The following is a 43,929-nucleotide window of genomic DNA, read 5'->3' on the forward strand; positions in this document are numbered from 1 at the left end:
AGGCCAGCACCTACGAGCTCTCACTGAGCTGGTGGCTGGGCCGCGACGGCACGCTGTCGGGCCGCTTCATGTACGACTCGGACCGTTTCGACGCCGAGACCGTGGCCGCGTGGCAGGAAGCCTTCGGCCATCTGCTGGACCAGGCCACCCGCGCTCCGGAGACCCTCGCGGCCGACCTGCCCGTCGAGACCCCCGAGGCTGCGGCGCGCACCGCCGCGGCCCTGGTCGGCCCGTCCGCCGAGGTGGCGGACAAGCCGGTGCACGCCGTCTTCGCCGACCTCGCCGCACGCCATCCCGAGCGCACCGCGGTGGCCGACAAGCGAATCACGCTCACCTACGCACAGCTAGCCCGGATCTCGGCCGGCATCGCCGGCCTGCTCACCGAACGCGGTGTGACGCACGGCGACACCGTCGGTATCGCGATGGAGCGCGGCGTGCCGCTGGTAGCCGCACTCATGGGCGTGCTGCGGGCCGGTGCCACCCCGGTGCCCTTCGACCTGGGGCACCCCTCGAAGCGGCTCGCGGCCATCGCCGAGGACAGCGGCGCCCGCGTCATGCTCTGCGCTGACGCGGCGGACGCCCGCTTCGCCACCGGCGCCGAACCGCTCGAACTCGCCGACGTGACAAGGATCCAGGGCCCCGAGGGGCCACTGCCCGGCGACGCGGTCGACCTGGCCGTCGGCGCCTACGTCACCTACACGAGCGGAACCACCGGACGCCCCAAGGGCATTCACTTCACTCACCGGGCCCTGGCCAACCTGGCCGACTACGACACCCGCGTCACCCCGCTCGGGACGCGCTGGCTCCAGTTCGCCTCGTTCGGCTTCGACGTCTCCTTCCACGAGACCTTCGGCGCCCTGTGCTCGGGCGGATCACTGCACGTCGTGGACGACGAGGACAAGCACGACCACGAACTGCTGCCCGCGTTCATCCGGGACCACGGCGTGCAGAAGGCAATTTTCCCGGTCTCGCTCATGCACGCGCTGGCCGCCCGCTACCAAGCGGACCCCTCCCTGTTCGCAAGCATGCGGGAGATCACCACGACCGGCGAACAGCTTCGCCTGAGCGAGCAGATGATCCGCTTCTTCGAGTCCCTCCCGGAGTGCCGGCTCATCAACAACTACGGCCCGGCCGAGACGCACTGCGTCGCCTTCTACCGGTTCACCGGCCCGCCGAGCACCTGGCCCCGGTATGCGCCGATCGGCCGTCCGATCCAGAACGTGACCTACGAGATCAAGGACAAGGCAGGCCGGCCCGTGCCCTACGGCAGCATCGGCGAGCTGTTCCTCAGCGGCCCCTGCGTGGCCACGGGCTATCTCGGGCGGCCCGAACTGACCGCCGAGCGGTTCTCCACTCATCCAGCGACGGGCCAGCGCACGTACCGCAGCGGCGACCGCGTCCGGCTGCTGCACAGCGGCGACCTGCTCTACCTGGGCCGCGGTGACCAGCAGGTCAAAATCCGCGGCACGCGCGTCGAACTCGGCGAGATCGAGCTCGTCATCCGGCGGGTGCCGGGGGTGCGGGACGTCTACCTCAGGGTCACCGGCGAGAGCGGCCACAAGCGCCTCGACGCCTACCTCATCGCTGCCGGCCGCGTGGAGAACCTGCCCGGCACGGTCCGCGACCGGCTGCGCGAGGAACTGCCCCCCGCACTGGTGCCGTCCTCCTTCACGGTGGTGGACGCCTTCCCGGTGAACGTCAACGGCAAGGTCGACCCGTCCCGGCTGCCGGACCCGGGAGCGGTCGTCGCGCGGCAGCCCCCGGACGAGGTCGGCACCGGCGACCCCGTCCTGACCACGATCCTGGGCGTCTTCCGCGAACTGCTCCAGGAGCCGCAACTGCGGGCCGAGGACGACTTCTTCGGCGCCGGAGGCCACTCGCTCCTGGCCACCCGGGCACTGCACCTCGTCCGCGAGACACTCGGCGTCCGCCTGTCGATCCGGGACTTCTACGCGACGGGGACCGCGTCCGCGCTGGCGACCATCGTGACCGACCGGGCGGCCCGGCCCGACGACGCGGTGATCCTGCCCGCCTCCCGGGTGCCGGACACCGTCCCCGGCGGCCTGCTGCGCCGCGTCCGGAACCCGGGGCCCGCCCACCAGAAGACCTTCGTCTTCCGCACCGGAGCCCGACTCGACCTGCGGCGGCTGAACTCGGCGCTCGACGCGGTGCTGACCCGGCACCCCGCGCTGCGGCTGCGCTACCCGCACGGCGGCGGGCCCGTCCTGGCCGCCCCCGGCGAGAGCGAAGTCCGGGTGGAGGAGCTGCGACTGCCGACGCCCCCACCCGCGCAGGGCGCGCCCGAGTGGCTGTCCGAGATGGGCCAGGCCGACCTGATCGACCCGCGCCGGGACGTGCTGCTGCGCGTGCGGGCGGTCCGCCTGCCCGAGGGCGGCCTGCTGATCTCCTTCACGGTCCACGCGGCCGCCCTGGACGGCATCGGACTGCTCAACCTGGTCCGGTCCATCGCCGAGGCCTACGACACCGCACCCGGCGCTGGCCCGGCCGAAGACCCGGGCTTCCTGCGATACTTGGCGTGGCGGGAGGACCTGCCCGCCACGCCGTCCTTCGCCCAGGCGCTCGACGTGTGGCGGGAGCTGCTGCCGGCGCCCGCGTCGAACCCCGTGCCGCCTGCGGATCCTGCGTCGGGCCCCATGCCGCCCGCCGCCCCCGTGCACCGCCTGAGCTGGCGCCCGGACGCCTCCCTGCACGCCGTGATCCGCTCCTGGTGCGCGGCCCGCCGGACCACTCCGTTCCTGCTGCATCTCACCGCATTCACCTCGGCGCTGGCCCGCCGGACCGGCGAGCCGGAAGTCTGCGTCTCCGTCGCGCTCGACGGCCGGGTGCACTCAGCGCTGAGCGACTCGGTGGGCGCGTTCGCGAACGTGGTCCCGGTACCGCTGCGCTTGGGTCCGGAGCAGTCCCCGGCCCAGGCCTTCGAGGAGGTGCAGCGCGTCCAGGCCCGCGTCGAGTCCGTGCGCCTGGTGCCCTTCGGCGACCTGGCCTCCCAGGACCCCGCGCTGGCCGCCTACACGTCGCTGCCGGTGTCCTTCACCTATGTCCGCGAGGATGACCGGGACGTCCTGCTGGCCGGCGAGGCCTTCGAGGCGCTGGAGCTGGACACCCTCCCGCCGGGACAGCGGCTCCAGTTCCTCCCGGTGGAGGCGCCGGACTCCCTACGGGTGGAGCTGCTCTGCCGGGACGAGGACGGCCCCGGGCACGCGCAGGAGCTGCTCCGGCTCTACCGCGAGGCTGTCTTCCGCCTCCTGTTCGAACCGGACTCCGCTCCGGACCTTGTCGCCCTCGCACCGGCAGGAGCTACCGCATGAAGTTCAGCCTCTTCTTCTTTTCCAGCGGGGACGTCCCCGAGGAGCAGTACCGCCTGCTGAAGGAGGCGGCGCGGTTCGCCGACTCCCACGGCTTCACGGCGGTCTGGACGCCGGAGCGGCACTTCCACGAGTTCGGAGCCCCGTTCCCGAACCCCTCGGTGACGGCGGCCGCGCTGGCCACCATGACGGAACGCGTGGAGATCCGTGCGGGTAGTGTGGTCCTCCCCTTGCACGACCCGATCCGTGTGGCGGAGGAGTGGGCCGTCGTCGACCAGTTGTCCGGCGGCCGTACGGGACTGGCGTTCGCCTCCGGCTGGAACCCGAGGGACTTCGTGCTGGCTCCCGACGCCTTCGCGGATAACAAAGCTGCACTGAGGTCGAAGCTCGCGCAGGTCCAGGCCCTGTGGGCGGGCGCGGAGGTCCAGCGGCGCGGACCCGACGGCGCCCCGATGACCGTACGGTCCTTCCCGCGGCCGGTACAGCCGGACATCCCGCTGTGGATCACGGCGGCCGGTTCCCCGGCGACCTTCTCCCTCGCCGGCGAGCTCGGCCACGGTGTGCTCACCCACCTTCTCGGCCAGACCTGGGAGCAGTTGGAGGACAACCTGGTGGACTACGGCGCGGCCCTGCAGAAGGCCGGTCACGGCGTGGAGCGGGAGCGGATCGCGGTCATGTTGCACACCTTCGTGGGCGACGACGGGCAGCGGGCCCGGGACACCGCCAAGGCACCGCTGACGGCGTACATGCGCACCTCCCTGAATCTCTTCGCCCTCCCCGCTGCTCTCGCCTCCGGAGAGGTGCCGGAGCAGGAGCTCACCGAGATGCTGGAGCATGTCTACGACGAGTACACCCGTAGCCGGTGCCTCATCGGTTCGGTCTCGGACTGCCTGCCGATCGTGGAGTCGCTGGCCCAGCTCGGGGTGGACGAGATCGCCTGCCTGGTCGACTTCGGGCTGCCGGCCGACGAGGTGCTGCGCGGGCTGGAGACGCTGGCCGAGCTCGGTGAGGTGTGCGCCGGTGTCTGACGCGGAGGGGGGCGGCCGCCGGACCGCCCCCCTCACCTCACACGGCCACGGCGGACATCTGTGCCACGGCCTTGTCGAGCTGACGTATCGTCCCCACGGACAGGGCGGGCACCCCGGGCGCCGAGGCGCGCGCGATGTTCGACAGCACGCGTCCGGGGCCCACTTCGAGCAGGGCCGACACCTCCGCGGCGACGAGCAGTTCCACGGTCTGTGTCCACAGGACGGGCGAGGCGAGCTGACGGCGCAGCAGTTCCCGTGCGGACTCCGCCGTGTGGACGTACCCGGCCGTCGCGTTCGCCACGACGGGCAGCGACGGCTCGGCGAAGCGCACACCTGCCAGGTCCTCGGCGAACTCGGCCTCGATCTCCTTCATGAACACCGAGTGGAAGGGCGCCCCGACCTTGAGGTCGACGACATGCCGCGCTCCGGCCCGGCGCGCGGCGGCAGCGAACTCGTCGATGCCTCGGGCGTCTCCGGAGACCACGGTCTGCGTCGCGGAGTTGTAGTTGGCGACCTGCACGGTACCGTGCGCCTGCCCGGTGACCTCCGCGCACAGCTCGTCGACCCGGTCCGCACCGAGGTCGAGCACGGCGGCCATCCTGCCGGGCGTACGCCGGTTCACGGCCGCCATCAGCTCGCCGCGACGGCGGACCAGGCGCAGCGCGTCCGGCCAGTCGAGCACCCCGGCCGCCACCAGCGCGGCGTACTCGCCCAGGCTGTGGCCGGCGACCACGTCGGGCACGACGCCCTGCTCCTCCAGCAGCCGGGTGAACACCAGGCTCGTGAGGAAGATCGCGGGCTGGGTCACCGCGGTGTCGCGCAGCTGCTCGGCGTCGCCCTCGAAGCAGATACGGCTGAGCGGCAGCCCGAGTATCTCATCCGCCGCGTCGTAATAACTTCGGGAGAGGTCGGGGCGCGCCTGCGCCGCATCCTTTCCCATTCCTGGAACCTGCGATCCCTGACCCGGATATGTGATGGCGATTCGTTTCATGACCCAACTTACTACCACCCCTCTCATCCGGGAGGCAATCCTTGAACCCTGACGATGCGACAGTCACGCCATTGCCCGAGATGTTGATTCTGCATCACGCCGGCGGCTCGGCAATCGCCTACCGGAACCTCGAGAAACAGCTCGGAGGGAAATTCAGAACGCTCACGCTCGACCTCCCCGGCCGAGGGGCCGCCTACGGCCGGAAACCGTGCCGGAGCGTGCGGGAGGCCGTCGCGTTCTGCCTCGACGCCCTCGACGCGCAAGATGTCCTTCCCGACGCTGTGTTCGGGCACAGCATGGGGGCGCTGATCGCCTTCGAGCTTGCCTCCGAGCTGGAGCGACGCGGCACCCCGGTCACCTGGCTGGGCCTGTCCGCCGCACGTCCGCCCGGATTTCCGCACCCCGCGCGGACCCGGCGGGACCTGTGGGACGACGCACAGCTCCTCAACTTCGTCCGAGACCTCGGCGGAACGCCCGAGGAACTGCTCGAAGACCCGGACTACGTCGATTACCTGCTGGAAGTCATCCGCCCCGACCTGGAACTCGTCGATACGTACATGTACGACTCCGAAACTCCGTTGAACACGCCAGCGGAGATATACCAAGGCCATGATGACCCGGTCCTCGAGGGGGTCGAGACCGGTCACTGGGAAGAGTACTTCCAAAATTCAGTGACCGGTCGTACCTGGCCCGGCGGCCATTTCTATCTGTTCGGCTCGGAAGGAGAACTGGCCACTGCCATAACCACATCGTTCGATCGGGCGCTGGAGCGGAAAGCATGGGCGCCGCAGCAGGAAGCAAGCGGGCCGGACCGACAGGAAAAACCATGACCGTAACCACCACGACCAAGCGGCAGCAGAACCCCTTCACCAGGATCGCGACGACCGCGCTGCCCCTCTACCTCACGATGGTCGCATCCTCCGCCGGAGCCCTGGTGGACTCCGCCCTGCTCGGCAGACACGCGACCTCCTCGCTCGCCGCGTTCGCCGTGGCCATCGCCGTCTACAGCCCGGCCACCGCCACGGTCACCGGAGCCCTGCGCGGCGTCATGCCGTTCGTCAGCCAGCACGAGGACGACCCCGACCGCATGGCCCCGCTGGTCCGCAATGGAATGTGGCTGGGGTTCATCGTCGGTCTGCTCGGCGCCCTTGCCGTGGCCGGGGTGTCGGTCATCGGACGCGCGACCGGCGTCCCCGAGTCCACCCTCAACCATCTCGGGGCGTTCCCCTACCTGCTGGCCATCGCCGTGCTGTCGACGTCGGTGGGCGCCTCCGCGATCTCCGTCCTGGTCGCCCTCGGACAGGGAAAGCTCGTCATGCGGGCCGGACTCGTCGGCACCGCCGTCGCCGTACTGCTGTCGATCGGGCTCATCGCGGGCGCCGGGCCCCTGCCGGCCCTGGGGCTGAACGGAGCCGGCATCGCCATGCTGACGTCCAGCCTCGTCACCACCGTCCGGGTCCAGCTCGCTCTGCACCGACTTCCGGTGCTGGCCGGCCAGTCACTGCGCCCCGGACGCCCCGACCTGCCGCAGGTGTTCCAGCTCGCCAGGGTGGGCATCCCGCTCGCCGGAACCGTGCTCATCAAGTTCGTGGTCCTCGGCGTGCTGACGTTCGCCGCCGCCCGGCTCGGCACCGAACAGGCCGCCGTGCACGGGGTGTCGGAGAACCTGGTCAACCTGATCTACACGCTCGCCGTGGCGATCGGACAGGCGACCGTCCCCATCGTGGCGGGCGCGGCACGCGAGGTCGACGTCGCCGGGGCCCGGCGCAGCGTCATCGCCGGCAGCGGAGTCGCGCTGTGCGGCGTCGGCACCCTCGGTCTCCTCCTGGTGGTCTTCGGCCACTGGATCGTCCCCCTCTTCAGCGATGACGCCGCCTTGCGGCCGCGACTGGAGGATCAACTCCCGCTCGTGTTCGCCGTGGTGGTCACCGACGCCCTGCAGGCGATCGCCGGCTTCGGCATGCTCGGACTGAAGCGGACCTTCCCGAGCCTGGTCTCCACCGCCGTCTTCTTCGGCCTGTTGTGCCTGAGCGCGGTCCCGGTGGCCGATGCGGGCGGGCTCACCGCCCTGTGGTCCGCCCTGATCTGCGCGAACCTCCTCCAAGCGATCACCAAGACCGTCATCTTCCACCGGCACAGCGCACGTCTCGCCGCCGGGCAGCCCGGCCTCGCCACCTGATGTCCCTGCTTACTGCGACCGGAAGTGATCCTCATGAGTGCCAGCCAGACCCCTCGCACGGTCCGCGTCGAGAACGTCCTCGCGCGCTACTACGACCAGGCGCGTGAGGCCGCCCGCCTGCTGTCCGCGCAGGCCGCCCCGGGGCACCCAGGCTTTGAGCCGGACTTCGAACTCCCGCCGATGAGCGAGGACCTGCGCCGCTACCTGGCCGTATCCGACGTGTCGGTCCATGCACTCGACGACTACCAGGGGCACTCGCTGACCCTGCTGAACATGATGGGCAACCCGGGCACGCGGACCACCAAGACGTTCGCATCGCTGCTGATGGTGGCCCGGGCCGTCCATCACATCCGCCGCACAGGCGAGCGCATAGCGATCGTCACCCCGTCCTCCGCCAACAAGGCGACGGCCCTGCGCGACGCTGTCCAGCGGGCCGTGGACTGCGGCCTCGTCACCGGCGACGAGCTCCGCATCGCCGTCGTCGTCCCCGGCGCGGCGCGCCGCAAGCTGTGGTCCTCGCCTCTCAGCCAGGACACCGAACGGCGCGCGCAGAACCCGGTCATCACCTACGACGGGCCGCAGCGAGCCTCCGTGAAGGACCTGGCGGTGTCCTTCGTCGACAAGTTCGGCGCGGAGGCCGAGAACCGTACCGGCTACCGGATCTGGTACAGCCTCGCCCTCGGCAACTACAAGATGGCCGACGCCCTGCGCGCCCTCGTCGAGCAGGACACCCTGGGTCGCGCCCCGGAGCGGGGCCGCCTGCACGCGCACGCCGTCTCCAGCGCCTACGGACTGCTCGGCCACGCATTCGGCCACCGCCACCTGCTCGGGTCCGAAGGAGGAGTACCGCGCTACCTGCTCGTCCAGCACCTCGATACCCCGGACATGGTCCTGCACCTGCGAGGCGGCGACTTCTCGCGCACCCGCGTACCCGGGTTCGCCTACGACCCCGCGACGGGCCTGCACCGGCAGGACGCCGACCCGCACTTCCCGGCCCTGACGGCCGACCCCGGGGAGACGCTGGAGACCACCTTCTACACCCAGACCCCGGTCACCGCCGAGGAGATGTCGGCGCTGATCCACCAGCAGGGCGGCGACGGCATCGTCGTCTCACTCCACGAGTGCTTCAGCCGCTACCCGCAGATCAGGGCTCTGCTAGCGGCCGCCGACGTCACCCTGCCGGCCGACCCGCGGCTGCTGCGCGAGTGGTCCCTCGTCATGGCGTTCACCGGCGTGCTCAACGCGGTGGACCGCGGACTGATCGAGGCCGGGGACGACATCGTGGTCCACGGCAGCGGCAGCTACCACACCGCGGACTTCACAGAACTGGAGGAGGCCGCAGTCAGTCCCGTCACCGACGTAGACGAACTCGGCGACGTGATCGTCAAGTCACTGAACGCCTGACGCTTCGGCGGCGATATCACCCGGCCGGAAGCCGCGACCCGGCGGCCTCCGGCCCGAACCCCTGGCGACCTGAAAGAACAGATGGCGAAAGAGATGAAGACATGCGTGTCGGCGTCGTAGTGCTGCCCGAACACAGGTGGAGCGAGGCCCGCCGGATCTGGCGCGAGGTCGAGGAGATGGGCTTCGACCACGCGTGGACGTACGACCACCTGTCCTGGCGGACCCTGCGGGACGGCCCCTGGTTCGGCGCGATCCCCACCCTCACCGCGGCCGCCGCGGTCACCGGCCGGATCACCCTCGGGACCCTGGTCACCTCGCCCACCTTCCGGCACCCCGTGACCTGGGCCAAGGACGTCATGACCCTGGACGACGTGTCCGGGGGCCGTTTCGTGGCCGGGATCGGGGCCGGCGCGGGCGGGCAAGACACCACGGCACTCGGCGGTCCCCAACTGACGCTGGGCCAGAAGCAGGACCGGTTCCGCGAATTCGTGGAGACAGCCGACCGGCTGCTGCGGCAGAGCGCGACGAACCACCGAGGTGCCTACTACACCGCCGTGGACGTGCGCATGGAGCCGGGCTGCGTCCAACGCCCACGCCTCCCCTTCGCCCTCGCGGCGACCGGTCCGCGCGGACTGGCCCTTGCCGCCGAGCATGCCCAGATGTGGATCACCAACGGAGACCCGCGCAGATTCGGAGAAGTACCCGAGGCCGAGGGGCTCGACCTGGTGAGCCGTCAGCAGGAGCGGCTCGACGAGGCATGCGCCGGAATCGGCCGTGATCCCGCGGAACTCTCCCGGCTGATCAACGGCAGCGTCGTGGGCGACGAACCGCTCGCCTCGGTCGACGGGTTCGTCGACTTCGCGGGCCGCTGCGCGCAACGGGGCTTCACCGACCTCGTCGTCCACTACCCCCGTCGCTCGGCGCCGTTCGCCGGCGACGCGAAGACCTTCGAGCGCATCGCCGCCGACGCCCTCCCCGTGGTGCGCAGCTTCGAGAAAGGTGCCAGGTGACACAGCAGACACTCGCCCCGGACGCGATCGCCGCGCGCCTGGCCGAGGACCCCGACGCCCCCGCCCTCATCTACCGGGACCGCACCGTCTCGCGGGGCGAGCTCGATGCCGGCGCGACAGCCGTCGCCTCGGGCCTGCTCGGCAGGGGACTGCGGCCCGGGCAGCGGGTCGGCGTCCTGGTCTCCCGCTCCCCGGAACTGGTCATGGCCCTGCTCGGGATCCTGCGGGCCGGTCTCGTTTATGTCCCGGTCGACGGCACCGGCCCGACCGAGCGCGCCGCGCAGACCCTGCTCCGGGCGGAGTGCGCTGCGCTGCTCACCAACGCCCCGTACGCGGACCGCCGCCTCGGACTCGACGGCATGCACCTGGACATCGACGAGTTACTCCGCTCGGATCAACACACCACGCTGACCGCCGTCACCGGCACCGACAGTGCCTACGTCATCTTCACCTCGGGATCGACGGGCGTGCCCAAGGGCGTCGAGGTGACCCACGCCAACCTGGCCAACCTGTTCTTCGCCCTCGACGCCGAGATCCCGCTGCCGAAGCCGTGCGTGTGGCTCGCGATCACGGCGGTCACCTTCGACATCGCCGTCCTCGAACTGCTATGGACGGCGAGCCGCGGCATCCCGGTGGTCCTGGCCGAGACGGCGGAGACCAGGGAAACAGCCCTCCCGAACGGCGGCGCTCCCGCTCTACCGCATGAGTTGATCCTCCGGCACGGTGTCACCGCGATGCAGGGAACACCGACGTTCTTCCGCATGCTGCTGCACGACCCGGCGGCACGGGCGGCGATGGCGCGGCTCGACCTGATCCTGGTCGGCGGCGAAGCTCTGGACCCCACCCTTGCCAAAGGACTGAAGGCCCTCGGCGGCAACACCGTCATGAACATGTACGGCCCCACCGAGACCACGGTGTGGTCTACCTGCTGGACCGTGCCGGACGATCCCACCGAGATCCACGTCGGCCACCCGGTCGCGCACACCCGGGTGTACGTCGTCGACGAGCGGCTCGTCCCGGTGCCGGACGGCGAGCCGGGCGAACTGCTGATCGGAGGGCGCGGGGTGGCGAGGGGCTATGTGAAGGACCCCGACCTCACCGTCCTCCGCTTCATCAGCCACCCGGACCTCGAGCCCTGCGGATCGCTCTACCGCACCGGAGACCTCGCCCGGCGCACCCCGTCCGGGGACCTCGTCGTGTCGGGCCGTATCGACAACCAGGTGAAAGTCAACGGCCACCGCATCGAACTGGAGGAGGTCGAGGCCGCGCTGAACTCGCTGCCCTGGGTGACCGCCGCAGCCGCCTCCGTCCAGCAGGACGGGGAGGAATCGTTCCTCGCCGCGTACTACGTCGCCCGTGCCGGTGAGCCGGCCGACGAGCGGACGCTGCGCACCGCCCTCGCCGAACTGCTACCCACAGCCATGATCCCCGCCGTCCTCGCGTCCATCACCGCGCTGCCCGTCAACACCAGCGGCAAAATCGACCGCAAGGCCCTGCCCCCCGTGCGGCCTGCCACCGGCCCCGAGGCCGATCCACTCACCGCACTGGGCGCTTGCGTCCGGGAAGCCACGTCTCTGCTGGGTCGGCAGGTCCACGCCGACGACGACTTCTTCACCCACGGCGGCAACTCTCTGCTCGGCATGCGCCTGGTCAGCCGACTGCGCCGACTGCACGGCCTCTCCATCGGCGTGGCGGCCCTGCACCGTGGCCGTACCCCGCGCGCCATGGCCGACGCGGCGGTGCCCGTCCCCGCCGAGACCGCCGCCGGACCCGTCCACCGAGCACCGGTCACGGACGGCCGCTTCGACATCTGGGTCCGCGAGCAGATGCTCCCCGGCGACCCCGCACAACTCCTGGTCACCTCCTACGCAGTGGAACCCGCCGTACCGGAGGAGCTGGTGCGTACGGCGTTCGGCATGCTCTTGGCCCGCCACCCCGCCCTGCGGACGACCTACCGGTACGAGGAAGACGTGCTGTGGGCGCATCTGCTCCCCGGCGAGTGCGCCAAGGTCGAGGAGTGGGCGGTGAGCACCCCCGAGGGCGAGGTCGCCCCCGCCTGGATCGGCCCCTTCGACCTGGAGTCCGAGCCACCCGCCCGGTGCTTCGTCACCCGCTCCGACACCGGCACCGTCGTCACCTTCGTCGTGCACCACATCGCCTGCGACGGCTGGTCCGAGGAGGTGATCGCCCGCGACTTCGCCACCGCGTTGGCAGGCGGCCTGAAGCAGCCGGAGCGCGACCGCGTGTACGTCGAGCCTCGTCGGAGCGAGGCCGAACTGACGGCTGCCCGGAGCTACTGGGCGGACCTCCTCAAGGGATCACGCTCCCTCGACCTCGAACCCGGCGACCCCGAAAGTCCGCAGACCGGCGACTTCCTGCGCTGGACGCTGTCCGCGAACCATACGCGATGGCTCGGCGCGGCGGCCGGGGGAGACCTGCACGCCGGTTTCCTGACCTGGCTCGCGACGGCACTGCGCACGGTGACCGGGACACCCGACTTCTGCATCGGCTCCTACTACGCGGGTCGGGAGGACGCGGACGAGGACGCCGTCGGCTATTTCGTGCGCCCGGTCCCGGTGCGGTTCTCGGGCGACCCGGACGTGCGCGGCCAGTGGCTGAGGTCCGTGTCTCAGGTCCCGCTCTCCATGCAGGACCTGATGGGCCTCGCGCCGACGACAGGGCGACGGCCGGGCACACCTCCCGTCTTCCAGGCCGCCATGACGTACCAGAACGTTGCCCCCGCCGGCATCCAGGCCGCCGACCGGGCCATCCGCCGCATTGAGGTCCGCCCGCTCGCGTCACCCTTCCAACTGCACTTGGAGGTACGCCCGTTGGCTAACGGCAGCACGTTGGTCGAGTTGCAGTGGGACCCACGCGCCGTGGCCACGGCCTGCGTCCATCGCTTGCGTGATGTGCTGGTGACCGATGCGGAACGCATGGCGAGTACGAAAGCCAAGTTGTCTACCGCAAAGCGCGAGCCCCGAACATGAAGCCCGAGAGCCACTTGTGCACCAGCGGCGCCTTGTGGACTTTTTCCGGGCGCTCGCCGATCACGCCAAGCGCGATGCGTACCAGTAGCCGGCGGCCTCGGCCGCCGCGGCGAGATCGAGCACGGCGCGCGCTGGCCGGGGCCCGCCGTACGCGGCCCGATCCTGGGCGTGCACCTGGTCGAGGTCGGCGCGGTAGACGAGCGGGCGGGAAGCGGCGGGCAGCAGCCCGGCGGCGTGGGCGAGCAGGCCGGCCAGCGCGACCCCGAGTTTCGTGATGCCCGAGTACGACCGCACCCTCAAGCCCGCCCGGAAAGATGCCCAAGCCACCACCGATAACGCGGGCTTGCCCAGGCGGCCCTGGGCAGGCCCTCGCACTGTTGGGAGGCTTGCCCGGGTCAGCGGCCCGCTCGGCCCTTGCGGCGGGACGGCGCCGGTCGGGATCCGGGGTCATCGGTTTCACCGCGGTTGCCCCCGTGGAGGTGTGAAGCCCACGGGGGCGGACCGGTCGTTTGAGCTCAGTGAGCGTTCTGTGGCTGCTCGGAGGCCTGTGGGGCCACCAGGTTCTTCACGGGCTCAGCGTCGATGATCCAGATGTTTCGTTTCCGGTCGGCCAGGGATGCCGAGAGGGCGAGTAGGAGTGCTGACGTTGCGACGATGAGGACGACCAGGAGGGCGCCTTCGACGCCATGACTCTGTGCAAGGTTGCCGGAGACGGCTTGTCCTGCGGCGGTTCCGAGGGGGCCGCCGGCGCAGAGGATGGTCATGGCGACCGCTGCCCGTTCCGTGGGGGCGAGCCGTTCGGTCAGTGCGTACAGGCTGATCATGTAGGGCGCGACGGTGAAGCTCGCGACTGCGACCGCGGCGGGGACGGACACCAGTTGGGCACCGAGGAAGAGGACCAGCATGCCGGCGAAGAGGGTGGCGGCGAAGGAGACGTAGCGGGCGCGCAAGGTGAACCGTGACGGGAGCCATGCGCAGGCGGCGCCGGCCAGGGCACTGCCGATCCCGAACTCGGCGTACACGAGTCCGGAGGCACCAGGCTTGTCGATCGAATTGGCGTACACGGTGACGGCCGTCTGGACCGCGCCGAAGATCGCTCCCATCGCGCGGTGTGAGCTGGTGCGCGGGGACCATCACGTGATTCGAGCTGGCCAGGACCTCGCTCAGGAACCACCCCGCGTATGCAGGGACCAAACGCCCTGCGTGCCTCGGGACTTCGCGATGCTGAGACCACCTACGCGTGCGCGGGGACCACACACCGCGGCCAACCCCCAGCCGGCGACGGGGGACTACCCCGGCGTACGCGGGGACTACGGCTGCGCGGGCGGCCTGGCCGATGGGCGGCGGGGGCGCCCCCGCGTGCGTGGGAACCACGAAGGCGGCCTGGTCGCACTCGGCAAGGGCGTCGCGGACCATGCTGCAGGTGCGTCCGGTCGACCGGGGGCTTTCCGCGGCTTGCATTTGAGCGGCGTGAAGGCGCAGAAGGGTGCCTTCCAGTCGTCGTAAGACGGGTCGGTGACACCGTTCGCATTGTGAGTCCACTCACTCGAACGGGCGTGTGAAGTTTCCCCGCCGCGACGCCCGGCCTACTCGTCATTGTTTGCTCGCAAACTACAACGCATGGGAGATGGTCTGTGCGTGAGGGGTGATCTTCCTGCGGTCGAATGGGTGTGCGCGAGGCCAGGGCGCCCGGAATGGATCGGTTGTACTCAGGGGTCACGAACAGGAGGGCATCCGCGGAGGCGATGGCATCCTTGAGCGCCTTGCCCTCAGCCGGGTAGTCGCTGTCGTAGTCGTAACTGTATAGAGGAAGATCCTTGATCGGGATCTCAAAGAATTCCAAATCAGATGGGGCCAGCCGGATCAGAGCTTTCGACAGCGTCCGGTTGATGGAGTGAGTCGCCAGGCTTCCCACGAAGTAGCCGACCCTGTACGTAGTCATCGGTTCCTCGATTTAATTCAGTGCGCGTCTTGTGTTCTTCCGTTTTTGCGTGTCACGCGCTCCGGCGGGCAGGGAGTTCCGCAAGGAACGAAACCACGGCCGGGAGCAGAGCGCGTGCCGGCAGGTCCGTCCAGGTGACTGCGTGCGTCCACCGCCGCCCACCCGCATTCCTTGACGGAGGTGTGAAGCGCGGTGCGGAGAGCCGAAGCCGCGCCAGCTGCGCAGACTGCCGCCGAGGCGGTCGATTGCCCTGTGCTGCGGCATCAGAGACGAACCGGCGCCGGAAGGCTCATCGGCTCGTTCGGCCCGGTTTCCCGAGGTGGGTGAGTGCGGCTGTGACCAGGGCCTGGACGCCGGTGTCCAGGGTGGGCTGCAGGACCGGTGCGAAGCGGGGGCTGTGGTTGACCGGGATGTCCTGGGCCACGGTGCCGCGTTGCCGGGCGGCCTGGTAGGCGTCCGGATCGGCGCAGCCCAGGGCCCAGTAGGCGTACGGGGTGCCGAAGGCGTCCGGGATCCGGCTGAAGTCCTCGCTGGCGCTCTGCAGCTCGACAGTGACCGCGCGTGCTCCGAACCTCGCGGCGAAAGCGGCGGAGACCTCGCGGGTCACGACGTCGTCGTTGACAGTCGGCGGAAAGCGGGTGCCCTCCTCGATCTGCGGCGCGCGAGTCGCCCCCGAGGCGTCACACTCGGCATGGACGATGCGCCGCACGGCTGCCAGGACGGCCCGCCGGGTCTCGTCGTCGTACGTGCGCACGTTGACCAGTAGTTCGGCCGACTCCGGAATCACGTTGCCGCTCGAGCCTGCCTGGACGGAGCCCACCGTGACCACGACCGGCTGGGTCGCCGCCAGCTCGCGCGAGACAATGGTCTGGAGCCGGACGACGATCATTGAGGCGATCACCACGGGGTCGATGGCGGCCTGCGGTGCCGAGCCGTGAGCGCCCCGGCCATGGACAGTGATCTTCACATTGTCCGCCGCGGAGAGAAAGGACCCGGCGCGCGTGCCGACCTGCCCGGCCGGATAGGGAAGCACATGCTGGGCGAAGGCGACGTCCGGGCGGGGAACACGGTCGGTCAGCCCGTCGGCGAGCATCCGGTCAGCGCCGTCCCCCGGTTCCTCGGCAGGCTGGAACAAGGCCACCAGTGTGCCCTGCCACGCCCCCGGCGCGCCGGACATGAGTCGCGCAGCCCCCAGCAGGCAGGTGACGTGCATGTCGTGACCGCAGGCATGCGCCACGGGCCCCCGGCGGCCGGAAGCGTCCGTGGCTTCGGCCGTGCTGGCGTAGGTCAGACCGGTCTCCTCAAGGACCGGCAGAGCGTCCATGTCGGCCCGCAGCAAAACGGCCGGACCCTCACCGTTGGCCAGCACACCGATCACACCGGTGCCGCCGATCCCCTCGTGCACCTGGTAACCCCAGTTTCTCAGGCGTTCCGCCACCCGGGTCGCGGTGCGGTGCTCCTGGTGTCCCAGCTCGGGGTGGGCGTGCAGATCCTTGTAGACCTCTTCAAGCTCGGAGCGGATGTCATCGAGCCCGGCCAGAACAGCATCTGCGGAGTCTTTGGGTGTCATGGCTGTGTACTCCTGCATCTCGGTGGGTGAGCGCAGCGCCCGTTCCTGTCAGGGATCCCGGTCCTTGGTCGTCCCCGGCCGCCAATCGCGGCTGTTCGGCAGCTTCCAGCCCCAGTGGAACGCGGCCAGCCGCAGCGAGATACCGATCGTGATTCCGGCCAGGACGCCTACGGTGGGTACGCCGAACCGGCTGCAGACCACCATCACCGCGCTCACCACGATCGCGACGGTCGCGTACAGCGGTGCGCCGCCGAAGATGGAAGGGGTCCGCGCGAGCAGCAGGTCCCGGATCGCACCGCCGCCGACCGCTGTGATGGTGCCCAGCAACACGGCCGGCAGCCACCCCAGGCCGACAGCGAGCGTCTTCTGCGCCCCAGCGACCGCCCAGACGCTCAGCGCCGAGGCATCCAGGACGTTGAAGGCGCAACCGGACGCGTGGCGGCTCAGATCGGCTACGAAAGCCAGCAGGGTGCCGGCAGTGGCGACCGTGAGATAGGTGTAGTCGGTCAAGGCCACAGGTGTGCCGTGCTGCAGCAGAGTGTCGCGGAGGATTCCACCGCCCAGACCGGAGACGATGCCGATGACCAGGAAGCCGAACAGATCCAGACGACTGGCCCGGGCCAGCACCCCGCCAAGCGCGCCGTTGGCGAACACCCCGCTCAGGTCCAGCGCCCGGGTCAGCTCGGTCACGCTCTCAGGCGACAACGACCGGGCCACAGACACCAGCGTCTCCCTTCACACTTCCACCATCGAAACAGCCGAAGGTGCCACGCGCCCGCCGGGCATGGCATGCGAGGCAGCTTCTCCGGCCACTGGTCGGCCGGACTGCGCCTGTGGCGTCCGTTCGCAGGTCGGGTGCCATGGGTGGGGAGATCCACTAAGCAGGTGTGGAGTCACCCCCGAGCAGGGGGTCGGTTTTTCAACGAGCGCCATTTTTCCGTACCGGGTACCCGGACGGCGCAGCGGGCCGATGCTTCACCGACCCCGACGATATCGCCGCACTGGCGCTCTTCCTCGCCTCCGACAGCGCCAAGTCCATCGCCGGGCAAACCATTCCCATCGACGGCGGCTCGAAGGCTGCGCAGTGACACTCGACGGGAAGCGCTGTTGCAGCAGGGGGGCCGGCGGTAGCGCCAGCTCCTTTCGGAGCGTCGACCACTGTCCGTCGGTCACTACGGGCCGCCGGAACGCTCGTGCCGGTCTCCCTCGGCAGGGCGCGATGGTGACGGGGGACACGCCGTGGGTAGCGGTATCTTCCGCGAGGCCCGCTGCCGAGCCAGCTCCGCGTGCTTTGCCCACGCTGGTCACGAGCCCAGGCCGTGTGCGAGCTTTTGGGAGCGATGGGCACGGCACTGGACGCTGCAGCGATCTGGCGGAGGATGTTGGCCGACGTGCATGAGCGGGCGTGTGGTCGCCGGTATTCGAGTGCGGCTCGTCGGATCGGCGGTCGGGTGCGTGGCTTCGGTGCCCGGGGCGGTTGTACCCACGCTGCGCAAGGTTCGAGCGGCGGGCGGCCCAGGGCTCCCGAACCGGGCCCTGCCGCAGCCCAGCGGCGTGTGGCGGACGGGCCGTGCGCCACAATCGTCCCGGTGGCGTCCGGCAGGATACGGAGGTCAGGGATGCACGGCGCCGGCAGCCGGTTCCGGCCCGTTGTCGTGACCGGGCTGGGCGGGCGCAGTCACATCCTGCCCGGCGGCACCGCGGGCGTGGAGGCCGACCATGCCGAAGGCGGTGAGCGCGCAGGCGACGGCGGCCGCCGCGCCGCATACCAGGAACGCGGTACCGAACCCGCTGCCAAGGGCGTCGAGGGCCAGACCGTGGGCAGCGGAGCCCGTGGCGCCGAGTGGCAGGCTGTTCACGGCGAGGGGACCGCCGGCTGCCGCGATCTCGTGTGCCGCCGCTGTTTGAGCGGTCGGCAGGCCGGCGTCGGAGAGGTTCGCCACGAAAGCCGACCCCGCGTTGCTGAGGGCCACCGCGCCGACCACGACCGGGCCAAGTGCGAAGCCGAGGTCACGCAGCATGTTGGTGGTGGCGCTGGCCATGCCGGCCAGGCTCGGGGGCACGCTATTCAGCGCCACGGCCGTCACGGAACTGACAGTCAGGGCGAAGCCGATGCCGATCAGCAGGGCGGGCACCACGAGCGCGCCGAGCCGGGGATCGGTGACGTCCAGCCGGGCGCACAGCAGACAGCCGACTGCTGTCAGGGCGAATCCCGAGGTCAGCAGCCAGGTCGGGGCTACCCGGTGCAGCAACCGCGAGACGACCGGGATGAGCAGGAAGGCGGGCCCCTGCAGGAGCAGGAAGGGGATCGCCACGCGGATGGGGTCCTGGTGCTGCACCGGGCCCAGCCACATGCTCGTCGCGAAGCAGGCGCCGAGGAAGGCGAACATACCGATGACCGCCGCCGCGGAGGACACGGCGAAGGCGCGGTTGCGGAACAGCCGCAGGTCGAAGATCGGTGACTCGGCCCCCAGCTCCACCACGACGAATCCCGCGAGGAAGACTGTGCCGAGAATGAGGGAGAGCATGACGGGCAGGGCGGTCCAGCCCGACTCGGGTCCCTCGACGGCGCCGTACAGCACCAGGATGAGGCCGAGGGCGAAGGTGGTCTGACCGGCCACGTCGAGCCTGCGGCCCTCGGGTGCTTTCGACTCGGTGGCCAGCGCCACGGTGAGCACCATGCTGACCAGGGCGAGGCCGACGAGCACCCAGAAGGAGCCGCGCCACGACCCGACTTTGGCGAACATGCCGCCGAGCAGGGGGGAGACGGCGGCGCCGGCGGACAGGAACCCGCTCCAGACCGCGACGGCGTGCGCCCGCTGCCGCATGTCGCGGGTGACGGCGGTCAGTGCGGTGAGCGAACCCGGGAACATGGCCCCGGCGCCCAGTCCGTTCAGAGCGGCGCCGAGCCAGAGCACCTGGACGGTGGGGGCCAGCGCGGCGACGGTGCTGCCGGCGGCGACCAGAGCAGTGCCCGCAACGACGAGCCTGCGGCGTCCGAACAGGTCGCCGAGGACGCCGAAGGTGAACTCGAAGCACACCACCGAGATCATGAACGCGGCGGTGATCCAGGTGAGTTGCGAGCCGTGGGTGTTCAGGTCCTGCTGGAACAGTCCGTTCAGCGAGGCCGGCAGCGCGTTCGCGACCTGGGCCACGAAGACCGCGCCGCAGGCGGCAGCCAATGTTCCCGCGTAGCCCGGCTTCCGGGCGGCCCCCGCGGTTGGGCCCGGGGACGTCGCAGTCCCGTTGTTGAGCGTCATCGCTGATTCTCCCTGACTGGAACTTCGGGTCTCCCGGAAGCGGGAACCCGAAGCGTGGAAGCGCTCGGCTCCGCGCACGCGGTGGGGGAAAGGGCACGTCGCGCGTCCGGCGTGGTGCCGTGGAGAATGACACTTTGCTTTACGTCACGTCAAGGAAATGTGCGTGAGGTAGAGACACTGTTCTTCAAGTAAGGGTGGCGGGTGGGGCTTTACGGCTGGCCCGCCCAGTCCTCTTCCAGGGCGTGCGCCGCGGCCTCCAGCGTGGCGACCAGCGAGCGCAGGCGCTGCGGGTCGTAGCGCACGCTGGGCATCGAGACGGAAAGGCCGGCCAGCGCGGTGCCGTCCCGGCCGCGCACCAGGACGCCGACGGCACGAGACCGCGCTCGGACCGCTCCTTGTTGACGGCGAAACCGTTGCGGCGCAGGCGTCTGAGCTCCGTCCGCAGCCGCGCGAGGTCGGGGCGGTCGGCCGGGCGGTCGCGGTAGCGCTCGGGGGCGTAAACGTTCTCCAGCTCCTCGTCGGTCAGGTGGGCGAGCAGGAGGAGTCCCGCCGTGGTGCGGTGGGCGGGGAAGACCATCCCCTCCCGGGACCCGACCCGAAGGGCCTGTCGGCACTCGACGCTGGCGATGAAGCGCACCGTCTCCCCGGTGCGCACGATCAGGTTCGCCGTCTCGTCGAGGAGATCGACGACCCGATGCAGGTGAGGAAGAGCCACCGTGCGCAGCAGTGACACGAGCGACTGGGAGTGAGCGGCCAGCTCCAGCACCGGGCCCGCGCGGTAGACGCGGTCCTCGCCCCGCACGGCGAAGTCCCGGTAGACGAGCATCGCCAGGATGCGGTGGGCCGTCGACCGGGCGACACCCAGGCGCTCCGCGAGCTCCGCCACGGTCGCGCCGCCCTCCATCTGCAAGATGGCCGCCGCTCGCAGCGCGTGGTCCACGCTGGCGATGGGATAGGGCGGCGGAGTCTTCAGCGGCTTGTCCATCGCGACCCTCCCGACCCTCCGGAATTCTGCTATGCAGAATCCCCATGTTCCATCCACAGACGCCATGCACGCTGACTCCGTGACTGAGTCCTCCCTCACCCAAGACATCGCCACGGGCTTCCCGGTGCGGCTCCAGGCCGTCGCCGCGGAGGGGCAGCCCGAGGTCACCCCAGAGCTCGAGGAGCTGTACCGGGGCTTCGAGCAGGAGCTGCTCGTCCCGCTGTGGACCGAGATCGGCGACCTGATGCCGGCCCACCCACGCTCGCGCGCCGTGCCGCACCTGTGGCGCTGGGAGCGGCTGCGCGAGCTGGCCGCACAGGCCGGAGACATCGTGCCGGTCGGGAGGGGCGGGGAACGCCGCGCGATCGCGCTGGCCAACCCGTCGCTCGGCGGCAGGCCCTTCGCCACGCCGACGCTGTGGGCGGCCATCCAGTACCTGATGCCCGGTGAGGACGCGCCCGAGCACCGGCACACCCAGCACGCCTTTCGCTTCGTCGTCGAGGGCTCGGGCGTGTGGACGGTCGTCGAGGGCGACCCTGTGCCCATGAACCGGGGCGACTTCCTGCCGCAGGCCGGCTGGAACTGGCACGCCCACCACAACGCCACCAGCGAGCCGATGGCCTGGATCGACGGCCTGGACATCCCGTTCCAGTACGTCACCGAGGCGCAGTTCTTCGAGTTCGGCCGCGACGAGATCGGCGACGCCGAGCGGATCACCCCCGAGCGGTCCCGCTCCGAGCGGCTGTGGGCCCACCCCGGCCTGCGCCCGCTGTCGGCCACCCCGGCCACCCCGGCCACTCCGGGCAGCCCGCTGCTGTCATACAAGTGGCAGTACACCGACGCCGCGCTGGCCGACCAGCTGCTGCTGGAGAAGGAGGGCTTCGGCGGCACCATCGAGCCTGGGCACGCCGCCGTGCGCTATTCCAACCCGCACGACGGCTCCGACGTCCTGCCGACGATCCGCGCCGAGTTCCACCGCGTCGCCCGCGGCGCCGAGACCGCCCCGGTGCGGAGACCGGCTCGTCCGTCTACCAGGTCTTCGACGGCTCCGGCGTGGTCACCGTCGGCGACACGTCCTGGACGGTCACGCGCGGCGACCTGTTCGTCGTCCCGTCCTGGGAGCCGTTCTCCGTGAAGTCCGAGGCCGGTGACTCCGACTCCGACGCCGGCGCCCTCGACCTATTCCGTTTCTCAGACGCGCCCGTCTTCGAGGCGCTGAAGCTCGACCGCACCCAGAAGGACCGCTGACCATGAAGCTCGCCACCCTCCGCACCGCCGACGGCACCCGGGCGGTCCGCCTCGACGGCGACACTCTCGTCGACCTCGGCTACGCCGACCTGGGCGAGCTGTTCGCCGAGGATGACTGGCTGGGCAAGGCCGCCACCACGTCCGGCACCGCCTACCCCGTCGAGGGCGCCGACTTCGCGCCGGTCGTCCCGAACCCCTCCAAGGTCGTCTGTGTCGGCCACAACTACACCAACCACATCAAGGAGATGGGCCGGGACCTGCCCAGCCACCCGACCCTGTTCCCGAAGTTCGCCGAGACCCTGATCGGCGCGAATGACGACATCGCCAAGCCGGCCGAGACCGACTCCCTGGACTGGGAGGTCGAACTGGCCGTCGTCATCGGCAAGCAGGTCCGGCGCGCCGACGAGCAGCAGGCCGCCGACGCCATCGCCGGCTTCACCGTCATGAACGACATCTCGCTGCGCGACTGGCAGTTCCGCACCATCGAGTGGACCCAGGGAAAGATCTGGGAGGCCACCACCCCGCTCGGACCGTACGTCGTCACCCCCGACGACGTCGGCGGCGTACGCCCCGCGCTCAAGGTGAAGACGGTCGTCGACGGCGAGGTCATGCAGCAGGACGACACCGGCACGCTGCTGTTCGACCCGGTCTTCCTCGTCCAGTACATCTCCACCGTCATCACGCTGAAGCCCGGCGACGTCATCGCCACCGGCACCCCGGCCGGCGTCGGCAACGCCCGCGACCCGAAGGTCTTCCTGCTGCCCGGCCAGACCGTCGTCACGGAGATCGCCGGCCTCGGCGCCTGCACCAACAATGTGGTCGAGGGATGACCGACGCCCCCCGCACCCTCAAGGACGCCCGCGCCTGGGCCAGTACCGGAACCGAACTGTTGCTCGACGCCGTCGCGGGCCTGGACGAGGACGCCTTCTCGGCGCCCAGCGTGCTGCCGGACTGGACGCGCAAGCACCTGGTGGCGCACGTCGCCGCCAACGCCGACGCGCTCGGCAACCTGGTGTGCTGGGCGGCCACCGGCGAGGAGAGGCCCATGTACGCCTCCGCCGAGGAGCGCGCCGCCGGCATCGCCAAGGGCCCCACCCTGTCGGCCGACGAGCTGCGCTCCTGGCTGACGGACTCCGCGCAGAAGCTCGCCGCCGGACTGGACGGGCTCACCGAGGAGCAGTGGGGCCACCAGGTCGTCACCGCCCAGGGCCGAACCGTGCCCGCCACCGAACTGCCGTGGGTGCGCGCCCGCGAGGTCTGCGTCCACGCCGTCGACCTCGGCACCGGCGTCGTCACCTTCGCCGACCTGCCGAAGGGCTTCCTTGCCGCGCTCGTCGCCGAGATCCAGGCGAAGCGCGGCCTCGCCGAGCTGCCCGACGGCCCTCTGCCGGAGGTCGCCGCCTGGCTGGCGGGCCGGCCCCACTCGCTCACCCACGCCCCCGAGCTCGGCCCCTGGCTGTAGAGGAGTGCACTCATGTCCCATCCAGATGTGATCGTCGTCGGCGGCGGCATCGGCGGCCTCGGCGCCGCCTTCTCGCTCACCCGCCAGGGCCTCGCCGTCCGCCTGCTGGAGAGCGCCCCCGCCTTCGGCGAGGTCGGCGCCGGCATCCAGCTCGCCCCCAACTGCACCCGCATCCTCGACGACTACGGCCTCCTCGACGAGGCCAAGAGCCTAGGCGTCGTCCCCGACGCGATGGTCATGCGGGACGCCGTCGACGGCGAGGAGCTCACCCGCCTCGACCTGCGCGACCTGGAGAGCCGTTACGGCTACCCCTACCTGGTCATCCACCGCAGCGACCTGCACGGCCTGCTGCTGCGCGCCTGCGAGCGCGCCGGGGTCGAGCTGATCAACGACGCCCAGGTGACCTCGTACGAGAACACCGACGGCGGGGCCCGCGTGACCGTCGCCTCCGGCGCGACCCACGAGGCCGGCATGGTGATCGCCGCCGACGGCCTGCACTCGGCCGCCCGCAAGCTGTTCGCGCACGACCAGCCCGTGTCCTCGGCGTACGTCGCCTACCGCGGCACCGTCCCCGCCGAGCAGCAGCGCGTGCGGTCCGTCGACCTCAGCGAGGTCGTCGTGTACATCGGCCCCCGCTGCCACTTCGTCCACTACGGCCTGCGCGGCGGCGAGATGCTCAACCAGGTCGCCGTCTTCGAGTCACCCAAGGCGCTCGCCGGCCGCGACGACTGGGGCACGCCCGACGAGCTCGACGCCGCCTTCGCCGGCACCTGCGGCTTCGTCCGCGACGGACTGCCCTTCATGTGGCGGGACAAGTGGTGGCGGATGTTCGACCGGAACCCCATCATGCAGTGGGTGCACGGCCGGATCGCCCTCCTCGGCGACTCCGCGCACCCTCCGCTGCAGTACATCGCGCAGGGCGCCATCATGGCCATCGAGGACGGCTGGGTGCTGGGCGAGCACGTCGCCCGCAACCGGGCCGGGGACGGCACGGTCGACTGGGCGGCCGCGCTCGCCGCGTACGAGGCCGTCCGGCCGGAGCACTGCCGCCGGGTGCTGACCACGTCCCGCAAGTGGGGCGAACTGTGGCACCTCGACGGTCTCGCCCGCGAGCAGCGCAACGCCCTGCTGCGCGCCCGCGACACCTACGACTACTCCTTCACGGACTGGCTGTACGGGCCGACCGCCCTGACGCCGGACCAGGAACCGGAGATGTTCACGCCGATCCCGCTCTCCTCGGCGGCCGTCGGCGAGGCAGCCCTCGCCGGGGGCGCGGCATGAGCGACGCCTACCTCTACGCGGCGGCCCGCACCCCGTTCGGCCGGTTCGGCGGCGCGCTCGCCGGGGTGCGGCCCGACGACCTCGCCGCGACCGCGCTGACCGGCCTGCTCGACAGGACCCCGGACCTGGACCGCGCCGCGATCGGCGACGTGGTGTGGGGCAACGCCAACGGCGCCGGCGAGGACAACCGCAACGTCGGCCGGATGGCTGCGCTGCTGGCCGGACTGCCGGTGAGCGTGCCCGCCACGACCGTGAACCGGCTGTGCGGCTCCAGCCTCGACGCGGCGATCATCGCCTCCCGCGCATTGGAGTCCGGCGACGCGGACATCGTCGTCGCCGGTGGCGTGGAGTCCATGACCCGCGCCCCCTGGGTGCTGCCCAAACCGGACCGGGCCTTCCCCGCCCGCGACGTCACGGCCGTCTCCACCACCCTCGGCTGGCGGCTGGTGAACCCCGTGATGCCGAAGGAGTGGACGGTCTCGCTGGGCGAGTGCAATGAACTGCTTCAGGAGAAGTTCTCCCTCTCCCGCGAACGCCAGGACGCGTTCGCGGTGCGCTCGCACCGCCTCGCGGCCGCCGCCTGGGACGAGGGCTTCTACGACGACCTGGTCGTGCCGGTGGACGGACTCGCCCGCGACGAGGGCATCCGCCCGGGCACCTCCCTGGAGAAGCTGGCGGCCCTGAAGCCGTCGTTCCGCCCGGACGGGACGATCACCGCGGGCAACGCCTCACCGCTGAGCGACGGCGCCTCGGCCCTCCTGCTGGGCACCGCCGCCGCGGCCGGCCGGATCGGCCGGGACCCCGTGGCCCGGGTCGCCGGGCGCGGTGTGCACGCGGTCGAACCACAGATGTTCGGCTACGCCCCCGTGGAGGCCGCCGAGAAGGCGCTGCGCCGGGCCGGCATCGGCTGGGCCGACGTCGGCGCGGTAGAGCTGAACGAGGCGTTCGCGGTCCAGTCGCTGGCCTGCGTAGACGCCTGGGACGTGGACCCGGAGAGCGTCAACACCCGCGGCGGGGCCATCGCCCTCGGGCACCCCCTGGGCGCCTCCGGCGGCCGCCTCCTCGGCACGCTGGCCGCGGTGCTGCGCGAACGGCGCCGGCGTTGGGGCCTCGCGGCCATCTGCATCGGAGTGGGCCAGGCCCTCGCCGTCGTCCTGGAGAACGTGACTGACGAGGTGAGCCTGGGATGACCACGACCATCGCCGTCGGCCCCGACGAGGCCGTCGCCGACGTCGAGGACGGCTCCACCGTACTGGTGGGCGGTTTCGGCCTGGCCGGCATGCCGTTCGACCTGATCGACGCCCTCATCCGGCAGGGTGCCGGGGACCTGACGATCGTCTCCAACAACGCCGGCAACGGCGACGTGGGCCTGGCCGCGCTGCTCAAGGCCGGCCGGGTGCGCAAGGTGATCTGCTCCTTCCCCCGGCAGAGCGACTCCTACGTCTTCGACGACCTGTACCGGGCCGGCCGGGTCGAACTGGAGGTCGTGCCGCAGGGCACGCTCGCCGAGCGGATGCGCGCCGCCGGGGCCGGCATCGGCGCCTTCTACAGCCCGGTCGGCGTCGGCACGCCCCTGGCCGAGGGCAAGGAGACCCGGGAGATCGACGGACGCGTCCACGTCCTGGAGTTCCCGATCCAGGGGGACGTGGCACTGATCTCGGCCCACCGCGCGGACACCATGGGCAACCTCGTGTACCGCAAGACCGCCCGGAACTTCGGCCCCGTCATGGCCACCGCAGCCCGTACCGTCGTCGTCCAGGTCACCGAGATCGTGCCCGCCGGCGGGATCGACCCGGAGACCGTGGTCACCCCGGGCATCTACGTCGACCGCCTGGTGCGGGCCAAGGCCCGCCGGCTGACCGTGCAAGGAGCCCGCTGATGACGACCGCCGCAGCCCCCGCCGTGGAGCACACCGACCGCGGTCCGCTCACCACCGACGAACTCGCCGCCCGGATCGCCCGCGACATCCCGGCCAGTTCCTACGTCAACCTCGGCATCGGGCAGCCGACCCGGATCGCCGAGCACCTGCCGCGGGACGCCGGAGTCGTGCTGCACACCGAGAACGGCATGCTCGGCATGGGCCCGGCCGCCACCGGCGACGAGGTCGACCCCGACCTCACCAACGCCGGCAAGGTGCCCGTCACCGAGCTGCCCGGAGCGGCCTACTTCCACCACGCCGACTCCTTCGCGATGATGCGCGGCGGGCACCTGGACGTGTGCGTCCTCGGCGCCTTCCAGGTGTCCCAGCACGGTGATCTGGCGAACTGGCACACCGGCGATCCCGACGCGATCCCCGCCGTGGGCGGTGCGATGGACCTCGCCGTGGGAGCCCGGCAGGTCCTGGTGATGATGAAGCTTTTCACCCGGGACGGCGCCCCGAAGCTCGTGCCCGCGTGCACGTACCCGCTCACCGGGCCGGGCTGCGTCCACCGCGCCTACACCGACTGCGGCATCTTCGCCGTCGGCCCGGACGGCGTCCGGGTCCTGGAGACGTACGGCAGCTCCGTCGCAGCCCTGCGGGAGCGGCTGGACGTCGAACTGAAGGACTGAGGGCTGCACACGACGTCGGCACCACGGGCTGTGCGTAAGCTGAGCGTTCGCCGTGCCGGGACGGGGTTAGGATCTCCGGCATGGCCACCCTTCGTGAGGCACAGAAGCAGATGACCCGCCGTCTGCTGCTGGAGTCGGGACTCAAGCTCTTCAAAGCGAAGGGATACGCCGCCACCACAGTGGACGACATCGCCACCGCCGCCGGCACCACACGCGTCACCTTCTACGCATACTTCCCCTCCCGCAGCGAGCTGATGCGGGCGCTCATCGACGAGCAGCTCAACGAGGCGCTCCAGCGCGTCCGCTCGCCCGAACACGGCTCCACCGCCAAGGACCTCGTGACCACGGTCGCCGACGGCACACGGGACGCCATCCTGGCCTGGCTGCGCCGGACCGCCGAGAGCTGGCCGGTGATCCGGCCGATCATCCGGATCGGCCGGGACGCCGCGGTGATCGATCCGGACCTGCCCGACCTGGTGGAGCGCTGGCTGGAGGAGGCCGTCAGCGACATCGAGGACGGCCTCACCGCGGCCGGCCGCTTCGAGCCCCACCAGCGGCACTTCCGCGGTGTGCTCGCCATGTCCCAGCTCGATTACGTGGCCCAGCACTGGGACGGCTCCGACTGGAAGCTGACCCGCGACCAGATGCTGGAGGAGCTCGCCGACAGCTGGGTGCGCCTGCTGAACTGACCGGCGCTCACAGCCCCGCCGCGACCTCCAGCAGCAGCGTCCGCAGCCACGCGACGAAGTGCTGGTCGGTCAGCCTCGGATTCCACACCATGTCGATCCCGAGCCCGGGAAGCGGGAAGGGGAACTCCTCGATCCGCAGATCGGAGAGCCGCCGCATGGCGACGGCGACCTGGTGCCGCAGCAGCGCGACACCGCCGGCGCGGGCCACCAGGAAGGGCACCAGCAGGAAGTCGGAACTCAGCTGCCCGACCCGGTAGGGGATGCCCTTGTCCTCCAGCACCGAGTAGGGGAAGACCCGCCGGTCGGTGTCGACCACGACGTGCGGCTGGGTCGTCAGCAGCTCCAGGGCGTCGGCCTGCGCGGGCGTGTCCGGTGCGGCCACCACCACGACCCGGTCGTCGTACAGCCGCTCCCGCGGGTACGGCGAGAAGTGCCCCTCGGAGATCAGCACGACGTCGACGCCCTGATCGGTGAAGGTCGACTCGCTCGGCACCGTGATCGTCCGCAGCCGCAGCGTGGCGAGCGGGGCGCGCTCCCTGACGAGCCGGGTCAACCGGGGCCCGACGACGAACGCCGTGCTGGTCGTCATGGCGACCGTGATGATTCGCCGGTCCGTCGCGGGGTCGAAGACGGGGAAGTTCACGATGCGTGCCGTCTGCTGGAGGGCGCTGCGCAGCGGCCCCACCAGCTCCAGCGCGCGCGGCGTCAGCGTGACGCCGCTGCCCTGCCGGACGACCAGGTCGTCCCCGAGCAGGCGCCGCATCCGGGTCAGGGCGTGGCTCATCGCGGGCTGGGAGAGGCCGACGCGCTCCGCGGCCTTGGTCACCGACCGTTCCTCCAGGAGCGCGAGAAGGGGCACCAGCAGGTTCAGGTTGACCGACGCCAGCCGGTCCAGGCCCGAACTCGTGGTGCCCCGTTCCTCCGCGCTCATGGGGCGCAGCCTACGCGGCCGCCTGGGTCATCCGGCGCAGCCGGGGGATCGGTAGGCGGTAGTCCAGGGCGACGACGTCCGCGGTGCCGTCCGCGTGCGCCCAGCGCATCAGCGCGGGCCCACCGCCGGGCTCCCCGTCGGCGTACTCCGGCTCGCCCTCCACGGGAAGGGTGCCGACCGCCTTCAGGCTCAGCCCGAACTGCTCCGTCCAGAAGTACGGCTGGAACCGCAGCGGCGGGGTCGCCTCGCCGTGCAGGAGCGCCCGCGCCGCGACCTTCGCCTGCTCGATAGCGCTGCTCCACAGGGGGACGCGGCGCGGACCCCGCGCGGTGGGGAAGGCCGCGAGGTCCCCGACGGCCGCCACGTCGGGCCGGACGAGGCCGCGCGCGTCGACCTCGACGGCGCCCCGCGCGGTGAGCCCGGAGCCCGCGAGCCACTCCGTGTTGGGGATGTCGCCCGCGGCGGTGAGCACCACCTCGGCCTCCAGCACACCGCCCTCGGCGAGCACGACCCGCGGCCCCCCGCCGCCGTCCTCGAGCCGGGCCTCGGCGGTCTCCACCAGCCGGAGTCCCCGCTCCAGCGCGGCCCGCACGAAGACGCTGGCGAGATACGGGCCGAGCTGCTGCCGCAGAGGTGTGCCCTGGGAGACGAGGGTGACCTCGCAGCCGGAGGCCAGGCAGCCGGAGGCGATCTCCATGCCGAGCGGGCCGCCGCCCACGACGACGACCGACGGTCCGGCCGCCACCCGGCGGCGCAGGGCCAGCGCGTCGTCGAGCCCGCGCAGGGTGAGCTCGCCGGGCAGGTTGGACAGCCGCCGGGCCCGCGACCCGGTGGCCAGCACCAGACGGTCGTACGGCAGGGCCGTGCCGTCCTCGAGGGAGACGAGCTGGCGGTCCAGGTCGAGGCCGGTCGCCCGTACCCCGAGCAGTTCGGTCGCCCCGTGCCCGGCGGGCGGCAGCTCGTGCGCGGTCAGGTCGTCGCCGTCGAGCAGCAGCGCCTTGGACAGGGCCGGGCGGCTGTACGCGGGGTGCCGTTCGTCGCCGACGATGGTCAGCTCGCCGTCGAACCCGGCCTCGCGGAGGGTGTCGGCCGCGGTGAGCCCGGCGATGCCGTTGCCGACGACGACTACGCGCCCGGGGGCCGCGGCGCTCATGCAATCCTCAGGGCCGCGACGGGACACACCCGCACGGCGGCGTTGGCGAGGGCGGCGTCGGCCGCGTCGAACTCCTCGCGGTCCAGGACCAGTTCGCCCTCGTCGTCGAGGTGCATCAGCTGCGGGGCGGCCTCCTCGCACAGGCCGTGGCCCTCGCAACGGGGGCGGTCGAGAATGATCTTCATGCGGGGATCGCCTCCATGACGGGGAGCTCCTCGATGCTCCGCGTGGTGTTGCCGGGGACGCGGACCTCGGGTCCGACGACGAGGCGTTCGACCCGCCGGGACAGCGCCTCGATCACGGCGTGAGCCTCCAGCCGGGCGAGCCCCTGGCCCGCGCAGCCGTGCGGGCCGTAGCCGAACGACAGATGGTCGACCGGGTTGCGCTCGACGAGGAACGCGTCCGGGTTCTCGTAGTGGCGCGGGTCCCGGTTGCCGGCGCCGAACAGGATCGCCACCTGCGCGCCCGCCGGGATGTCGACCTCCTCGATCGTGACGTCCTTGGTGACGCGGCGGCCCCAGGCGTGCAGGGGAGCCCAGAAACGCAGCACCTCGTTGAACGCGGCGGGCACCAGCGAGGGGTCCTCGCGGACGAGGGCGAGCTGCTCGGGGTGGCGGGCGAAGAGGGCGACGAGGTTGCCGATGGCGGCGATGGTCGTGTCGACACCGGCGCCGAGGTACTGGTGGATGATGTGGCCGGCCGAGTCCGGCGGGATGGCGCCGCGGGCCTCGGCGTCGAAGATGCCGCGGCCCACGGATCCCTCGGCGAGGTCGCCGGCGGTGACCTGGGAGCACCAGGCGTACAGCTCGCCGGCGATCGGGAAGTTCTCGGCGGTGCGCTGGTTCATGGGGCCGAGGACCTGCATCGCGGCCTGCCCCCAGCGCAGCATGTTGGCGCGCACCTCGCCGGTGAAGCCGATGAGGTCGGCGACGACCTCGAGCGGGAAGGCGCGGGCGAGCGCGTCGATGGCCTCGAAGGAGCCCATCGCGACGAGTTCGCGGACGAGGGCGTCGGCCTTCGCCGTGATCGAGCCCTTCAGGCCGCGCAGCGCGCGCGGGGAGAGGTTCTCGGTGAGCGTGGCGCGCAGTTGGGTGTGCACGGGCGGGTCGGAGGCGAGCGAGGTGCCGGTCAGCGCTTTGTTGGCCATCGGATTGAATGCGACCGAGGACGAGGAGAACGACTCCCAGTCGCCGAGGGCGCCGCGGATGACGTCGTACCGCGTCAACGCGTAGACGTCGTTGCGTGGCAGGTGCACGACGGGGCCGCGTTCCCTCAGGTCGGCGTAGACGGGGTACGGGTCGAGGACGACTTCGTCGGCGAAGAGGTCAACGTCGGAGGCAGGCGGGGTGCTCATGCCCCTCAGTGAAATGTCCGCCCTTACATCGAGCAAGTGAATGCTTGGCATGCTCCGACATGCACGACGTGCATGTCGCACGCCATCCGGACCCGCACAAGGGGGTTCCGAAGTGCTCGCGCAACCCATGGCGAATTGTTTTTCCGTGGTGTTCGTTTCATTGACGGCGTGTAAAGCAAATCGATACGGTGACGGCAGCCACAGGGGTGCGTGGGCACCCCACACCGGACATGTGAGGCATGCGCATGAGCGTCGAGAGCAACACCGTCAACACCGTCCTGGGCCCGGTGCCGGCCGCCGAGCTGGGCGTCGTCTCGGTCCACGAGGCGCTGCTGTCGGTGGTGCCGGGCGCCGAGCACGCCTACGACATCACCCTCGACCGCGCCGAGATTTTCGAGACCCTGGCCGCCAGGCTGAAGGACTTCAAGGCCCACGGCGGCGGCACGATCGTCGACAGCACCGGCATGTTCCACGGCCGCGACGTCCGGCTCTACGAGACCCTCGCCCGTGCGACGGGCGTGCACATCGTCGCCTCGACCGGGCAGGGCCCCGAGGACATGCTCGGCGGCTACTTCCTCACCCCGCAGACCAACCCGCCCACACCGTGGCCGGCCGAGAAGTTCGCCGACCTCTTCACCAAGGAGGTCACCGAGGGCATGGTCGTCCCGCGCGTCGAGCGCCGCGGCCCGGCGGGCCTGGTGGCCACCACCGCCACCCGCACCGGCATGACCGCGACCGACGAGAGCCTGTTCCGGGGTGCGGCCCGGACCGCGCTCGCCACCGGCGTCCCCCTCTCCATCCGCCACGGCGCCGATGCCGTGCACGACCTCGACGTCGTCCTAGAGGAGAAGCTGCCCGCCGACCGCGTCGTCGTCGGCGGACTCGACCGCAAGGACGCCGTCACCTCCGGGGCGGCCCGGGAAATCGCCCGCCGCGGCGCCTACGTCGCCCTCGACCACGTCGGCACGGAGGACGAGGACCACGTCACCGACGCAGAACGGACCGCTCTGGTCGCCGAGCTGGCCGGGGCCGGACTCGCCGGCCGGGTCCTGCTGTCCAGCAGCGCCACCGGCGTCGCCAAGGGGCACACCGGCACCGACGTGCCGTACAGCCACGTCCTGACCAGCTTCGTCCCGCTGCTGAGGGCCCGGGGTCTCAGCGACGAGGACACGCGCCGGATTCTCGTGGACAACCCGCGGGACCTGCTGTCGGTGCGCTAAGCGCACCGGCACCGACGACCATCAAGTCTCTTTCTCAAAGGTGAGTGTTGTGTCGAGAGTGAACACGGTCCTAGGGCCGGTCCCGGCCGAGGAACTGGGCCTCGTCGCCGTCCACGAGCACATCGGATACGGCATGCCCGGCTCCGAGCTGGACACCAAGTGGTGGAAGACGCCCGAGGAGCGGTACGAGGAGACCGTCCCCAAGCTGCGCCGGTTCCACGAGTTGGGCGGCGGCACGTTCGTCGACGTCACCGGCATCTGCAACGGCCGTGACGTCGACTACTACAGGTCCCTGTCCGCGAAGACCGGCGTGCACATCGTCGCCTGCACCGGCTTCGTCGGCGGCGACACCGCCCTGCCGCACTTCGCGAATGCCGGCGTCGACTACCTGGTGCGGCAGTTCGTCCACGAGATCACCGTCGGCATCGGGGACACCGGCAGCCTCGCCGGCGTCATCAAGGTCGGTGTGAGCCGGGGCGGCCGGATGACCGACCTGGACAAGCGGATCTACCGGGCCGCCGCCCGCGCCGCCCTCAGCACCGGCGTGCCGATCCTCACCCACCTTGCCATCGACGCCGAGAACGCCATAGCGATCTTCGACGAGGAGGGACTGCCCCTGGACCGCGTCCTGTTCGGGCACGTCGACGACGGCGTCAACGCCGACAAGACCCGCGACGTGTGGATCGCCGAGCGGGGCGGCCGTATCGGCTTCGACACCTTCGGCTACGAGACCGAGCTGCCCGACCCGCCGTTCTGGGCCCGCCCACGCAAGGAACGCCTCGACCACTTCCTGCGCTTCATCGACGGCGGCCGCCGGATCCACCAGGTCCTCGCCTCCGCCGACGCCAACTGCTCACCGCTCGGCTGGCCCGGCGTCAAGGGCCACACCGTCAACTACATCTTCGAGGACCTCATCCCGGACCTCCGCGCCGCCGGCCTCGACGAGACCGCGATCAAGACGATCTTCGTCGACAACCCCGCCGCCTTTTTGACCCTCCAGAAGTAGAGAGAACCAACGATGCAGCTCTCGGACATCAAGAACCTCAAGATCGCCGTCGTCGGAGCGGGGTACGGCGGCGCGGCTGCCGCCAAGGCGCTCAGCCTCCTGGGTGCCCGCGTGGACGTCTACGAGCAGGCCACCCGGATCCGCGAGGTCGGCGCCGGCATCGGTCTGCGCCCCTCCACCATGAACCGCTTCCGCGGGTGGGGGATCTTCGACGCGATCGCCGAGGTCACCTCGCCTAGCGACTACTTCGAGATCCTCACCGCCACCGGCGACCCGATCATGAAGGAAGCGTGGCCCGCCGCCGGCGAGCAGGTCCACACCCACCTCATCCACCGCGGCGACTTCATCGACGCCCTTATGGGCGTGCTCCCCGAGGGCATGGTGCACCTCGGCCACAAGCTGGAGAGCGTCGAGGACAAGGGCGAGGGTGCCGTCCTCACCTTCGCCAACGGCACCTCGGTCGATGCCGACCTGGTCGTCGGCGCCGACGGCATCAAGTCGGTCGTCCGCCACCAGCTGTTCAGCCAGAAGCCCCCGGTGTTCTCCGGCGAGCACGCCTACCGCACGGTGATCTCCGCCGACGCCGCCCACGGCATGGTCGTCGACGACAACCTGCGCATGTACATCGGCCGCGGCACCAAGGTCTACCTGCTGCCGCTGCGCCACCGCGGCCAGGTGTCCTTCGACATCACCGCCCTGAACCCGGACGGCACCTGGGCGCCGCAGGTCACCAAGGAGGACCTACTCAAGACGGTCGAGGGTTTCGACGAGCGCCTGGTGGGCATCACCCGCGACCTCGACATGGACACCGTGAACATCCGCGCCGTGTACGACATCGACCCCGTCGACACCTGGCACACGGACTCCGTCGTCCTCGTCGGCGACGCCGCCCACTCGATGCTCCACCACCAGGGTCAGGGCGCCAACTCGGCCATCGAGGACGGCGGCGCGCTCGCCGACGCCCTCAAGCAGGCCGGTTCCCTAAAGGAGGCCCTCGACCTCTACCAGGCCACCCGCAAGCCGGTGACCGACGAACTGCAGCGCGTCTCGCGCCAGGGCTGGACCGAGGAAGAGATCAACGACGTCTTCCCCAGCCAGAAGCCCGCCGCCGCCGGACAGGAGTGACCCCGTGACACTGCACCCCGAGATCGCCAAGTTCCTCGCCACCTTGCCGGCCCCGCCCGCGGGCCCCCTCGACCCGGTCGCGATGCGCGCCGCTGACGAGGCCCACGTCGCCCCGCCCGAGGAGCGCCTGCCGCTGCACGCCGTCGAGGACGTGACGGCCACGACGGCCACCGGCGAGGTACCGGTCCGGATCTACACCCCCGCCGAGGCCGATCGCCACGGCATCCTCGTGTACTTCCACGGCGGCGCCTTCTTCCTCGGCAGCCTGAACACCCACGACCACGTCGCCCGCTCGCTGGCCAAGGAGACCGGCCTCAAGGTCGTCTCCGTCGGCTACCGCCTGGCACCCGAGGCGCCCTTCCCGGCCGGCCTCGACGACTGCTACGCGGTCGTGCGCTGGGCCGCCCAGGACGACAACGGGCTGGACTGGGACGGCACCACTCTGTCCGTCGCCGGCGACAGCTCCGGCGGCACCTTTGCAGCGGCCGTCGCCGCCCGGGCCCACGACGACGGCTTCGACCGGATCACCCACCAGATCCTGTACTACCCGTCGCTAGACCTGGACTTCGACGTCGACCGCTACCCGTCCCTGCGGGAGAACGCCGTGGGCTACGGCCTGGAGACCGCGGGCCTGAAGCCGTTCAACGCGTTCTACCTCGACAGCGGCGCCGACCCCGCCGACCCGCTCGTGTCGCCGATCAAGCGGGCCGACCTCACCGGCCTTCCGCCGGCCCTGGTCGTCACCGCCGAGCACGACCCGATGCGCGACGAGGGCGAACTCTACGGCGCGCGGCTGCGTGACGCCGGCGTGCCGGCGACGGTCAGCCGGTACGCCGGCGTGGGCCACGGCTTCGTCCAGCACTTCTCGTGGATCCCGGATTACCACCGGGTCTTCGAGGAGACCGCCGCCTTCCTCGGCCGGCGCTGAACGCGCAGGGAGGGAACACCATGACGCACGACCCTGTCGCCGTCCACCCCTTGGTCTCACCGTGGGGCCGCTTCGGCCTGTACAGCTTCTTCATCGACGCGCCCGAACCGGCGATCGTCGACACCGGGATCGCCTCCTCGCCCACCGAGGGCATGGCCCCCGCGCTCGAGGCGATCGGACGCCGCATCGAGGACGTGCGGTGGATCCTGCTGACCCACGGTCACATCGACCACGTCGGCGGCGCCCACGCCCTGTGGGAGCTCACCGGACGCCGTGCCCAGGTCGTGATCCACGAGGCCGACGCACCGCTGCTCCGCTCGCGACGCGCCCACGTCGAGGAGTACCTCGCCGGTCGGGGCCGGTACCTGGCCGACCCCGAGGGCGAGGCCAAGGTGACGGCCGCCGCGAACGCCGTCATCTCCGGCGAGATGGAACCCTCCCTGCTGGTCAAGGGCGGCGAGACGCTCTCCCTCGGCGGAGACGTCACCGTATCGGTGCACGCGATCCCCGGCCACACCCCGGGCTCGGTCGCGTACGTCGTCGACGGACAGCGCTCCGTCTTCACCGGCGACGCCGTCCAGGTCCACGGAGCCGCCAACGGCTTCCCCGGGTACACGGACCCGGACGCCTACCGCGCCGGCCTCGCGTACCTGCGCGACGAGATCCGCCCGCGCCACCTCTACCTGGGCCACCCCTACCGCCGCGCCGACGGCACCCCGTACGGCGTCGAACTCGACGAGACGCAGGCCCAGGAGGCCATCACCCAGAGTCTGGACATCGAGGCGCGGGTCGCCACGGCCGCCTGCGCATGCCTCGCCGAGGGCCTGCGGCAGACGGACTCCCAGTACTCCCCGTTCGCCTCCGTGGCCGAGGAACTCGACTACACCGGCGATCCCACGCTGGAGCCGTCGCCGTTCTTCACCTCGATGCACGGCTACCGCCTGCGCACCCAGAATTCGTGACTCAGGAGCACCCCCTCATGACCGACCCCCAGACGATCCGCGCGGGCGCACAGAGCATCGCCGTCCGCAAGGACCTCCGTGTCCCGATGCGCGACGGCGTCACCCTCGCGGCCGACACCTACAGCGGCGTCGACGACACTCCCCGGCCCGCGCTCGTGGCCCTGAGCCCGTACGGCAAGGAGCTCCAGGCCCTCGCGCTGACCACCCCGCCGCAGCGCAGGCCCAGCCCCATGTGGGACGGCTGCATCGAGGCCGGCGACATCGCGCGCGTCGTCAAGGAGGGCTACGTCCACGTCATCGGTGACCTGCGCGGCTCCGGCGCCTCCGAGGGCGAGCACATCGGCAACTACAACGCCGGCGGTGTCTCCCTCGGCCAGGACGCCTACGACTTCATCGAGTGGGTCGCCGCGCAGCCCTGGTGCGACGGCAACGTCGGCATGATCGGCATCTCCTACTTCGGATCGATGCAGGTGCTGGCCGCCGCCGAGCGCCCGCCCTCCCTCAAGGCCATCTTCGTCAGCGGCGGCCACTACGACTTCTACGAGACCACCTATCACGGCGGCGTCATGTGGTTCATGCCGCGCGCCGCCCGCGAGGGCCGTGGCGGCGACTCCGGCTGGGCCTTCACCGACGGCGTCAAGTCCCGCATGCTGGAAACGTATTCCCCCGAGGAGATCAGGAAGCGCGTCGCCGAGCGCCTGAAGGACCCGGACGTGGCCGCCTGGCCCAACCTGGTCCATGTCCTCAACTACCCCAAGAACCACGAGGCGTGGTTCGACATCGTCATGAATGACCTCGACGGCGAGTGGTACGAGGAGCGCAACCCCATCACCCTTGCGCCGAACATCGACATCCCCGTCTGGCTCCAGATCGACCAGGGCCGCGGCTGGACGATGGACGGCACCATCGAGGTGTACAAGGCGCTGAAGGGCCCGAAGAAGCTCGACATCGGCCCCTACCCGCCCATGCAGTCGCGGCCGTTCGTCGAAGAGCACGACAAGATGTTCCGCTGGTACGAGTACTGGCTGAAGGGCGTCGACAACGGGATCATGGACGAGCCCGCGGTCACCGTGCACGTCGAGGGCTCCAAGCAGTACGTCACCGGCGCCCAGTGGCCGCCGAGGGACGTCGAGCGCCGCCCGCTCTATCTGCGCCCCCGGCACAAGCTGTCCTACGAGCCCGAGCCGATGGGCGCCGAGCACGCCGTGCCCGACGGCTTCTACCAGGCGCCGCTGACGGTCACCGACAAGGTGGAGATCCTCAGCTGGTCGACCAAGCCGTTCACCGAGCCCACCGTGATGATCGGCCAGGGCGCTGCGCACCTGTTCGCCGAGATCGACCAGCCCGACACCAACTTCATCCTCCGCCTGTGGGACGAGGCCCCCGGCGGCAAGCGGCAGCTCATCACGACCGCCTACCTCAAGGCGTCGCACCGCGAGCTGGACGAGGAGCGTACCACCGAGGGTGACCCGCACCACCCGCACACCCGAGCGGTGCCGGTCGAACCGGGGAAGATCGAAGAGTACGTGCTGCGGATCTACCCCTTCGCGGCGGCCTTCCTGCCGGGGCACCGGCTGGTCGCGGAGCTGTCCAACGACGAGCCGCTGGCCGACGAGCACAACGCGCTGTTGCCGCCCGACGCCTTCCACCTACCTGTCGGCCGTCCCGTCACCCACAAGATCTACCGGGACGCGGCACACCCCTCACGCCTGGTGCTGCCGTTCACGACGACGGCGGCGGCAACGGACGCGAGTCGGTAGAGGGCGCGGCACGCAGCAGGGAGACGGCCGGTGCGGGCCCCCGGGGGTGCGGCACCGGCCGTAGTGGCCCCGCTGTCGTCCCGCGCGCTGGATCCGGGGCAATGGACGAATCTCAGGCGCCGCAGGGTGACGGTGGTCCCAGCGGCGCTCACTCCGGCAGTGCCGCGAGCCGGCCGCCGACGACGGCGTCGACGGTACGGAACAGCGCGGAGGGCGTGGGGCCGACTCATCCGTTGACCACTGCGGCGAACCGGGCCGGGGCGGTGGCGCCAGAAGCGTTCAAGGTCCCCTCCCGATATGGCTCCGACGCGGGCCATGGACGGCTCGCCGCGGCGCCCCACTGTCCACCGTGCTGCCGGTCGCGGGCCGGCCGGGCGCCCCTGCGGCGGGGAAACCCGGCACATCACCGTCGGCCGGGTGCGGAATCCCCTATGCGGGCACCCCGGCAGGTTGCTTTCTCACGGCGTCCGCGAGCGAAGCCGCCCACATCGCTGGGAACGGTTGCCAGGAGAGTCCTCTGCGGGGGCTCGACCGTGACGCTCGTTTGACGCTCGGATCACCGGCGGATCATGGTCTCCTGCTGCGGTGGCCGCCGCGAGGGTCGTCGTGCTGCCTTGGGCCGGTGCGCTGCGGCTGTCGCGGATGCGTACCGGCTACGGAGGGCGACGCGAACATATCGGGGCGGTCGGGTCGACGTGGCGGCCGGTCAAGGACAAGGGCGAATCGGCCGGGGCTCCCGCCGGCCATATGTATGGGCTGGGCGGTATGACTCGCACGTACGTGCCGACTGGCATTCATCGTGGTCGGTTGAAGGTCTTGCTCCCCTTCCCGCTGGACATTGATCTCGACACGCCGGTGCCCTGACCGGCATCCGGACGCGGATAGGAACGCGGAAGGACGGGGGAGAGACGACGGATCGGAGGGGAGCGGCAGCCGGACCGGCCGGCTGATCATCGCTCTCCTCCATTCCTCCGCGTTCTGTGGCCGCAGACGCGAGTGCTTGTTGCACATGGCCGGCTCACCCCCATCCGCGCGCACTACCTTGGTGACAGGGTTGGTCCTCCGGTGCGTAGGTGAGGACGTCCAGGGACGCCGGGTGTGGCTGTCAGGCCGCTGTGACTGCGGCGCGGGCGTCGACGCGCTGGTGATGGCGGCGCATGACCTGCCGGGCGACCGGCTGGGCGAGCAGCGCCTCGACGAGGAACGCGATGGTGCAGTTGCGCGGCCACAGGTGTGCGAACTGCTCGAGGGGCTCGGTGGAAACCCGCTGCGTGCCGATCCACGTGCCGACCACCGTCATCACGAGGGAGATCAGCAGCACGCTGCACAAGGCGTTCAAGATCATATGAGCGCGGAAGCTGTCGCCCGGGCGCACGAGCCGCGCGGTGAGCATGTGGGCGGGCTTCATCGTCAGCAGCACGACGGCCACGACCGTGACCAGCAGGACCGGCATCACCCGCAGCAGATCGGTCCACATGGCCACGGTGAAACCGGCGGTCAGGCCGCCGATCACCACCGGGATGGTGTTCACCGAGATCACTGCGATGACCAGCATGAACGCTACGAACTCCTTCGGGTTGCGCGGCAGGTGGGTGTGAAAGGGGTTGTCGCTCACAGGGCGGCTCCTCGTAGCTCGATACGGAGACCGGCAACAAAAAAGCGCCCGCCCCCCGATTCGGCTCGGGAGACGGACGCTGTTTCGAAATGCTTATACGCGCCGGACTTCGCAACAAAGGATACAGGCCCGCAGCGTCTGTCGCTGACGAGGACGGCGACGTGCGGCCTCGGCTCATTACGACATGGAGCCGGAACCGTCGACCGATTTGGTGCCTCCTCCGGCGGACAGGGCCATCCGGTGGAGACTGTCCGGCAAGGACCGGGCGGTCAGTCATTGCCGCTCAGGACTGGGCAGGGAGCCGACTCGTTCTCAGCCTGCTTCGGCCGCGTTGGGCACTGGTTCGGACGAAGCTTTCCGGCCGTGGTCGGGAGGTGCCGATGCGCCGGGGCCGATGAGACGGTTGCGCGACGCCGTCCCGGACGAGGGTCTGACTCATGAGATCTATGAACGAAGTGCCCAGCCACAGACTTGTCGACTGCCGTTACGGGATGGCGCCTGCCGGTACCGAGCCACAGGACGTGTCCCAATAGGGGCCTTGCCGAGTTCCAGGCGCCATCACGGTTCAGACCGCCCATGCGGGCCGGTGCCATCCACCCAGCACGTCACCGCGTGAGAGGCGAATCATCATGACGAGCCGACAGCGCAGTACCTCCTCGAGCGCAGATCCTCCCGCGCGGAGAGAGGTCGTACTGGGCGTAGACACGCACGGCGAGGTGCATGTCGCCGCCGTGATCTCCCCGCTCGGGAAGATCTTGGGGACCGAGTCCTTTCCGGCGACGGCGGCAGGCTACCGGCAGCTGCTTGTGTGGGCCCGTACGCGGGGGACGGTGCGCCGGGCCGGTGTGGAGGGTACCGGCACCTTCGGCGCGGGCCTGTCCCGCTACCTGCTGGCGCAGCAGGTCCAGGTGTACGAGGTGAATCGGCCCGATCGCTCGGCCCGCCGGCTGCTCGGTAAGTCGGACCCGATCGACGCTCAGGCCGCCGCGCGGGCCGTGCTCAGCGGTCGCGCCCGGGCCCGGGCCAAGTCCGGCGACGGTCCGGTGCACAGCGCCCGGATGTTCAAGCTCGCCAAGGACTCCGCGGTCAAGGCCCGTACTCAGGCGATCAATCGGGTCAAGGCCGTTGTGGTTATAGCCGACCCGGCCCTGCGGGAACAGCTGTCCAGCCTGGGCAATGCCGAGCTGTTCCGCACCTGCGCACGCCTCGCCCCGCACGACGGTGGGGGAGACGAGGACGCGGTGGCACAGGCCACCCACCTGACGTTGCGCATGCTCGCCGAGCGCATTGAACAGCTCACCGCACAGATCAATGAGCTGAACCAACGGCTGACCCGGCTCGTCGAACGTCACGCCCCACAGCTGCTCGAACCGGTGGGCATCGGTCCGGACAGCGCCGTCACTCTCCTGATCACCATGGGAGACAACCCCGAGCGACTGAACACCGAGGCATCCTTTGCTGCCCTTTGCGGAGTCAGCCCCATCGAATACTCCTCCGGCCGTCGGAGCACACGCCGGCTCAACCACGGCGGCGACCGCCAGGCCAACGCCGCCCTGCACCGCATCGTCTTCACCCGCCTGCGCCACGACCCGCGCACCCAGGCGTACTACGAACGCCGCACCCAGGAAGGCAAGACCCGACGCGAGATCATCCGATGCCTCAAGCGATATGCCGCCCGAGAAGTCTTCAACCTGGTCAGAGCGGTACCTGGCGTCCCCCGGTCATAGGGGCGTCTGTGAGAGAGGCGTTCGACGGCAAGCCCCTGCAGACGCGGCCGGAGGGCGCTTCCGAGCGGGTGTGCTGCGGTTCCGGCGGTGGCAGCGCACCCCCCGGGTTCTCATCGAGTGAGCACCTGACGCGAGGGCGTAGTGATGACACACGCCCGCGGTAGATGCGGCCCGGGACCCTTGGCGACCACGAGGTCATAGCCTTCGCTTCCACAAAGTCGAACGCCTCTGGAGGTGTCTGAGGCGACGCCTGCCCCGCTGAACTTCAAGAGAGTCCTGCACCGTAACAAGGTCGGCGGGGTGGACCGGATCGCCCTTACCGCCGACTTCACCACCAAGATCCGCCAAGCCGTCGTGTCCCAGAGCCGCTATCACATCGAGGGCTGAGCGTTCCGGCGATCCCCTCCCCGCCGGCCGGTCTTGGTCCGAGCCTCATGCATCTCGCACCTGTACCCCCGTTGGAGGCCAAACGGGCCGGTGGGCTTCCTCGGGTCGGCCAATTCAACAGGTGCCGGAGGTGTGAGAACGGTTGACTCGGCTGAGCCCTGCGCTCGTCGGGACGCAGTGGAAATGGAGTGAGAGTGGCCGGCGGAGCGACCTACGATCGTCTGTCATGGGTGTATACGCGAGCCGGAATCGGACAGATGCGGCGCCGAAGCGGGCGGCCGAGCCACAGGCCGAGTTCTTCGAGAGGGTCGCCGGTCCGTTCTGGGACCAGGTTCGGGATGTGATCAACGAATGGTGGTCGCGCTTCCCTGACCAGGCTCCACCCGGCCTGCTCAGCCGACTGCGGGACCGAAACTCCGACACGAACGTCTACTCTGCGCTGTGGGAGTTGTACCTGCACCAGATGTTGCTCGGTTCCGGTTGCAACGTGGAGGTTGAGCGGCAGACGGGAACGGGTGGCTATAAGCCCGACTTCCTGGTTACGCGCGGCAACGAGCAATTCGTCGTCGAGGCGATCTGGAAGGCTCAGAAGCGCGACGCTGGGTCTTACTCGCTGCCACCACAGTTGAGCGATGCCATCGATCGCTTGCCGAGTCCGAACTTCTTCGTATCGTGCCAACTGCACAGCGCCGGTACGGCAACGCCGCCGCAGAGACGCCTGAAGTCCGGGCTCACGCGATGGCTTGCAAGCTTGGACCCCGACCAGGTCATCGCCGACCATGAGCGCAAGGTGCCGCTTCCCAGTCATACTTGGCAAGAGGCTGGCTGGTGCCTCACGTTTCGAGCGATCCCCCGCAGCCCAGGCAAACGTGGCAATCCATCCAGCAGGACAATCGGCGTCTACCCCTCGGCATGGGCGGTCGAGGACGGATCGGAGCGAGTGCTCCACGCCGTCACACACAAGGGCGGGAAATATGGTGACCTGGAGCTGCCATTCATCGTGGCGCTAGGCCATGCAGCCGACTTCCCCGAAGACGAGGACATCGAGAGAGCGCTGTACGGGAGTACGGTCGAGTACGCTTACGACAGCGGATCGACTTTCACCCGCAAGCCCGATGGCTACTGGAGTGCCACCTACGACCATGCCCACAGCCGTGTCAGCGGCGTGCTCGTCGTGAATAACCCGGCACCCTGGACCTGGACGAAAAACACTCCCGTTCTCTGGCAAAGCCCGGATCCCGCCTCGCTTCCTGCTCCCATCTTCCCTACCTGGGCAACCGCGCGACTGACTGGGATCCAGGTCGAGCGCCAGCCCGCGATACGCTCCGTCCACACCGCTCTCGGTCTGCCGGAACGCTGGCCGACCGGCGACGCCTTCCCCCGGAGTGACCCGAGATGACGGCAGCGGCACCGTCAGTCTCGACAGCGGCACCCCGGTGAGATCACCTCATGCGCACGGCAGCGTTCGGTGGGGGCCTCTGCGTGGACTGGGGAGGCCGCTCGACCGGGTTCGGGGAGCATCCGTCGTGCACCGGGTGGACGCCCTGATCGGCCAGCCGACGCTGTGCCGCATCCGAACGTAGTGGCCTGCGGCCGCGGGCCGAAGGCTGGGAGGCGGATGTGGCTTGCGGGTGGGTTCTCGTCCGCCGGGCCGCGCTTTAGGCTGCGACCGCTCCGGAACGGACGATCTTTTGGAGGGTGCGCAGGATGAACCGAGCTCTCGTGACCGCGTGCGCGGCAGCAGCGTTGGTCATGTCCGGGGGCGGCACCACCGCCGCAGCTTCCGACGCCCCGCCCCGCACCACGAACGGTCCCTGCCAGTACACCTCGACACCGGACGAGCCGC

The 43,929-nt window shown here is 70.5% G+C and carries 38 protein-coding genes and 1 pseudogene (1 of these 39 cut by a window edge); 25 read left to right on the top strand and 14 right to left on the bottom strand.

The window, feature by feature from the left end; translation table 11 throughout:
• Both FRZ03_RS10115 and FRZ03_RS10120 read left to right on the top strand, forming a co-directional pair.
• Window positions 1–3,329, top strand: the 3' end of a protein-coding gene (locus FRZ03_RS10115; RefSeq protein WP_146464811.1) for a hybrid non-ribosomal peptide synthetase/type I polyketide synthase. 3,763 nt of this gene lie to the left of the window's left edge; 3,329 of the gene's 7,092 nt are visible here — the last part of the coding sequence; the start codon falls outside the window, past its left edge; its stop codon occupies window positions 3,327–3,329.
• Entirely contained in the window at window positions 3,326–4,354 is a 1,029-nt protein-coding gene (locus FRZ03_RS10120; RefSeq protein ID WP_146464812.1) for a MupA/Atu3671 family FMN-dependent luciferase-like monooxygenase, read from the top strand. Before FRZ03_RS10115 ends, FRZ03_RS10120 begins: the two co-directional genes overlap by 4 nt.
• A 37-nt stretch (window positions 4,355–4,391) precedes the next feature.
• Here the strand turns inward: FRZ03_RS10120 and fabD are convergent, their stop codons facing one another.
• A complete protein-coding gene (gene fabD, locus FRZ03_RS10125; RefSeq protein ID WP_315902634.1) occupies window positions 4,392–5,372 on the bottom strand; it encodes an ACP S-malonyltransferase in 981 nt (326 codons plus the stop codon).
• A gap of 14 nt (window positions 5,373–5,386) precedes the next feature.
• On the opposite strand from fabD, the gene FRZ03_RS10130 reads away from it, so the two are divergent.
• The 5 genes from FRZ03_RS10130 (at window position 5,387) to FRZ03_RS10150 (ending at window position 12,928) form a co-directional block, all read left to right on the top strand.
• Complete coding sequence (locus tag FRZ03_RS10130; protein WP_146464814.1) at window positions 5,387–6,175, top strand: thioesterase II family protein; 789 nt, start codon at window positions 5,387–5,389, stop codon at window positions 6,173–6,175.
• On the top strand, window positions 6,172–7,524 hold the full coding sequence (locus tag FRZ03_RS10135) for an MATE family efflux transporter (RefSeq protein WP_146464815.1): 1,353 nt from the start codon (window positions 6,172–6,174) through the stop codon (window positions 7,522–7,524). The genes FRZ03_RS10130 and FRZ03_RS10135 overlap by 4 nt, the downstream gene beginning before the upstream one ends.
• A 33-nt stretch (window positions 7,525–7,557) precedes the next feature.
• Window positions 7,558–8,928 (top strand): DUF6002 family protein, encoded by a 1,371-nt coding sequence (locus FRZ03_RS10140; RefSeq protein WP_146464816.1) that lies wholly within the window; start codon window positions 7,558–7,560, stop codon window positions 8,926–8,928.
• A 101-nt stretch (window positions 8,929–9,029) separates the two neighbouring features.
• Window positions 9,030–9,938 (top strand): LLM class flavin-dependent oxidoreductase, encoded by a 909-nt coding sequence (locus FRZ03_RS10145; protein ID WP_146464817.1) that lies wholly within the window; start codon window positions 9,030–9,032, stop codon window positions 9,936–9,938.
• Window positions 9,935–12,928: an amino acid adenylation domain-containing protein gene (locus FRZ03_RS10150; RefSeq protein WP_146464818.1), complete on the top strand. Its 2,994-nt coding sequence runs from the start codon at window positions 9,935–9,937 to the stop codon at window positions 12,926–12,928. Before FRZ03_RS10145 ends, FRZ03_RS10150 begins: the two co-directional genes overlap by 4 nt.
• 60 nt (window positions 12,929–12,988) lie before the next feature.
• On the opposite strand, the gene FRZ03_RS10155 is transcribed toward FRZ03_RS10150, so the two are convergent.
• The 5 genes from FRZ03_RS10155 to FRZ03_RS10175 form a co-directional block, all read right to left on the bottom strand.
• The gene (locus tag FRZ03_RS10155; RefSeq protein WP_146464819.1) at window positions 12,989–13,228 is read right to left on the bottom strand and encodes a hypothetical protein; all 240 of its coding nucleotides are present in this window, start codon (window positions 13,226–13,228) and stop codon (window positions 12,989–12,991) included.
• Window positions 13,229–13,443: 215 nt separating this feature from the next.
• Entirely contained in the window at window positions 13,444–14,031 is a 588-nt protein-coding gene (locus FRZ03_RS10160) for an MFS transporter (RefSeq protein WP_146464820.1), read from the bottom strand.
• A 131-nt stretch (window positions 14,032–14,162) separates the two neighbouring features.
• Window positions 14,163–14,870, bottom strand: coding sequence for an NADPH-dependent FMN reductase (locus FRZ03_RS39745; RefSeq protein WP_222443357.1), 708 nt, complete (start codon window positions 14,868–14,870; stop codon window positions 14,163–14,165).
• Window positions 14,871–15,159: 289 nt separating this feature from the next.
• Entirely contained in the window at window positions 15,160–16,440 is a 1,281-nt protein-coding gene (locus FRZ03_RS10170) for an amidohydrolase (protein ID WP_146464821.1), read from the bottom strand.
• A 48-nt stretch (window positions 16,441–16,488) separates the two neighbouring features.
• Complete coding sequence (locus tag FRZ03_RS10175) at window positions 16,489–17,130, bottom strand: trimeric intracellular cation channel family protein (RefSeq protein ID WP_261398829.1); 642 nt, start codon at window positions 17,128–17,130, stop codon at window positions 16,489–16,491.
• A gap of 197 nt (window positions 17,131–17,327) precedes the next feature.
• On the opposite strand from FRZ03_RS10175, the gene FRZ03_RS10180 reads away from it, so the two are divergent.
• Complete coding sequence (locus tag FRZ03_RS10180; RefSeq protein WP_146464823.1) at window positions 17,328–17,528, top strand: SDR family oxidoreductase; 201 nt, start codon at window positions 17,328–17,330, stop codon at window positions 17,526–17,528.
• Window positions 17,529–18,053: 525 nt separating this feature from the next.
• Here FRZ03_RS10180 and FRZ03_RS10185 read toward each other — a convergent pair.
• Entirely contained in the window at window positions 18,054–19,700 is a 1,647-nt protein-coding gene (locus tag FRZ03_RS10185; protein WP_146464824.1) for an MFS transporter, read from the bottom strand.
• Window positions 19,701–19,884: 184 nt separating this feature from the next.
• Window positions 19,885–20,685: an IclR family transcriptional regulator gene (locus tag FRZ03_RS40970; RefSeq protein ID WP_464862187.1), complete on the bottom strand. Its 801-nt coding sequence runs from the start codon at window positions 20,683–20,685 to the stop codon at window positions 19,885–19,887.
• A 79-nt stretch (window positions 20,686–20,764) separates the two neighbouring features.
• On the opposite strand from FRZ03_RS40970, the pseudogene FRZ03_RS10195 reads away from it, so the two are divergent.
• The 8 genes and pseudogenes from FRZ03_RS10195 to FRZ03_RS10230 all read left to right on the top strand — a co-directional run bounded on the left by FRZ03_RS10195 (window position 20,765) and on the right by FRZ03_RS10230 (window position 27,915).
• A pseudogene (locus FRZ03_RS10195) lies at window positions 20,765–21,933 on the top strand (cupin domain-containing protein).
• A gap of 2 nt (window positions 21,934–21,935) precedes the next feature.
• Complete coding sequence (locus tag FRZ03_RS10200; RefSeq protein ID WP_146464825.1) at window positions 21,936–22,763, top strand: fumarylacetoacetate hydrolase family protein; 828 nt, start codon at window positions 21,936–21,938, stop codon at window positions 22,761–22,763.
• A complete protein-coding gene (locus tag FRZ03_RS10205) occupies window positions 22,760–23,395 on the top strand; it encodes a maleylpyruvate isomerase N-terminal domain-containing protein (protein ID WP_146464826.1) in 636 nt (211 codons plus the stop codon). The genes FRZ03_RS10200 and FRZ03_RS10205 overlap by 4 nt, the downstream gene beginning before the upstream one ends.
• A 27-nt stretch (window positions 23,396–23,422) precedes the next feature.
• On the top strand, window positions 23,423–24,676 hold the full coding sequence (locus tag FRZ03_RS10210; RefSeq protein WP_146464867.1) for an FAD-dependent oxidoreductase: 1,254 nt from the start codon (window positions 23,423–23,425) through the stop codon (window positions 24,674–24,676).
• Complete coding sequence (locus FRZ03_RS10215) at window positions 24,673–25,866, top strand: thiolase family protein (RefSeq protein ID WP_146464827.1); 1,194 nt, start codon at window positions 24,673–24,675, stop codon at window positions 25,864–25,866. The genes FRZ03_RS10210 and FRZ03_RS10215 overlap by 4 nt, the downstream gene beginning before the upstream one ends.
• Entirely contained in the window at window positions 25,863–26,555 is a 693-nt protein-coding gene (locus FRZ03_RS10220; RefSeq protein WP_146464828.1) for a 3-oxoacid CoA-transferase subunit A, read from the top strand. The genes FRZ03_RS10215 and FRZ03_RS10220 overlap by 4 nt, the downstream gene beginning before the upstream one ends.
• A complete protein-coding gene (locus FRZ03_RS10225) occupies window positions 26,555–27,226 on the top strand; it encodes a 3-oxoacid CoA-transferase subunit B (protein WP_146464829.1) in 672 nt (223 codons plus the stop codon). The genes FRZ03_RS10220 and FRZ03_RS10225 overlap by 1 nt, the downstream gene beginning before the upstream one ends.
• Before the next feature lie 80 nt (window positions 27,227–27,306).
• Complete coding sequence (locus tag FRZ03_RS10230; protein ID WP_146464830.1) at window positions 27,307–27,915, top strand: TetR/AcrR family transcriptional regulator; 609 nt, start codon at window positions 27,307–27,309, stop codon at window positions 27,913–27,915.
• A gap of 7 nt (window positions 27,916–27,922) precedes the next feature.
• On the opposite strand, the gene FRZ03_RS10235 is transcribed toward FRZ03_RS10230, so the two are convergent.
• The 4 genes from FRZ03_RS10235 to FRZ03_RS10250 are packed head-to-tail and all read right to left on the bottom strand — an operon-like array spanning window position 27,923 to window position 31,353.
• Window positions 27,923–28,846 (bottom strand): LysR family transcriptional regulator, encoded by a 924-nt coding sequence (locus tag FRZ03_RS10235; protein WP_146464831.1) that lies wholly within the window; start codon window positions 28,844–28,846, stop codon window positions 27,923–27,925.
• Window positions 28,847–28,856: 10 nt separating this feature from the next.
• Window positions 28,857–29,999: an NAD(P)/FAD-dependent oxidoreductase gene (locus FRZ03_RS10240; protein ID WP_146464832.1), complete on the bottom strand. Its 1,143-nt coding sequence runs from the start codon at window positions 29,997–29,999 to the stop codon at window positions 28,857–28,859.
• Entirely contained in the window at window positions 29,996–30,184 is a 189-nt protein-coding gene (locus FRZ03_RS10245) for a ferredoxin (RefSeq protein ID WP_146464833.1), read from the bottom strand. The genes FRZ03_RS10240 and FRZ03_RS10245 overlap by 4 nt, the downstream gene beginning before the upstream one ends.
• The gene (locus FRZ03_RS10250) at window positions 30,181–31,353 is read right to left on the bottom strand and encodes a cytochrome P450 (protein WP_146464834.1); all 1,173 of its coding nucleotides are present in this window, start codon (window positions 31,351–31,353) and stop codon (window positions 30,181–30,183) included. The genes FRZ03_RS10245 and FRZ03_RS10250 overlap by 4 nt, the downstream gene beginning before the upstream one ends.
• Window positions 31,354–31,598: 245 nt before the next feature.
• Here FRZ03_RS10250 and FRZ03_RS10255 point away from each other — a divergent pair, with 245 nt between their 5' ends.
• Genes FRZ03_RS10255 through FRZ03_RS10280 form a run of 6 tightly spaced genes read left to right on the top strand, consistent with a single transcriptional unit; the run spans window position 31,599 to window position 38,354 of the window.
• Window positions 31,599–32,573, top strand: a complete 975-nt coding sequence (locus FRZ03_RS10255; protein WP_146464835.1) for a phosphotriesterase family protein — start codon at window positions 31,599–31,601, stop codon at window positions 32,571–32,573.
• A 49-nt stretch (window positions 32,574–32,622) separates the two neighbouring features.
• On the top strand, window positions 32,623–33,579 hold the full coding sequence (locus FRZ03_RS10260; RefSeq protein ID WP_146464836.1) for a phosphotriesterase family protein: 957 nt from the start codon (window positions 32,623–32,625) through the stop codon (window positions 33,577–33,579).
• A 12-nt stretch (window positions 33,580–33,591) separates the two neighbouring features.
• Complete coding sequence (locus FRZ03_RS10265) at window positions 33,592–34,704, top strand: FAD-dependent oxidoreductase (protein WP_146464837.1); 1,113 nt, start codon at window positions 33,592–33,594, stop codon at window positions 34,702–34,704.
• A gap of 4 nt (window positions 34,705–34,708) precedes the next feature.
• Window positions 34,709–35,632, top strand: coding sequence for an alpha/beta hydrolase (locus FRZ03_RS10270; protein ID WP_146464838.1), 924 nt, complete (start codon window positions 34,709–34,711; stop codon window positions 35,630–35,632).
• A 20-nt stretch (window positions 35,633–35,652) separates the two neighbouring features.
• Window positions 35,653–36,594 (top strand): MBL fold metallo-hydrolase, encoded by a 942-nt coding sequence (locus FRZ03_RS10275; RefSeq protein ID WP_146464839.1) that lies wholly within the window; start codon window positions 35,653–35,655, stop codon window positions 36,592–36,594.
• A 17-nt stretch (window positions 36,595–36,611) separates the two neighbouring features.
• The gene (locus FRZ03_RS10280) at window positions 36,612–38,354 is read left to right on the top strand and encodes a CocE/NonD family hydrolase (protein WP_146464840.1); all 1,743 of its coding nucleotides are present in this window, start codon (window positions 36,612–36,614) and stop codon (window positions 38,352–38,354) included.
• A gap of 1,105 nt (window positions 38,355–39,459) precedes the next feature.
• Here the strand turns inward: FRZ03_RS10280 and FRZ03_RS10290 are convergent.
• On the bottom strand, window positions 39,460–39,969 hold the full coding sequence (locus FRZ03_RS10290) for a DUF2798 domain-containing protein (protein WP_146464841.1): 510 nt from the start codon (window positions 39,967–39,969) through the stop codon (window positions 39,460–39,462).
• Between the two features lie 629 nt (window positions 39,970–40,598).
• On the opposite strand from FRZ03_RS10290, the gene FRZ03_RS10295 reads away from it, so the two are divergent.
• From FRZ03_RS10295 to FRZ03_RS10300, 3 genes are all read left to right on the top strand, one after another.
• Window positions 40,599–41,696, top strand: a complete 1,098-nt coding sequence (locus FRZ03_RS10295; RefSeq protein WP_186785336.1) for an IS110 family RNA-guided transposase — start codon at window positions 40,599–40,601, stop codon at window positions 41,694–41,696.
• Between the two features lie 234 nt (window positions 41,697–41,930).
• Window positions 41,931–42,083, top strand: a complete 153-nt coding sequence (locus tag FRZ03_RS39005; RefSeq protein ID WP_186785342.1) for a hypothetical protein — start codon at window positions 41,931–41,933, stop codon at window positions 42,081–42,083.
• A gap of 226 nt (window positions 42,084–42,309) precedes the next feature.
• Entirely contained in the window at window positions 42,310–43,482 is a 1,173-nt protein-coding gene (locus FRZ03_RS10300) for a hypothetical protein (protein WP_186785337.1), read from the top strand.
• Between the two features lie 259 nt (window positions 43,483–43,741).
• On the opposite strand, the gene FRZ03_RS39750 is transcribed toward FRZ03_RS10300, so the two are convergent.
• Window positions 43,742–43,929 (bottom strand): hypothetical protein (locus FRZ03_RS39750; protein ID WP_222443358.1); only part of this gene is annotated, 188 nt, incomplete at its 5' end.

The organism is Streptomyces misionensis, assembly GCF_007896895.1.
Classification (GTDB): domain Bacteria; phylum Actinomycetota; class Actinomycetes; order Streptomycetales; family Streptomycetaceae; genus Streptomyces; species Streptomyces misionensis_A.

Excerpts from the sequence above, each read along its gene's own strand:
- FRZ03_RS10120 (WP_146464812.1), top strand. The coding sequence starts at position 3,326 with ATGAAGTTCAGCCTCTTCTTCTTTTCCAGCGGGGACGTCCCCGAGGAG.
- fabD (WP_315902634.1), bottom strand. The coding sequence starts at position 5,372 with ATGAGAGGGGTGGTAGTAAGTTGGGTCATGAAACGAATCGCCATCACA.
- FRZ03_RS10135 (WP_146464815.1), top strand. The coding sequence starts at position 6,172 with ATGACCGTAACCACCACGACCAAGCGGCAGCAGAACCCCTTCACCAGG.
- FRZ03_RS10140 (WP_146464816.1), top strand. The coding sequence starts at position 7,558 with ATGAGTGCCAGCCAGACCCCTCGCACGGTCCGCGTCGAGAACGTCCTC.
- FRZ03_RS10145 (WP_146464817.1), top strand. The coding sequence starts at position 9,030 with ATGCGTGTCGGCGTCGTAGTGCTGCCCGAACACAGGTGGAGCGAGGCC.
- FRZ03_RS10160 (WP_146464820.1), bottom strand. The coding sequence starts at position 14,031 with ATGGGAGCGATCTTCGGCGCGGTCCAGACGGCCGTCACCGTGTACGCC.
- FRZ03_RS39745 (WP_222443357.1), bottom strand. The coding sequence starts at position 14,870 with ATGACTACGTACAGGGTCGGCTACTTCGTGGGAAGCCTGGCGACTCAC.
- FRZ03_RS10170 (WP_146464821.1), bottom strand. The coding sequence starts at position 16,440 with ATGACACCCAAAGACTCCGCAGATGCTGTTCTGGCCGGGCTCGATGAC.
- FRZ03_RS10185 (WP_146464824.1), bottom strand. The coding sequence starts at position 19,700 with ATGACGCTCAACAACGGGACTGCGACGTCCCCGGGCCCAACCGCGGGG.
- FRZ03_RS40970 (WP_464862187.1), bottom strand. The coding sequence starts at position 20,685 with ATGGACAAGCCGCTGAAGACTCCGCCGCCCTATCCCATCGCCAGCGTG.
- FRZ03_RS10200 (WP_146464825.1), top strand. The coding sequence starts at position 21,936 with ATGAAGCTCGCCACCCTCCGCACCGCCGACGGCACCCGGGCGGTCCGC.
- FRZ03_RS10205 (WP_146464826.1), top strand. The coding sequence starts at position 22,760 with ATGACCGACGCCCCCCGCACCCTCAAGGACGCCCGCGCCTGGGCCAGT.
- FRZ03_RS10215 (WP_146464827.1), top strand. The coding sequence starts at position 24,673 with ATGAGCGACGCCTACCTCTACGCGGCGGCCCGCACCCCGTTCGGCCGG.
- FRZ03_RS10220 (WP_146464828.1), top strand. The coding sequence starts at position 25,863 with ATGACCACGACCATCGCCGTCGGCCCCGACGAGGCCGTCGCCGACGTC.
- FRZ03_RS10225 (WP_146464829.1), top strand. The coding sequence starts at position 26,555 with ATGACGACCGCCGCAGCCCCCGCCGTGGAGCACACCGACCGCGGTCCG.
- FRZ03_RS10230 (WP_146464830.1), top strand. The coding sequence starts at position 27,307 with ATGGCCACCCTTCGTGAGGCACAGAAGCAGATGACCCGCCGTCTGCTG.
- FRZ03_RS10235 (WP_146464831.1), bottom strand. The coding sequence starts at position 28,846 with ATGAGCGCGGAGGAACGGGGCACCACGAGTTCGGGCCTGGACCGGCTG.
- FRZ03_RS10240 (WP_146464832.1), bottom strand. The coding sequence starts at position 29,999 with ATGAGCGCCGCGGCCCCCGGGCGCGTAGTCGTCGTCGGCAACGGCATC.
- FRZ03_RS10245 (WP_146464833.1), bottom strand. The coding sequence starts at position 30,184 with ATGAAGATCATTCTCGACCGCCCCCGTTGCGAGGGCCACGGCCTGTGC.
- FRZ03_RS10250 (WP_146464834.1), bottom strand. The coding sequence starts at position 31,353 with ATGAGCACCCCGCCTGCCTCCGACGTTGACCTCTTCGCCGACGAAGTC.
- FRZ03_RS10255 (WP_146464835.1), top strand. The coding sequence starts at position 31,599 with ATGAGCGTCGAGAGCAACACCGTCAACACCGTCCTGGGCCCGGTGCCG.
- FRZ03_RS10265 (WP_146464837.1), top strand. The coding sequence starts at position 33,592 with ATGCAGCTCTCGGACATCAAGAACCTCAAGATCGCCGTCGTCGGAGCG.
- FRZ03_RS10275 (WP_146464839.1), top strand. The coding sequence starts at position 35,653 with ATGACGCACGACCCTGTCGCCGTCCACCCCTTGGTCTCACCGTGGGGC.
- FRZ03_RS10280 (WP_146464840.1), top strand. The coding sequence starts at position 36,612 with ATGACCGACCCCCAGACGATCCGCGCGGGCGCACAGAGCATCGCCGTC.
- FRZ03_RS10295 (WP_186785336.1), top strand. The coding sequence starts at position 40,599 with ATGACGAGCCGACAGCGCAGTACCTCCTCGAGCGCAGATCCTCCCGCG.
- FRZ03_RS10300 (WP_186785337.1), top strand. The coding sequence starts at position 42,310 with ATGGGTGTATACGCGAGCCGGAATCGGACAGATGCGGCGCCGAAGCGG.